48 protein-coding genes and 1 pseudogene (1 of these 49 cut by a window edge) are annotated in these 57,196 nt (G+C 68.3%); 24 read left to right on the top strand and 25 right to left on the bottom strand.

Going from position 1 to position 57,196, the window contains the following annotated elements:
• A protein-coding gene (gene dnaN, locus AC06E9_RS17175) for a DNA polymerase III subunit beta (protein ID WP_121043728.1) crosses the window boundary here: on the bottom strand, window positions 1-224 show its 5' portion. Its footprint begins 877 nt before the window's first position; only the first 224 of its 1,101 coding nucleotides appear in the window; the start codon lies at window positions 222-224; the stop codon falls past the left edge of the window.
• Between the two features lie 276 nt (window positions 225-500).
• Window positions 501-1,835, bottom strand: coding sequence for a chromosomal replication initiator protein DnaA (gene dnaA, locus AC06E9_RS17170; protein WP_046272260.1), 1,335 nt, complete (start codon window positions 1,833-1,835; stop codon window positions 501-503).
• 253 nt (window positions 1,836-2,088) lie between these two features.
• Between dnaA and rpmH the strand changes: the two genes are divergently transcribed.
• From rpmH to AC06E9_RS17145, 5 genes are all read left to right on the top strand, one after another.
• The gene (gene rpmH, locus AC06E9_RS17165; protein WP_006404565.1) at window positions 2,089-2,229 is read left to right on the top strand and encodes a 50S ribosomal protein L34; all 141 of its coding nucleotides are present in this window, start codon (window positions 2,089-2,091) and stop codon (window positions 2,227-2,229) included.
• 5 nt (window positions 2,230-2,234) lie between these two features.
• Window positions 2,235-2,726: a ribonuclease P protein component gene (rnpA, locus tag AC06E9_RS17160; protein ID WP_121043725.1), complete on the top strand. Its 492-nt coding sequence runs from the start codon at window positions 2,235-2,237 to the stop codon at window positions 2,724-2,726.
• Window positions 2,726-4,423 (top strand): membrane protein insertase YidC, encoded by a 1,698-nt coding sequence (gene yidC / locus AC06E9_RS17155; protein WP_121043722.1) that lies wholly within the window; start codon window positions 2,726-2,728, stop codon window positions 4,421-4,423. The genes rnpA and yidC overlap by 1 nt, the downstream gene beginning before the upstream one ends.
• A 108-nt stretch (window positions 4,424-4,531) precedes the next feature.
• Complete coding sequence (mnmE, locus tag AC06E9_RS17150; protein ID WP_478056498.1) at window positions 4,532-5,875, top strand: tRNA uridine-5-carboxymethylaminomethyl(34) synthesis GTPase MnmE; 1,344 nt, start codon at window positions 4,532-4,534, stop codon at window positions 5,873-5,875.
• A 135-nt stretch (window positions 5,876-6,010) separates the two neighbouring features.
• On the top strand, window positions 6,011-7,066 hold the full coding sequence (locus AC06E9_RS17145) for a glycerophosphodiester phosphodiesterase (RefSeq protein ID WP_478056536.1): 1,056 nt from the start codon (window positions 6,011-6,013) through the stop codon (window positions 7,064-7,066).
• A gap of 35 nt (window positions 7,067-7,101) precedes the next feature.
• Here the strand turns inward: AC06E9_RS17145 and AC06E9_RS17140 are convergent, their stop codons facing one another.
• Together AC06E9_RS17140 and AC06E9_RS17135 are read right to left on the bottom strand one after the other, a co-directional pair.
• Window positions 7,102-7,884 carry a rhomboid family intramembrane serine protease gene (locus tag AC06E9_RS17140; protein ID WP_121043717.1) on the bottom strand — a complete coding sequence of 261 codons (783 nt, stop codon included), beginning with the start codon at window positions 7,882-7,884 and terminating at the stop codon, window positions 7,102-7,104.
• A gap of 97 nt (window positions 7,885-7,981) precedes the next feature.
• Window positions 7,982-8,941 (bottom strand): TerC family protein, encoded by a 960-nt coding sequence (locus tag AC06E9_RS17135; protein WP_070474178.1) that lies wholly within the window; start codon window positions 8,939-8,941, stop codon window positions 7,982-7,984.
• Window positions 8,942-9,356: 415 nt separating this feature from the next.
• Here AC06E9_RS17135 and AC06E9_RS17130 point away from each other — a divergent pair, with 415 nt between their 5' ends.
• The gene (locus tag AC06E9_RS17130; protein WP_121043714.1) at window positions 9,357-10,526 is read left to right on the top strand and encodes a class I SAM-dependent rRNA methyltransferase; all 1,170 of its coding nucleotides are present in this window, start codon (window positions 9,357-9,359) and stop codon (window positions 10,524-10,526) included.
• Window positions 10,527-10,688: 162 nt separating this feature from the next.
• A complete protein-coding gene (locus tag AC06E9_RS17125) occupies window positions 10,689-11,939 on the top strand; it encodes a dipeptidase (protein WP_478056497.1) in 1,251 nt (416 codons plus the stop codon).
• Window positions 11,940-12,064: 125 nt separating this feature from the next.
• On the opposite strand, the gene AC06E9_RS17120 is transcribed toward AC06E9_RS17125, so the two are convergent.
• From AC06E9_RS17120 to AC06E9_RS17110, 3 genes are all read right to left on the bottom strand, one after another.
• Window positions 12,065-13,477 carry an amino acid permease gene (locus tag AC06E9_RS17120; protein WP_313211280.1) on the bottom strand — a complete coding sequence of 471 codons (1,413 nt, stop codon included), beginning with the start codon at window positions 13,475-13,477 and terminating at the stop codon, window positions 12,065-12,067.
• A gap of 146 nt (window positions 13,478-13,623) precedes the next feature.
• On the bottom strand, window positions 13,624-14,034 hold the full coding sequence (locus AC06E9_RS17115) for a hypothetical protein (protein WP_121043705.1): 411 nt from the start codon (window positions 14,032-14,034) through the stop codon (window positions 13,624-13,626).
• 101 nt (window positions 14,035-14,135) lie between these two features.
• Window positions 14,136-15,131 (bottom strand): aldo/keto reductase, encoded by a 996-nt coding sequence (locus tag AC06E9_RS17110; protein WP_478056496.1) that lies wholly within the window; start codon window positions 15,129-15,131, stop codon window positions 14,136-14,138.
• Window positions 15,132-15,231: 100 nt separating this feature from the next.
• On the opposite strand from AC06E9_RS17110, the gene AC06E9_RS17105 reads away from it, so the two are divergent.
• Entirely contained in the window at window positions 15,232-16,131 is a 900-nt protein-coding gene (locus AC06E9_RS17105; RefSeq protein ID WP_121043699.1) for a LysR family transcriptional regulator, read from the top strand.
• A 10-nt stretch (window positions 16,132-16,141) separates the two neighbouring features.
• On the opposite strand, the gene AC06E9_RS17100 is transcribed toward AC06E9_RS17105, so the two are convergent.
• The 3 genes and pseudogenes from AC06E9_RS17100 to AC06E9_RS17090 all read right to left on the bottom strand — a co-directional run.
• Window positions 16,142-16,498: a hypothetical protein gene (locus tag AC06E9_RS17100; protein WP_121043696.1), complete on the bottom strand. Its 357-nt coding sequence runs from the start codon at window positions 16,496-16,498 to the stop codon at window positions 16,142-16,144.
• 185 nt (window positions 16,499-16,683) lie between these two features.
• On the bottom strand, window positions 16,684-17,310 hold the full coding sequence (leuE, locus tag AC06E9_RS17095; protein WP_461770314.1) for a leucine efflux protein LeuE: 627 nt from the start codon (window positions 17,308-17,310) through the stop codon (window positions 16,684-16,686).
• 16 nt (window positions 17,311-17,326) lie between these two features.
• Window positions 17,327-18,294: pseudogene (locus tag AC06E9_RS17090) on the bottom strand (LysR family transcriptional regulator); the annotation flags it as partial.
• A 90-nt stretch (window positions 18,295-18,384) separates the two neighbouring features.
• Between AC06E9_RS17090 and AC06E9_RS17085 the strand changes: the two are divergent.
• From AC06E9_RS17085 to AC06E9_RS17070, 4 genes are all read left to right on the top strand, one after another.
• A complete protein-coding gene (locus tag AC06E9_RS17085; protein ID WP_259260751.1) occupies window positions 18,385-19,392 on the top strand; it encodes a zinc-binding alcohol dehydrogenase family protein in 1,008 nt (335 codons plus the stop codon).
• Between the two features lie 37 nt (window positions 19,393-19,429).
• Window positions 19,430-21,013, top strand: a complete 1,584-nt coding sequence (locus AC06E9_RS17080; RefSeq protein ID WP_152152812.1) for a DNA recombination protein RmuC — start codon at window positions 19,430-19,432, stop codon at window positions 21,011-21,013.
• Window positions 21,014-21,098: 85 nt separating this feature from the next.
• Window positions 21,099-21,455, top strand: a complete 357-nt coding sequence (locus AC06E9_RS17075; protein WP_152152814.1) for a hypothetical protein — start codon at window positions 21,099-21,101, stop codon at window positions 21,453-21,455.
• Between the two features lie 56 nt (window positions 21,456-21,511).
• The gene (locus tag AC06E9_RS17070; protein WP_121043679.1) at window positions 21,512-22,072 is read left to right on the top strand and encodes a glutathione peroxidase; all 561 of its coding nucleotides are present in this window, start codon (window positions 21,512-21,514) and stop codon (window positions 22,070-22,072) included.
• Between the two features lie 57 nt (window positions 22,073-22,129).
• Here AC06E9_RS17070 and AC06E9_RS17065 read toward each other — a convergent pair whose 3' ends face one another.
• The 6 genes from AC06E9_RS17065 to AC06E9_RS17040 form a co-directional block, all read right to left on the bottom strand.
• Window positions 22,130-23,131, bottom strand: a complete 1,002-nt coding sequence (locus tag AC06E9_RS17065; protein WP_478056495.1) for an MlaA family lipoprotein — start codon at window positions 23,129-23,131, stop codon at window positions 22,130-22,132.
• Between the two features lies 1 nt (window position 23,132).
• Window positions 23,133-23,444: an STAS domain-containing protein gene (locus AC06E9_RS17060; protein ID WP_282260646.1), complete on the bottom strand. Its 312-nt coding sequence runs from the start codon at window positions 23,442-23,444 to the stop codon at window positions 23,133-23,135.
• The gene (locus tag AC06E9_RS17055) at window positions 23,434-24,096 is read right to left on the bottom strand and encodes an MlaC/ttg2D family ABC transporter substrate-binding protein (protein WP_121043669.1); all 663 of its coding nucleotides are present in this window, start codon (window positions 24,094-24,096) and stop codon (window positions 23,434-23,436) included. Before AC06E9_RS17055 ends, AC06E9_RS17060 begins: the two co-directional genes overlap by 11 nt.
• A complete protein-coding gene (gene mlaD, locus AC06E9_RS17050; protein ID WP_019183994.1) occupies window positions 24,093-24,620 on the bottom strand; it encodes an outer membrane lipid asymmetry maintenance protein MlaD in 528 nt (175 codons plus the stop codon). Before mlaD ends, AC06E9_RS17055 begins: the two co-directional genes overlap by 4 nt.
• A 116-nt stretch (window positions 24,621-24,736) precedes the next feature.
• Window positions 24,737-25,486, bottom strand: coding sequence for an MlaE family lipid ABC transporter permease subunit (locus AC06E9_RS17045; RefSeq protein WP_019183993.1), 750 nt, complete (start codon window positions 25,484-25,486; stop codon window positions 24,737-24,739).
• A complete protein-coding gene (locus tag AC06E9_RS17040; RefSeq protein ID WP_019183992.1) occupies window positions 25,486-26,274 on the bottom strand; it encodes an ABC transporter ATP-binding protein in 789 nt (262 codons plus the stop codon). Before AC06E9_RS17040 ends, AC06E9_RS17045 begins: the two co-directional genes overlap by 1 nt.
• Window positions 26,275-26,498: 224 nt before the next feature.
• Between AC06E9_RS17040 and recC the strand changes: the two genes are divergently transcribed.
• The 3 genes from recC to recD are packed head-to-tail and all read left to right on the top strand — an operon-like array spanning window position 26,499 to window position 35,376.
• Window positions 26,499-29,846: an exodeoxyribonuclease V subunit gamma gene (gene recC / locus AC06E9_RS17035; protein ID WP_478056494.1), complete on the top strand. Its 3,348-nt coding sequence runs from the start codon at window positions 26,499-26,501 to the stop codon at window positions 29,844-29,846.
• Window positions 29,843-33,484, top strand: coding sequence for an exodeoxyribonuclease V subunit beta (gene recB / locus AC06E9_RS17030; protein ID WP_478056493.1), 3,642 nt, complete (start codon window positions 29,843-29,845; stop codon window positions 33,482-33,484). Before recC ends, recB begins: the two co-directional genes overlap by 4 nt.
• Window positions 33,481-35,376: an exodeoxyribonuclease V subunit alpha gene (recD, locus tag AC06E9_RS17025; RefSeq protein WP_478056492.1), complete on the top strand. Its 1,896-nt coding sequence runs from the start codon at window positions 33,481-33,483 to the stop codon at window positions 35,374-35,376. Before recB ends, recD begins: the two co-directional genes overlap by 4 nt.
• A gap of 15 nt (window positions 35,377-35,391) precedes the next feature.
• On the opposite strand, the gene AC06E9_RS17020 is transcribed toward recD, so the two are convergent.
• From AC06E9_RS17020 to AC06E9_RS16995, 6 genes are all read right to left on the bottom strand, one after another.
• Window positions 35,392-35,787 (bottom strand): hypothetical protein, encoded by a 396-nt coding sequence (locus tag AC06E9_RS17020; RefSeq protein ID WP_088435243.1) that lies wholly within the window; start codon window positions 35,785-35,787, stop codon window positions 35,392-35,394.
• A gap of 85 nt (window positions 35,788-35,872) precedes the next feature.
• Complete coding sequence (locus AC06E9_RS17015; protein ID WP_478056491.1) at window positions 35,873-37,930, bottom strand: FUSC family protein; 2,058 nt, start codon at window positions 37,928-37,930, stop codon at window positions 35,873-35,875.
• Between the two features lie 3 nt (window positions 37,931-37,933).
• Window positions 37,934-39,391, bottom strand: a complete 1,458-nt coding sequence (locus AC06E9_RS17010; protein ID WP_282260669.1) for an efflux transporter outer membrane subunit — start codon at window positions 39,389-39,391, stop codon at window positions 37,934-37,936.
• Window positions 39,388-40,296 carry an efflux RND transporter periplasmic adaptor subunit gene (locus AC06E9_RS17005; RefSeq protein WP_478056490.1) on the bottom strand — a complete coding sequence of 303 codons (909 nt, stop codon included), beginning with the start codon at window positions 40,294-40,296 and terminating at the stop codon, window positions 39,388-39,390. The genes AC06E9_RS17010 and AC06E9_RS17005 overlap by 4 nt, the downstream gene beginning before the upstream one ends.
• Window positions 40,293-40,502 carry a DUF1656 domain-containing protein gene (locus AC06E9_RS17000; protein ID WP_019183984.1) on the bottom strand — a complete coding sequence of 70 codons (210 nt, stop codon included), beginning with the start codon at window positions 40,500-40,502 and terminating at the stop codon, window positions 40,293-40,295. The genes AC06E9_RS17005 and AC06E9_RS17000 overlap by 4 nt, the downstream gene beginning before the upstream one ends.
• 83 nt (window positions 40,503-40,585) lie before the next feature.
• A complete protein-coding gene (locus AC06E9_RS16995) occupies window positions 40,586-41,041 on the bottom strand; it encodes a MarR family winged helix-turn-helix transcriptional regulator (protein WP_121043644.1) in 456 nt (151 codons plus the stop codon).
• A gap of 159 nt (window positions 41,042-41,200) precedes the next feature.
• Between AC06E9_RS16995 and folE the strand changes: the two genes are divergently transcribed.
• The 4 genes from folE to AC06E9_RS16975 all read left to right on the top strand — a co-directional run bounded on the left by folE (window position 41,201) and on the right by AC06E9_RS16975 (window position 47,767).
• Window positions 41,201-41,803 (top strand): GTP cyclohydrolase I FolE, encoded by a 603-nt coding sequence (gene folE, locus AC06E9_RS16990; RefSeq protein ID WP_019183982.1) that lies wholly within the window; start codon window positions 41,201-41,203, stop codon window positions 41,801-41,803.
• 127 nt (window positions 41,804-41,930) lie between these two features.
• Window positions 41,931-43,400: a DUF3375 domain-containing protein gene (locus AC06E9_RS16985; RefSeq protein ID WP_282260681.1), complete on the top strand. Its 1,470-nt coding sequence runs from the start codon at window positions 41,931-41,933 to the stop codon at window positions 43,398-43,400.
• Window positions 43,387-44,088, top strand: coding sequence for a DUF4194 domain-containing protein (locus AC06E9_RS16980; RefSeq protein ID WP_282260683.1), 702 nt, complete (start codon window positions 43,387-43,389; stop codon window positions 44,086-44,088). The genes AC06E9_RS16985 and AC06E9_RS16980 overlap by 14 nt, the downstream gene beginning before the upstream one ends.
• A gap of 46 nt (window positions 44,089-44,134) precedes the next feature.
• Window positions 44,135-47,767: an ATP-binding protein gene (locus AC06E9_RS16975; protein ID WP_282260688.1), complete on the top strand. Its 3,633-nt coding sequence runs from the start codon at window positions 44,135-44,137 to the stop codon at window positions 47,765-47,767.
• A gap of 37 nt (window positions 47,768-47,804) precedes the next feature.
• Here the strand turns inward: AC06E9_RS16975 and AC06E9_RS16970 are convergent, their stop codons facing one another.
• Window positions 47,805-48,581, bottom strand: a complete 777-nt coding sequence (locus tag AC06E9_RS16970) for a sulfite exporter TauE/SafE family protein (RefSeq protein ID WP_121044016.1) — start codon at window positions 48,579-48,581, stop codon at window positions 47,805-47,807.
• A 62-nt stretch (window positions 48,582-48,643) separates the two neighbouring features.
• Between AC06E9_RS16970 and AC06E9_RS16965 the strand changes: the two genes are divergently transcribed.
• Window positions 48,644-49,039 (top strand): YchJ family metal-binding protein, encoded by a 396-nt coding sequence (locus AC06E9_RS16965; RefSeq protein ID WP_282260690.1) that lies wholly within the window; start codon window positions 48,644-48,646, stop codon window positions 49,037-49,039.
• Here the strand turns inward: AC06E9_RS16965 and AC06E9_RS16960 are convergent.
• On the bottom strand, window positions 49,018-50,325 hold the full coding sequence (locus AC06E9_RS16960; protein WP_478056489.1) for a GGDEF domain-containing protein: 1,308 nt from the start codon (window positions 50,323-50,325) through the stop codon (window positions 49,018-49,020). The two genes, AC06E9_RS16965 and AC06E9_RS16960, sit on opposite strands and share 22 nt — an antisense overlap.
• A gap of 171 nt (window positions 50,326-50,496) precedes the next feature.
• Here AC06E9_RS16960 and egtB point away from each other — a divergent pair, with 171 nt between their 5' ends.
• The 4 genes from egtB to AC06E9_RS16940 are packed head-to-tail and all read left to right on the top strand — an operon-like array spanning window position 50,497 to window position 55,549.
• On the top strand, window positions 50,497-51,783 hold the full coding sequence (gene egtB, locus AC06E9_RS16955; RefSeq protein WP_478056488.1) for an ergothioneine biosynthesis protein EgtB: 1,287 nt from the start codon (window positions 50,497-50,499) through the stop codon (window positions 51,781-51,783).
• Complete coding sequence (gene egtD, locus AC06E9_RS16950) at window positions 51,780-52,754, top strand: L-histidine N(alpha)-methyltransferase (RefSeq protein WP_121043622.1); 975 nt, start codon at window positions 51,780-51,782, stop codon at window positions 52,752-52,754. Before egtB ends, egtD begins: the two co-directional genes overlap by 4 nt.
• 54 nt (window positions 52,755-52,808) lie before the next feature.
• Window positions 52,809-54,977, top strand: a complete 2,169-nt coding sequence (locus tag AC06E9_RS16945; protein WP_478056487.1) for a lytic murein transglycosylase — start codon at window positions 52,809-52,811, stop codon at window positions 54,975-54,977.
• Complete coding sequence (locus AC06E9_RS16940) at window positions 54,974-55,549, top strand: DUF2628 domain-containing protein (protein ID WP_121043616.1); 576 nt, start codon at window positions 54,974-54,976, stop codon at window positions 55,547-55,549. The genes AC06E9_RS16945 and AC06E9_RS16940 overlap by 4 nt, the downstream gene beginning before the upstream one ends.
• Before the next feature lie 4 nt (window positions 55,550-55,553).
• Here AC06E9_RS16940 and AC06E9_RS16935 read toward each other — a convergent pair whose 3' ends face one another.
• The gene (locus AC06E9_RS16935) at window positions 55,554-56,744 is read right to left on the bottom strand and encodes a benzoate/H(+) symporter BenE family transporter (RefSeq protein ID WP_121043613.1); all 1,191 of its coding nucleotides are present in this window, start codon (window positions 56,742-56,744) and stop codon (window positions 55,554-55,556) included.
• Window positions 56,745-57,196: the final 452 nt, after the last annotated feature.

Here is a 57,196-nt window from a genome sequence, read left to right as displayed (position 1 = left end):
AACAGCTTGCGGGCGGGGATGGTGGTCTCGCCGTCCTGGGCATCTTCCACCGCGATCCGCGACACCATTTCCACTTCCAAGTCCGTACCGGTCAGCGAGAGCTGTCCGTTCTGGACCTGAACCAGGAAATTAGCCAGAACCGGCAGGGTCTGGCGGCGTTCGACCACGTTGACGACTTGTGCCAACGGCTTGAGAAAGGCTTCGCGCTGCAGTGTGAAACGCATGTGGTTCCGTGCCCCTATGCTTTAAAAAAATGTGGAATAAATCAAAAGCTTGGTGGTGCTGGTAGGGCCAGAATCGCGGGAAAACACGACTAAGCCTTTGTAAACAATAGGGTTTTTGACCGCGAAACCCTCTGCATTACTAGCCCCCAAGGGGTGGGGAAAGGTGTGGATAACTTTACCGTCGAATCCGCCGGCTTTTTTATCCACAACCTATACCTCGCTTACTACCGGATTCTGCACCGTTTTATGCGATGACGCCTTAGCGGCGTACATGCATCATTCGCTCAACTTCCGGATCAGCTTGTCCCAGTCTTCCCGCAACTTGCCGTCCGCTTCCATCAACGTCCGGATCTGCCGGCAGGCATGCAGCACCGTGGTGTGGTCCCGGCCGGCAAAGGCGTCGCCGATTTCCGGCAGGCTGTGCTCGGTCAGTTCCTTGGTCAGGGCCATGGCGACCTGACGGGGACGGGCCAGCGACCGGGTCCGACGCTTGGACAGCAGATCCTTGATCTGCAGCCCGTAGTAGTCGGCCACGGTTTTCTGGATGTTGGGAATGCTGATCGCCTGCTGCTGGGCGCGAAGCAGGTCGCGCAGGGTTTCCTGGGCGAAATCAGTGGTGATCGCACGGCCGGTGAAGTTGGCGCGTGCGGCCAGGGTATTCAACGCACCTTCGAGGTCGCGGACATTGGAGCGCATCTTCTTGGCAATCAGAAACGCCACATCGTCGGGGATATCGGTGCCACGCTCGCGGGCCTTGGCCAGCACGATCGCTGCACGCGTCTCGAAGTCCGGCGGCTCGATCGCCACGGACAGGCCCCAGGCCAGGCGCGACTTCAGCCGTGCTTCCAGGCCCTCGACTTCGCGCGGGTACCGGTCGCAGGTCAGGATGATCTGCTGCTTGCCGTCGAACAGGGCGTTGAACGTATGGAAGAACTCTTCCTGGGTACGGTCCTTGCCGGCGAAGAACTGGATGTCATCGATCAGCAGCGCGTCGACCTGCTGGAACTGGCGCTTGAACTGGTCCATGGTTTTTTCCTGCAGCGCACGGATCATCGCGCTGAAGAACTGTTCCGAACGCAGGTACAGCACCTTGGCCGCCGGGTTGGCCTGACGCATCGCATTGCCGGCCGCGAACATCAGGTGGGTCTTGCCCAGGCCGGTCCCGCCGTACAGCAGCAAGGGGTTGTGGGCGCGGTCGCCCGGCTTCTGCGCCGCCTGGAACGCCGCGGCCAGCCCCAGCTGGTTGCTGCGGCCTTCCACGAAGTTGGCGAAGGTGTAGTGCGAATCCATGTTGCCGGCGAACGGCACCAGGGGTTCGGCCGGCGCCGCCGGTGCGGACAGGCCCGGAATCGGCGCGATCTGCGCCTCTACCGGACGCGGACGCGAGCCGATTTCAAGAAAAACGTCGCCGAAACCGGCGAAGTGCGCCAGCAGCTCCTTGATGCGCGGCAGATACAGCTCGCGCACCTGGTCGACGATGAAGGCGTTTGGCGCATAAAGCACCAGGCTGTCCGCGCGCAGATCTGCCTGCAGCGGCTTCAACCAGGTGTGAACATCCTCGGGCGGAAACTCCGCTTCGAGGCGTTCGAGAGAACGAGACCAGGCATCCATCGGCAATAATCGTCTGGGGCCAGCGGATAGGCGAACAAAAGCGCCGCACCGCAGGCCGGAAGGGGGGAAGAATGGATGGCGCAGACTACCACCGACGAGGGGGGCCGGGAATGGTTGTCCCAAAGTTATTCACAAAACGATCCACAGCTATTGCACAGCCCGGTGAATTCCCGTAGTGACAGACACTTGACGGGACCTCGATGAGGTCTATAGAATTTCCGGTTCTTTCCGTCCCCTTCATATAGAGGCCCGCATGGCCACCAAGCGCACTTTCCAACCCAGCAACCTCAAGCGTAAGCGCGACCATGGCTTCCGTGCCCGTATGAAGACCGCTGACGGCCGCAAGATCCTGTCGCGTCGCCGCGCCAAGGGCCGTAAAGTCCTGAGCGCTTGATTGCAATGCCGCTTTCCGCGGCAGACGCAATCCTGACTGTGAGCAGTTCCGACCCGCGCAAGCGATTTCCTCGCTCTGCGCGGGTTCGTACGCGTGCCGAATATACAACGGTCTTCAACGGCGCCCGCCGTGTGTCCGATCCGCTGATGACCCTGCACTGGCTGAAGAGCGATACGCCAGCCAGGTTGGGTCTTGCCGTGTCGCGCAAAGTCGATCCCCGAGCCGTGGGTCGCAACCGAGTGAAGCGTGTGTTGCGCGATGCCACACGCCACGTACGGCCGTGGATGAGTGCCGGCGATTACGTCGTCGTTGCCCGCAGTGCCGCCCGTACCGCCAGCAATTCAGATATCCGCCAGGCCTTTGAACGCCTGCTGCGCCGCCTTGGCGCATTGCCCATGCCGGGCGCGGACGGCACAATGCCGCCGCCCCTGGGCGTTGCACCCCTTTCCCAGTCCGAGCCGGCATTGCGTGCCGGCCCCGTCGAGCCTGCACGCTGATGAACCAGACCCGCGTTTTCCTGATTTTTGCCTGGCTGATGGTGGCCGTGTTGCTGTGGATGGAGTGGGGCCGCGATAAAGCCGCGCCGCCGACCCCGGCCGTGGCCACCCAGACCACCCAGGCCAGCGTGCCGGGTGCGGCTGCCGGGAGCATCCCCGGTGCGCCCGTGCCACAGGCTGACGGCTCCCTGCCGGCGGCACAGCCGGCCGCACAGACCGAGGCCGGTCCGGCCCGCGTGACCATCACCACCGACGTGCTGCGTCTGGTGCTGGACGGTGGCACGGTGCTGGATGCCGAGCTGCTGCAGTTCCCGCAGACCAAGGAAGAAGGCAGCCCGCCGGTCCGCCTGCTGACCGAAGAGGCGACCCACCCGTACCGCGCGGTGAGTGGCTGGATCAGCGAAGACAAGACCATGCCGGTGCCGGCCGCCAACGGCTTCAAGCTGGTCGGTGAGAACCACGACTTCGTGCTGGCCAAGGGCCAGGACGAGGTCACGGTGCCGTTCGAATGGACCGGCCCGAACGGCGTGACCATCCGCCGCACCTACTCGCTGGGTCGCAATGAGTACGCGATCACGGTGAAGGATGAAGTGGTCAACGGCGGCAGCGCCCCGTGGAGCGGCTACGTGTTCCGCACCCTGGACCGCACCCCGACCATCCTCTCGCGCAGCATGACCAACCCGGACTCGTTCAGCTTCAACGGCGCGACCTGGTTCAGCCCGCAGGACGGGTACGAGCGCCGCGCGTTCAAGGATTACCTGGACGACGGCCATCTCAATCGCACCATCACCGGCGGCTGGCTGGCGATGCTGCAGCACCACTTCTTCACCGCGTGGATTCCGCAGGCCGACCAGGCCGCGCAGTACTCGCTGGCGCAGAACAACGGCCGCGACCAGATCGAAGCGCGTGGCCCGGCCTTCACCGTGGCCCCGGGCCAGCAGGTCAGCACCGAAGCCCGCCTGTGGGTCGGCCCGAAGCTGGTCAACCTGATCGCCAAGGAAGACGTGAAGGGCCTGGACCGCGTGGTCGACTACAGCCGCTTCTCGCTGATGGCGATCATCGGCCAGGGCCTGTTCTGGGTCCTCAACCAGGTCCACAAGGTCGTCAACAACTGGGGCTGGGCGATCGTCGGCCTGGTGGTGCTGCTGAAGCTGGTGCTGTATCCGCTCTCGGCCGTGCAGTACAAGTCCGGTGCCAAGATGCGTCGCTTCCAGCCGCGCATCGCGCAGCTCAAGGAACGCTATGGCGATGACCGCCAGAAGTTCCAGACCGCGATGATGGAGCTGTACAAGAAAGAGAAGATCAACCCGATGGGCGGCTGTCTGCCGATCCTCATCCAGATGCCGATCTTCTTCGCGCTGTACTGGGTGCTGGTGGAATCGGTGGAACTGCGCCAGGCCCCGTGGCTGGGCTGGATCCAGGATCTGACCGCACGTGACCCGTACTTCATCCTGCCGGTGATCAACGTGGCGGTGATGTGGGCCACCCAGAAGCTGACCCCGGCGCCGGGCATGGACCCGATGCAGGCCAAGATGATGCAGCTGATGCCGCTGGTGTTCGGCGTCATGATGGCCTTCATGCCGTCCGGTCTGGTGCTGTACTGGGTCGTCAACGGTGGCCTGGGCCTGCTCCAGCAGTGGTGGATGACCAAGCGTCATGGCAGCGATCCGCTGCCGGTCGTCACCGCCAAGAAGTAAGCCACACAGGAGACCCGCCGCAAGGCGGGTTTTCTGCATCTGCGGCCCGGCCAACCGTGCGGTCCGTAGAATGCCCAATGATTCCCCGCACGCTGCAGTGAGCCCGACATGACCCATGCCCCCGACACCATCGTGGCCATCGCCACCGCGCCCGGCGCGGGCGGCGTCGGCATGCTGCGGCTGTCCGGCCCGCAGGCGCGGCCCATCGCCGAGGCGATCGGCGTGCGCGCGATGCAGCCACGCCATGCGCATTACGCGCGCTTGCGCGATGCGGCCGGCGAGGTGATCGACGACGGCATCGCGCTGTGGTTCCCGGCGCCGAACAGCTTCACCGGCGAAGAAGTGGTGGAACTGCAGGGGCATGGCAGCCCGGTGGTGCTCCAGCAGCTGGTCGCGCGCTGCATCGCGCTGGGGGCTCGGCAGGCGCGGCCGGGTGAGTTCAGCGAGCGGGCCTTCCTCAACGGCAAGCTCGACCTGGCCCAGGCCGAGGCGATCGCCGATCTGATTGCCGCCAGCGATACCCGCGCAGCGCGCGCGGCCCGCCGCTCGCTGGACGGGGTGTTCTCGCGCCGCGTGGACGAGGTCGCAGAACAGCTTGTTCTGCTGCGGATCCACGTGGAAGCAGCGATCGACTTCGCCGACGAACCGCTCGATACCCTCGGCGGCGCGCAGGTCCGCAGTGGCCTGGTCACCGCGCTGCAGGCGCTGATCCGGCTGCGCGAGGATGCCGAACGCGGCCGCAAGTTGCGCGACGGTTTGCATGCCGTCCTGGTCGGGCCGCCGAACGCCGGCAAGAGTTCGCTGCTCAATGCACTGGCCGGCAGCGAGCGGGCGATCGTCACCGACATCGCCGGGACCACCCGCGACACCCTGCGCGAGACCATCCGCATCGATGGCCTGGAACTGACCCTGGTCGACACCGCCGGTCTGCGCGAAGGCGGCGATGCGATCGAGCGCGAAGGCATGCGCCGGGCGCGCGCGGAGATGCAGCGCACCGACCTGGCCATCGTGGTGGTCGATGCGCGCGAGCCGCAGGCCGGCCGCGACGCCGTGGGCGACAGCATCGCGGACGTGCCGCAGCAGCTGTGGATCCACAACAAGAGCGATCTGCTGGCCGCGATGCCGTCCGAAGCTCCTGCGGACGTGGTACATGTCTCGGCCGCGACCGGCCTCGGGCTGGATCAGCTGCACGCACGCCTGCGCGCGCTGGCCAGCGGCAGTGCCGGCGACAGCGTGGACGGTGAGTTCTCCGCGCGTGCCCGCCATGTGGAGGCGATCGGCCAGGCGATCGGCCATGCCGAACGCGCCGAATCGGAGCTGGTCCACGAGCACCTGGAGCTGGCGGCGGAGGAGCTGCGCCTGGCCCATGAGGCGCTGGGCGAGATCACCGGACGGATGAGCGCCGATGACCTGTTGGGGCGGATTTTCTCGAGCTTCTGTATCGGGAAGTAGGCGGACGCCTTTCTTCGCGCTGTCACACCCTTGCAGCAGACTGACCGTGATCTTTATCGACAGGGATTTGCAGTGTCCAAGCAGTTGTGGGGATGTGTGTTGCTGGTGTCGCTGGCCGTGGCACCATCGGTGGCCATGAGCGCTGAATCGTCTTCCTCCACGCCGGCCAAGGCCGCCGTCTACGGCCACCGCGGTGCCAGTGCGCTGCTGCCCGAGCACACGCTCGCCGCGTACGCGCAGGCCATCGCCGATGGCGCCGACTACATCGAGCCGGACCTGGTGATGACCAAGGACGGCGTGCTGGTATCGCGCCACGAGAACGAGATCGGCGGCACCACCGATGTGGCCGCGCACCCGGAGTTCGCCAGCCGCAAGACCGTCAAGAGCATCGACGGTGAGCGCATGGAAGGCTGGTTCACCGAAGACTTCACCCTGGCCGAACTGAAGACCCTCTACGCCCGCGAGCGTCTGCCGCAGCTGCGCAGCACCGCGTTCGACGGCCAGTTCCGCATCGCCACGCTGGATGAGATCATCGCCTTCCTGGTGCAGCAGGCCGGGCGCGCCAACCGCGGCATCGGGCTGGTACCGGAGATCAAGCACGGCACCTACTTCAGGAGCATCGGCCTGCCGATGGAAGACAAGGTGGTCGCCGCGCTGCAGGGCAACGCCTACACGCGCGTGGCGCCGGTGACGATCCAGTCCTTCGAGGTCGGCAACCTGCGTTACCTGCGCGGCAAGCTCGGCCGCGACAGCAACATCCGCCTGCTGCAGCTGCTCGGCGATCCCAAGCAGCAGCCCGGTGACGTGCTGGCCGCCAAGGGCAACCAGCGCTATGCCGACCTGATCACCCCGGCGGGACTGCGCGAGGTCGCCACCTACGCCGACGGCATCGGCCCGAGCCTGCGCATGGTCATTCCACTGGATGCGCAGGGGAAGCTCGGCACCCCGACCTCGCTGGTGCGTGATGCGCATGCGGCCGGGTTGATGGTGGTGCCGTATACGTTCCGGCCGGAGAACTCCTTCCAGGCCGCGGAGTTCCGCAGCGGCGAGCCGAATGCCCGCAATGCCGAAGGCTCGGTGGCCGAGATGCGGGCCTACCTGGCCACCGGCATCGATGCGTTCTTCACCGATGACCCGGCGCTGGGCCGGCGTGCGGTGGATGGGGATGGCACGACCGCAGCCAATCCCTGAGCATGTAGAGCCACGCCATCAGATGGCGTTGCCGGTCAGTCCAGCGATGACCCTTCATCGCGCCGCCGGAACGGCAGCACCACGAAGTCGCGGCCCTCGCGCGGTTGCCACAGCACCGGCACGCCGGTCGGGGAGGGCGGCTCCAGATCGGCATCGCGCGCTGCCTCGATGTCATCCTCTTCCTCGTCCTCCCAGCTATAGCGCTTGCGCGGCGCCATCGGGTCGGAGAGGCGGAACAGCAGCGCGCTGATGATGCCGGCGAAGGCACCGCCCATATGCGATTGCCAGGACACGCCCGGCTCGTGCGGCAGGATGGTCAGCAGCATGCTGCCGTAGAACAGGAAGGCGATCAGCCCGGCCGCGATCGCTGGCCGGTCGCGGCGCAGCAGGCCGAGCACGAACACCAGGAACATCAGGCCGTGGGTGATGCCACTCGCGCCCAGATGGCGGCTGCCCAGATCGCCCAGCAGCCAGGCACCGAGCCCCGAGCCGACCCACAACAGGGGCAGCGCGCGCACGGTGGCTTTGGGATAGACGCTGCCGGCCAAGGTGCCGAGGATCAGCAGGGCCGCCGCATTGGCGCCCAGATGCTGGATCGAGCCGTGCAGCAGCGGGGCACCGAGAATGCCGAGCAGGCCGGCCTTGTCCAGCGGGGCAACCGCCCACGGACGCCAGTCGACATGGCCCTGGGCGGTATACACCGCGACCAGCAGCAGCACGAAGGCCAGGCTCAGGTTGAACGCCCGCAGTACACCACCACGGTCGTTGCGGGACGGAACCGGCGGCGCGCCGGTGGGCTGGGGCAGGTTGGCGTTCATACCCTTAGGGATGGCGTCGCCCCGGATGAACACAAGGGCAACGTCGTGGGAGAGAGAGGTACCGCCTGCGGGACAATCCCGCAGGCGGCACGGTCGGTCAGGCGTGGCCGCCTTCCTTCGGCGGATTCTTCAGGCTCAGCACCACGGTCGCGGCGATGATCACCGCCACCACACCCAGCGAGATCGGGGTGGGGATCTTGAAGAGGTCGATCAGCATCATCTTGATGCCAATGAAGGCCAGCACCAGGGCCAGGCCGTACGGCAGCAGGTGGAAGCGATCGGCCATGCCGGCCAGCAGGAAGAACATCGCGCGCAGGCCCAGCACCGCGAAGACGTTGGAGGTCAGCACGATGAACGGGTCGGTGGTGATCGCGAAGATCGCCGGGATGCTGTCCACCGCGAAGATCACGTCGGTCACCGCGATCAGGATCAGCACCACGAACAGCGGCGTGAACCAGCGCTTGCCATCGCGCATGACGCTCATCGCGTTGCCGGCATAGTCGGGCAGCAGGCGCAGGTGCTTGCGCATCCAGCGCAGCGCAGGGTTGGTCTCAAGATCCGGCTCGCTGCCGGCCGAGAACCACATCTTCCAGCCGGTGAAGAGCAGGAACGCGCCGAACACATAGAGCAGCCAGTGGAACTTGGTCAGCAGCACGCTGCCGGCGAAGATCATGATGGTACGCAGCACGATCGCGCCCAGGATGCCGATGATCAGCACCTTCTGGCGCTGTTCCTCGGGCACCGCGAAGTAGCCCATGATCATCAGGAACACGAAGATGTTGTCCACGGCCAGGGCTTTCTCGACCAGGTAACCGGTCAGGAACTCCAGGCCGACCTTGTTGGCCACCACTTGGCCCGCAGTCTCGTTCAGGTAGTACCAGAGGCCACCGTTGAAGGCCAGGGCGAGGGCAACCCAGCCGATGGACCACCACAGGGCTTCCTTGAAGGTGACCTTGTGTGGGCCGCCGTGTCGCATCAAGACGAGGTCGACCAGCAGCGCGATGATCACCACCGCGCCGAAGCCGCCCCACAACCACACATTACCGATCGTCTGCATTGGGTTTATCCGTTGGAAAAAATAGAGTGCCTCAAGCCGGATGGCGAGGATCTGCAACGGAGGATCGGGGGGATCCAGGGACAGAGCTTCGCCATACGGCGAAGGTCTCGCTCGCAGTCCCGATGGGTGGGACTGCCGTTGCACCGGAGCCTGCGGGCTCGAATTGACGGCGACAACGTCTGGGAGCTACTCCCCTTCTGAGGCCGATTCTGCGGGGTGCCGGGGCCGGCGTCAAATCCTTTCCATGCCCCGGTGCTGCTGAACCCAATGCCCCAACCGGTAGTGACGGCCGCTGGCCGTCAACCACGTAGCGGCCGGGTTTACCGCGCTGACGGCCAGCGGCCGTCACTACCAGAGCGCCAGCGGCGTCGCTCCCAGCGCCGAGGGCTGCAGGCTTCCCGTTTACAATACGCCCATGAATACCCCTGCCCCCGTTGTCCGCCTCAAGAACGCCTGGCGCTCCAGCCACCCGTGGATCTTCCAGAAACTGGTCGAAAAGCCGGCCGTCCGTCCCAAACCCGGTGCCATCGTCGACGTCGTCGGCGTGGACGGGGAGTGGATCGGGCGTGGCTTCTACAACGGTCATTCGCGCATTGCCGTGCGCATCCTGGAGACCGATCAGGCCATCCCGGTCGACGCCGGCTGGTTCTCGCGCAAGATCGCCCAGGCGGTGTCGCTGCGCCGTGAGGTGCTCAAGCTGGACGAGATCTCCGATGCCTGGCGCGTGGTCCACAGCGAAGGTGACGGTCTGTCCGGCCTGGTGGTGGACCGCTACGGCGATCTGGTCGTGGTCGAATTCTTCGCCGCCGGCATGTTCCGCCACCGCGAGTGGGTGTATGAGGCCCTGCGCGAACAGTTCCCGGGCTGCCGTTTCCACAGCTTCGCCGACGAGCACGTGCAGAAGCAGGAAAGCTTCGACTTCCACGGCAACACCACCACCGAAGCCTCGGTGATCACCGAGTACGGCGTGAAGTTCCGCGCCGACCCGGCCGGTGCGCACAAGACCGGCTTCTTCGCCGACCAGCGTGAGAACCGCCAGTGGCTGAGCCAGCAGGTGGAAGGCAAGACCGTGCTGGACCTGTGCTGCAACACCGGTGGCTTTGCGGTGTACGCCGCCGCGCGCGGTGCGGCCGAGGTGGTCGGTATCGACATCGATGAAGACGTGATCGCCATCGCCAAGGGCAACGCCAAGCTCAACAACGTGCGCCCGAAGTTCATCCAGTCCGACATCTTCCCGTGGCTGCGCGATGCCTCCAACCGCGGCGAGAAGTTCGACGTGGTGATCCTCGATCCGGCCAAGATGACCCGCGACCGCGACCAGGTCATCACCGCGCTGAAGAAGTACCTGGACATGAACAAGCTGGCGCTGGGGGTGGTCAAGCCCGGTGGCCTGCTCGCCACGTTCTCGTGCACCGGCCTGGTGGCCGAAGACCAGTTCCTGGACATGCTGCGCCGCGCCGCGTTCTACGCCGGCCGCACCATCCAGATCCTGAAGGTGGCCGGCGCAGGTCCGGATCACCCGTTCATGGCCCACGTGCAGGAATCGCGGTATCTCAAGGCCGTGTTCTGCCGCGTGGTGGATTGATCCGCACCGGAATTCCGGTCACGTTAGGCATCGGGTAGTGCCGGCCGCTGGCCGGCTCCTCCTGGTCTCCGATTGTCGCGGGGAGCCGGCCAGCGGCCGGCACTACCGTTTGTTGTCCTCTCGGCGCTATGGTCTGACGCTTCCCAACCAAGGTGAGGCGTCATGACGTTGCGCAGTCTGTCTTTGCTGGTCTCGCTGGCGTTGTGCACGCCGCTGGCCGCCCACGCCATCGCGTTCACCCCGCAGGAACTGGCCAAGGCGTCCGCGCTGCAGCAGCGGCTGCTGACGCTGGACAGCCATCTGGATACACCGGCCAACTTCCACCGCGACGGCTTCGACATCACCCAGCGGCACGACCACAACGCGCTGTCGCAGGTGGACTACCCGCGCATGGTCGAAGGCGCGCTCGACGGCGGCTTCTGGGCGATCTACACCGACCAGGGCGACCGCAGCGCGCAGGCGCACCAGCATGATCGTGATGCCGGCCTGCTGCGGCTGACCGAGATCCGCGAGATGCTCGCCGCGCATCCGGACACCTTCCAGCTCGCACTGACCGCCGCCGATGCCGCGCGTATCAAGGCCGCCGGCAAGCGCGTGGTCTACATCAGCATGGAGAACGCCAGCCCGCTGGTCGACGACCCCACGTTGCTCAGCTACTACCACCTGGCCGGCCTGCGCCTGCTCAGCACGGTGCACTTCGCCAACAACGAGTTCGCCGATTCGGCCACCGATCCCAAGGGCGCCGAGTGGAAGGGCCTGAGTCCGGCCGGCAAGGCGCTGGTGGATGAAGCGGTGCGGCTGGGCATCGTCATCGATCAGTCGCATGCCGCCGATGCGGTGTTCGATGATCTGATCGAGCGCATGCCGGTGCCGTTCGTGCTCTCGCACAGCTCGGCCAAGGCGATCTACAACCATCCGCGCAACCTCGACGATGTGCGCCTGAAGCGGCTGGCCAAGGCCGGCGGCGTGATCCAGGTCAACGCCTATGGTGGCTATCTGATCGACACCGCCAAGAGCGAGGCGCGCAAGGCGGCCGAGACGGCGCTGATGGCGCAGCTGGGCACCGATTACGACGGCATGAGCATCCAGCAGGGCGTCGCGCTGAAGAAGGGGCTGGAGGAGATCGACCAGCGCATTGCGCTGCGCAAGGCCACGCTCGACGATTTCTTCGCCCACGTCGAGCACATCCTCAACGTGGTCGGCCCCGAACACGTGGGCATCGGGCTGGACTGGGATGGCGGCGGTGGCCTGGCCGATCTGCCCGACGTGAGCCAGCTGCCGAAGATCACCGCGTGGCTGCTGCGCAAGGGCTACAGCGAGAAACAGATCGCCGGTATCTGGGGCGGCAACCTGCTGCGCGTCATGCAGCAGGCGCAGGATCACGCGGCCAAAGTTGCCGCCGCGAAGCCCTGAGGCCAGTGGCGCGTCGCGCGCTGCCCGGAAGGGCGGCGTCACCAGCGCCCGCAAAGAAAAAGGCAGGCCCAGGGCCTGCCTTTCTCACACCCGGTCATCGCCGGCCCGGTGGCCGGCGCGATAGCTCAGCGCTTGCCCAGCACCGCATTGCGACGCCCGTAGGCGAAGTAGGCGATCAGGCCCAGAACGTTCCACGCCAGGAAGTACAACTGCGTGGTGCTCGGCAGGCTGAAGAACAGGTACACGCAGCCGATCACCGCCAGCGGGCCGACCACGTAGGCCAGCGGCGTGCGGAACTTGCGCACGCGGTTGGGTTCGCGCTTGCGCAGCACCACCAGGCACAGGCCCACCGCGGTGAACGCGGCCAGCGTGCCGGCGTTGGCCAGCGCAGCGATCTCATCCAGACGTGCCACGCCGGCCAGCGCAGCAACCAGCACCGCGGTGAACAGCGTGGTGGCGACCGGCGTGCCGGTGCGCGCGCTGACCTTGGACAGACCACGCGGCAGCAGGCCATCGCGCGACATGACGAAGAAGATGCGGCTCTGGCCGTACAGGAAGGCCAGCAGCACCGTCGGCAGCGCGATCACCGCCGCTGCGCCGATCCACTTGGCCGCACCCGGGCTGCCCAGCTCGCGCAGGATCAGCGCCAGCGGCTCGGCGCTCTGGCCGAAGATCGTGTAGCTCATCGCACCCACGGCGGCCAGCGCCACCAGCACGTAGATGATGGTGCAACCGACCATCGAGCCGATGATGCCGATTGCCAGGTCGCGCTCGGGCTTCTTGGTTTCTTCAGCGGCGGTGGAGATCGCATCGAAGCCGTAGAACGCGAAGAAGATGATCGCGGCGGCCGCCATCACCCCGCGTTCCACGCCATCGGCGCCGAGCGACTTGACGAAGCCGAACGGCATGAACGGCTCCATGTGGCCGGTATCGAAGTGCGGCAGGGCGATCGCCACGAACACGGTCAGCGCGATGATCTTGATCACCACCAGGACTGCGTTGAGGGTCGCGCTTTCCTTGGTGCCGGCCATCAGCATGCCGGCCACCAGGAAAGTGATCAGCACCGCCGGCAGGTTGATGAAGCCGCCTTCCACGTGAGGGCCGGCGGTCAGCATCAAGGGCAGGTCGATCCCGAAGCCGTGCAGGAAGCCGACCGCGTAGCCGGACCACCCGACCGCGACCGTACTCACCACCAGCGAGTACTCCAGGATCAGGCTCCAGCCGACCACCCAGGCCACCACCTCGCCCAGGGCGGTGTAGCTGTAGGTGTAGGCGCTGCCGGCGGCCGGCATCATCGTGGACAGTTCGGCGTAGGACAGGGCCGCGCAGGCGCAGACCGCGCCGGCGATGGCAAAGGAAATCAGCACTGCGGGGCCGGCCAGGTTCGCGCCGACACCGATCAGGGTGTAGATGCCGGTGCCGACGATCGCGCCGATGCCCAGCGCGATCAGGTGCGGCCAACTCAGGGTCGGGATCAGTTGCCTGCCGGCTTCATGGACGGTGACAGTGTCTAGGGACTTGCGCCGGAGCAATGACATGGGGCCTCGCGGTGGATGACTGTGAACGACAAGTCTGCGAGTTTTACCGAACGCGGCGCAGCATTACTACTGCCAAGCGTCGTAAGCGGCTGCACGGCCCGCATGACTGAGGCGAAGGTGACGAAACCGGCACAAAGGCCGGACGCTCATTCCCAGTGGCAGCCGGTGTCGGTGATCGCCTCGAAGTCTTCGCCGAAGGCGGTCTGCTGGCCGGTGCGCGCGTTGGTGTAGGAGAAGCCATAGATGCGCGCGCCTTGGGTGCTGATCGCGTAGTGGCCAATGACCTTGCCGTCCAGGTGCTCGTCCCACACCGTGTCGAACTGCCACGGGCGGTCTTCGGCCAGCACCGTGCTCTCCTGCGAGGCCAGGGTCAGCCGCAGCCACGCGGTCTTGCCGGCGTAACGCACATGGCTGACCCGCTCACCGTCCGCGGTGCCCTCGGGGAGTTTCCATTCGAGGTGGATCTGCTGGCGGCTGCCGCCGGTCAGGCAGCGGATGTCATCGGCGTGCGCCGGCGCGATGGCCAGCAGCAGCAACAGCGGGGCGAGCCAGCGCATGGGGCAGGGTTCATCCAGACAGAAAGAGGGCCATTGTCCTCCCGCGCGCGCGCTGCCGGCAGCATCAGCCGGATCGAGCATCCCGATCCGGCCGGTGGGCGTCAGCGGTTCAACGTCGCCATGGCCGCAGGGGCATAGCGCGGACCGGCGGCGGCATGCGCCGGGAAGATCGCATCGATCCGGGCCAGCGCGTCGGCGCTGAGCTGCACCTGCAGCGCGCCGAGGTTTTCTTCCAGATAGGCCAGCCGCTTGGTGCCCGGGATCGGCACCAGGTCTTCGCCCTGCGCCAGCACCCAGGCCAGGGCCAGCTGCCCGGGGCTCACGCCCTGGGTCTTGGCCATCGCGGTGACCGCGTCGACCAGGGCCAGGTTGCGGTCGAAGTTCTCGCCCTGGAAGCGCGGCGATTGGCGGCGGTAGTCGTCGGCGTCGAAATCGGCCGGGCTGCGGATCGCGCCGGTCAGGAAGCCACGGCCCAGCGGCGAGTAGGGCACGAACCCGATGCCGAGCTCGCGCACCGTCGCCAGCACACCGTTGTCTTCCGGATCGCGCGACCACAGCGAGTACTCGGTCTGCACCGCGGAGATCGGATGCACCGCATGGGCGCGGCGGATCGTGCCGGCCGAGGCTTCGGACAGGCCCAGGAAGCGCACCTTGCCCTGTTCGACCAGCCGCGCCATCGCCCCCACGGTGTCCTCGATCGGCACCGTGCCGTCCACGCGGTGCTGGTAGTACAGGTCGATGTGGTCCACGCCCAACCGCTGCAGGCTGGCCTCGCAGGCGGCGATCACGTACTCCGGGCGGCCATCGACGCTGCGCGCGGCGGTGTCGCTCGGCTCCAGCTTGATCCCGAACTTGGTGGCGAGGAACACCTGGTCGCGGCGGCCGGCGATCGCCTTGCCGACCAGCACCTCGTTGGTGTGCGGGCCGTACATGTCGGCGGTGTCGAGCAGGGTGACGCCGCGCTCCAGCGCGCGGTGGATGACCGCGATCGCGTCGGCATCGCTGCCGCGGCCGCCATAGAACGCGCTCATGCCCATGCAGCCCAGGCCGAGCGCGGAAACGGTGGGGCCATCACGGCCAAGGGTGCGGGTCTGCATGCGGTACTCCGGGGAAGGGAAGGAACAGGACCAGCATCCTCCTGCGGACTATGTGGATAAACTGGCTGCTCCTGCATCGTCCTTGAAGCCAGCCTTCACAATGAGCGCTCAGCATCCTCTGCCCGCCGTGGTTGCCTTCGCCCGCGTCGCGCACCATGCCAGCTTCACCCGGGCCGCCGACGAGCTGGGCGTATCGCCCTCGGCGCTCTCGCAGACGGTGCGCGCGCTGGAGGCCCACCTTGGCGTGCGGCTGCTGCAACGGACCACGCGCCGGGTCGGCCTGACCGAGCAGGGCGCGCGCTTCCTGGCGCAGGTACGTGAGGGCCTGGCCCGGATCGATGCCGCGTTCGACGACCTGGACCAGCTGCGCGATGTCCCCGCCGGCAAACTGCGCATCAACGTGCCGAGGATCGCTGCCGAACTGCTGGTGCTGCCGCACCTGCCCGGCTTCCTGGCGCGTTATCCACAGATCGAGGTGGAGCTGTTCGTGGAGACCGCGCTGACCGATCTGGTCGCCGGCGGCTTCGACGCGGGGATCCGCTTGGGCGAAAGCCTGGCCCGCGGCATGATCGCAGTGCCGATCGGGCCGCTGGAACGCCAGGTGGTGGTGGCCACGCCGGATTATCTGGCCATGCATGGCGTGCCCGTGACCCCGGCCGACCTGGTCGGGCACGAGTGCATCGTGCACCGGCTCAGCACCGGACGGCGGATGGCGTGGGAGTTCACCGGTGAGGGGCGCGATTTCGAGGTCGAGGTCGCGGGCCGGCTGGTGTTCAACGATGCCGGGCTGATCCATGCGGCGGTCACCCGGGGTATGGGCCTGGCGCAGGGGTTCGAGGCGCTGTACGCCGGCGATGTGGCGGCCGGCCGCCTGCAGTGCGTGCTGCAGGACTGGCAGCAGCCGTTCGCCGGCTTCCACCTCTACTACCCGGCACGCGAGCAGATGGCGCCCAAGCTGCGGGTGTTCATCGACCATCTGCGTGAGGCGATGCGGCGCTGACGCGTGCGGCTCAGCCGGTGCCCGGCAGCAGGGCGCGTGCCCAGTCTGCCTGCGGTGGATGGCCCTGTGGATAGATCACCTGCGCATCCCCGGGGAAGCGCTTGCAGCACAACACGCCGTTGGCATCGAACAGACGCCAGCCCTGCGCCGCCGCTTCGGCCTCGGCGATGCGATGGCGCAGCCCAAGCACCAGGCTGGCGTGGCAGTCGAACAGGCACGTACGAAGATCGATCCGGTCCAGCGGCTGAAGCCCCGCGACAATGCGGGTCACGGCTGGATGGGCCAGATCGATGCGCCGGGTGTGCATGCCGAGCAGACGTTCGTCATGACCACTCAGGTGCTGCACGAAGTAGACAGGTGGCGGCATGGGTCCCCGCAGTGTTGCGCACGCGCCGGTGAGGCGACGTTGGACGATGGCGCCGATTGGACACCTCGCCGGTACGCAGGGGAATCTCAATGTTTGAATGAAAACCGAGCGTCGCGATGATGCTGCCTATCCGCGGCCGAACGCGGCGCGCCCTGTCGTCGTGCACCACGCTTGCCTGCAAGGGCTCAGCCGCTCACGCCCAGCCGCACACCGAAGCCGACCAGAAACACCCCTGCCACCCGCCTCAGCCAAAGCCCGACACGCGGGTGCTGCAGAATCCGACGGCGCAGCAGGTTGCCCACCCCGATCAGCACCGAGCAGTAGGCCAGCCCCATGCCGAAAATGATCAGCGCCATGGTCGCAAACGTCACCACGCCCTGGTGCCGTGCCGGATCGATGAACAACGGCAGGAAGGCCATGTAGAAGATGATCGCCTTCGGGTTGAGCAGGTTGATCAGTACCGCCTGGCGGAAGTAGTGGCCCGGGGTGAGGCGGATGCCACCTTCCTCGCCCTGGGCGCGCGGCTGGCGCAGCAGGCCGATGCCGATCCACACCAGGTACGCCGCGCCGAGGTACTGCACCGCGTGGAACACCAGCGGGTTGGCCTTGAGCAGCGCCGCTACGCCGGCCACCGCCAGCCACATCAGGATCTGGTCGCCCAGCAGCAGGCCGAACAGCGCCGTGTAACCGCCGCGCACGCCGCCGCGGCCGGTGGCGGTGAGCAGGGTGAAGGTGCCCGGGCCCGGCAGTGCCAGGAACACCAGCACGGCAGCAACAAAGGTCCACAGATCCTGGATGCCCATCCACGGCATGGCGGCGACTCGACGACGGGGGAGGAGCATTGTCCGGCAGCCGCGCGCCGGGCGATAGCGTCAGCGCGCGCCGGCCGGCAAGCCGGCGAGCAGCGGCTGCAGCCGTTGCGCGAACATCGCATGCAGCTGCCGGATCGCCGGCGAGAACTGCTTGCGGTGCGGGCACACCAGGTTCAACGGCAGGCTGTCGCCGGCCCCGTCCAGCAGCACCTGCAGGCGCCCGGCCTGCACATCGGCGCAGATATCCAGCCACGATTTGAACACGATGCCTTCTCCCGCCACTGCCCAGCGCCGGACCACGTCGGCATCGTCGCAGACCATGTTGCCGCGCACCGGGATCACCGTGCGCCGTCCATCGGCCTCGAAACTCCAGCGGTCATAGGCTCGCCCAGCCAGTTGATACAGCAGGCAGTGGTGCTCCTTCAGCGCCTCCAGGCTGTCCGGCGCACCGTGCCGGGCCAGGTAATCCGGTGACGCGGCCAGCACCCGGCGATTGCCGGGCAGCAGGGGCAGGGCGACATAGCTGGCGTTGTCGAAGCGGCCCAGGCGGAAGGCGATGTCGACCGGGTCGCGGAACACATCGGCAACCTGGTCGGACACCTGCAGGCGCAGCTGCAGCTTCGGATGCGCGGCGCGGAACTCGGTCAGCCATGGCAGCAGCAGGTTGCGGCCCAGATCCGAGGGTGCGGCCACCTGCAGCGTGCCGCGCAGTTCGGCATCTGCGCCCCGCACCCGGGCCTCGCCCTCGCGCAGCGCGGCCAGCACCTCCTGCGCATAGGGCAGGTACAGCGCGCCCTCGGCAGTCAGGCGCAGGCTGCGGGTGGAACGCACGAACAGGCGCAGGTCCAGCTCGCGTTCCAGCCGCGCCACCGCCGCAGCGACCTGACCGGGCAGCAGGCCCGCCTCGCGCGCGGCGTTGGAAAAGCTGCCCAGCGCGGCGGTGCGGACAAACAGGGCGAGGTCATCGAACCGGACCATTTTCATTCCTGCAGTGAAAGTGCTGCCCGATTTTGCGCCTTTCTCTGCCAGGGCGTGAAGCGCAGGCTGTCCGTCTTCCCCAACGGATCTCCCCCGATGAAAGCCGTCGCCTATACCCAGCATGGCCTGCCGATCAGCGACCCCGCCGCGCTGGTGGACATCACCCTGCCGATCCCCACCCCCGGCCCGCGCGACCTGCGGGTCGAGGTCCGCGCGATCTCGGTGAACCCGGTCGATACCAAGGTCCGCACCGGCGTGGCGGTCACCGAGCCACGCGTGCTTGGCTTCGACGCGGTCGGCATCGTGGATGCGGTGGGCGATGAGGTGACGCTGTTCCAGCCCGGCGACGCGGTCTTCTATGCGGGTGCGATCGGCCGTGCCGGCAGCAACGCCGAATACCAGCTGGTGGACGAGCGCATCGTCGGCCACAAGCCGGCCAGCCTGGATGACGCCGCCGCCGCGGCGTTGCCGCTGACGGCGATCACCGCCTGGGAACTGCTGTTCGACCGCCTGCGGATCGCCGAGAACGGCGGCGAAGGCCAGACCCTGCTGGTGATCGGCGCCGCCGGTGGCGTCGGCTCGATCCTGGTCCAGCTGGCCCGCCAGCTGACCCGCCTGACGGTGATCGGCACCGCCTCGCGCCCGGATACCCAGGACTGGGTCTACGCGCTGGGCGCGCACCATGTGATCGACCACACCCAGCCGCTCGGCGAAGGCCTGCAGCGCCTGGGCATCGCCGAGGTCAGCCATGTGGCCAGCCTGACCCATACCGACCAGCACTACGACCAGATCGTCGCGGTGCTCGCGCCGCAGGGTCAGCTGGCGCTGATCGACGATCCCGGCCAGCTCGATGTGATGGCGCTCAAGCGCAAGAGCCTGTCCCTGCACTGGGAATCGATGTTCACCCGCTCCAGTTTCAACACGCCCGATGTGCAGCGCCAGCATGAGCTGCTCGAGCGCGTCGCCGCGCTGATCGATGCCGGCGTGCTGCGCACCACGCTCGGCGAGCACTACGGCCGCATCAACGCCGCCAACCTGCGCCAGGCGCACGCCCTGATCGAGAGCCACCGCGCGCGCGGCAAGCTCGTGCTCGAAGGGTTCTGACGCAGCCAATGAGACCGCCGCGGCCTACACTTGGCGCATGCAAACCGAATTCCTCATCCTCGGCGGCCTGGTGTGTGCCGTCCTCGTGCTGCAGCTGCTCGCGCTGCTGCGGCGTTCCGGCAACGGCGGCCTTGAACAGACCCTGCGCGAGGAAGCGCGGGTCGGCCGCAGCGAACTGCGCGAGCAGCTCGAAGGCCTGGGCCGCCAGCAGGATGCCCGGCTGGAAAGTTTCGCGCGCGCGCTGACCGATCTCTCCACCCGTACCGACCAGCGGCTGGACCTGCTGCGCGATGCGCTCGGTGAAGACGCGCGCAAAGCCCGCGAGGAAAGCACGCTCAGCCAGCAGCGCACCGGCGACCTGCTGGCCCTGCGCATGCAGGAAGTGCGTGCGCAGCTGGAAGCGTTCGGGCAACAGCAGCAGGCGCGCATCGAAGCGTTCGGCCAGCAGCTGGTGGAACTGACCACGCGCACCGACAGCCACATGGCCGCGTTGCGCCAGGCCCTGGCAGAAGACGCGCGCCTGGGCCGCGAGGAAACCGGGCAGTCGCAGCAGCGCCTGGCCGAATCGCTGGGCCTGCGCCTGCAGGAGATGACCCAGCGCAACGAGCAGCGTATCGGCGAGATGCGTGCCACGCTCGAGCAGCAGCTCAAGAGCCTGCAGAGCGACAACGCCGAGAAGCTCGACCAGATGCGGGTGACCGTGGACGAGAAGCTGCAGACGACCCTGGAGACCCGCCTGGGTGCTTCGTTCCAGTTGGTCTCCGAGCGGCTGGAGCAGGTCCAGCGCGGGCTCGGCGAAATGCAGCAGCTGGCCACCGGTGTGGGCGACCTCAAGCGCGTGCTGACCAACGTCAAGAACCGCGGCAGCTGGGGCGAAGTGCAGCTGGACAACATACTCGAGCAGACGCTCACCCAGGAGCAGTACGCGCGCGGCGTCAAAGTACGCCCGGACAGCAACGAGATCGTCGATATCGCCGTGCGCCTGCCGGGCCGTGGCCATGAAGACACCCCGGTGTGGCTGCCGATCGATTCCAAGTTCCCGCGTGAGGATTACGAGCGCCTGCTCGATGCGCAGGAGCAGGGCGACGTCGAGGGTGTGCGGGTGCAGGGCGCGCAGCTGGAACGCGCGATCCGCATCCAGGCCAAATCGATCTGCGACAAGTACATCGCGCCGCCGCACACCACCGATTTCGCGGTGATGTTCCTGCCCACTGAAAGCCTGTACGCCGAAGTGATCCGGCGCCCTGGCCTGATCGACCTGCTGCAGCGCGACCATCGCGTGGTGGTGGCGGGCCCGACCACCGTCACCGCGTTGCTCAACAGCCTGCAGATGGGCTTCCGCACGCTGGCCATCGAACAGCGCTCCAGCGAAGTGTGGGGCCTGCTCGGTGCGGTCAAGAGCGAGTTCGGCAAGTTCGCCGGCATCCTGGAAAAAGCCGAGAAGCAGATCACCACGGTTGGCCGCAGCCTCGGCGAAGCCAGCCGCAAGACGCGCACCATCGAGCGCCGCCTGCGCAGCGTGGAAACGCTGGGCAGTGAACAGACCCAGGACCTGCTCGGCGACATGAGCGGCGAGGACGAGGACGTGGCAGGCGACGAGACCAGCCCCGCGCAGGAGTGAACGCCGACGCCGTGCATGCAGGTGATCGCGCATGCTGCGCGGCACGTCTTTTCCCTGCCGTCTTCAACCTTTCAAGGAACCGCCCATGCGTCTGACCCTGATGCTGTCCCTCCTGTTCGCCCTGGCCGGGTGCAGCAGCACACCGCCTGCCGATACCACCGCCGCCACGCCTGCCACGCCCAGCGCCGCCGAATGCACCGCCGCCGGTGGCAGCCTGCAGCCGCTGGGTCGCCTGCAGCGCGTGCAGTGTGTGGTGCCCTACGCGGATGCCGGCAAGGCCTGCAGCGCCAAGGCCGACTGCACCGGCCAGTGCCTGGCCACCGGCGATGCCGCACCGGGAACGGCCGCGCGTGGCGTCTGCCAGCGCGATGTCAGCCAGAACTTCGGCTGCCGCCAGCGCATCGATGGCGGTGTGGCGATGGGCACGATCTGCGTCGACTGACCGCCCCCCGGCACGGCTATGCTGTGCCTCCCCCGATCCAACGCAAGGAACCTGCCGTGAGCCAGACCGTCTACGACATCCCCGTGACCACCATCGAAGGTCAGCCGACCTCGCTGGCCGACTACCGCGGCAAGGTGCTGCTGGTCGTCAACGTCGCCTCCAAGTGCGGCCTGACCCCGCAGTACGAAGGTCTGCAGGCGCTGTACGCCGACAAGCAGGCCGCCGGCCTGGAAGTGCTGGGCTTCCCGGCCAACAACTTCCTGGCCCAGGAGCCGGGTAGTGAAGCGGACATCCAGCAGTTCTGCCAGCTGGAGTACAACGTCAGCTTCCCGATGTTCGCCAAGATCAGCGTCGCCGGTGAGGACACCCATCCGCTGTACCAGCAGCTGACCGCCGCGCAGCCGGCTGCCACCGGCGAAGGCCCGATGCGCGAGAAGCTGCAGGGCGCCGTGGCCAAGTATCCGGAGCTGGTGGTCAACGCCGCCCCGGGCGTGCTGTGGAACTTCGAGAAGTTCCTGGTCGGGCGCGATGGTCAGGTCATCGCGCGCTTCGCCCCGGACGTGCCGGCCGATGACGCACGCCTGGTCGCGGCGATCGACGCGGCGCTGGCGGCCTGATCGGCGGACCCGGAAACACAAAAAAACCCCGCTTCGGCGGGGCTTTTTCGTGGGGGTTCAGTTGCCCCAGTTCGGCATCGGCATCGCATCGACCGGGATCGGTGCGGTGTCGTCGGCGTCCTTGCCGCGCGCGTGCTTGCCACGCAGGTCGTTCTCGATCTGGTAGTTGCGACGTTGCAGCCACGCATCGCGGGTGAGGGCGTACTCGTCCACGGCGTTGTCGCGGATGTCATCCAGCGCCATCAACTGCGATCGCATGTCCACCAGCTGCAGACCCTGAAGACCGATACGAATCTTGTCTTCTTCAATGGTACGGATCGGCGAGAGCGGAATGTCGCCCGCCAGGCCGAACACGTCGCGCACGGTACGCGGGCCGAAGAACGGCAGCTCCACATAGCGCGAGCCGCGCCAGCCCCAGGCACCCAGGGTCTGGCCGAAGTCCTCGCTGCGTCGCGGCACCATCGCCTTGCTGGCCGGATCGAACAAGCCACCCACGCCCAGCGTGGAGTTCATCAGGAACCGCCCCAGACTGTCCCACGCATCGCCAGGGCGACCCTGCAGCACCTGGTTGGTGATGGTCACCGGTGCCCGCAGATTGCTGAAGAAGTTGGTCACGCCGGTACGGGCGAAACGTGGCACCACACGCGTGTACGCAGTGGCAAGCGGTCGTGCCACGGCGCGGTCGACCACGTTGTTGAAACTGTGCACCTTGCGGTTGAAGGGTTCCCAGGGATCGTAGGCCGTACTGCCGCCTTCACTGCCCTCCGCGGTCGGGGCCGGGCCACCATACAGCGCGGCAAAATCGTCCTCGGCATTGGTCGGTGCGGTGCCGCCACTGACTGGCGCGGTGGCCGGGTCGGCGCCGGCCTGCGCAGCGGGGGGCGTCGTGTCGGCGACGATATCGGCCGGTACGGCATCGGCGTCGGCCGTCGCGGTCGTCGGTGCCGTCACGGGGGCGACCTCGACGCTGACCGGTGCGCTGTCGCGTGCGGGTTTGCCGGCACAGGCGCTCAAGGCCAGCGCCAGCACGAGGAGGGGGAGGGTGCGTATGACGTTCATGTCAGCTCGCCGCAGAAAGGGCATGGAAATCCAGGGTGGGTGCCAACCGGTAGGCGGCACTGAGGTCGGTAAAACCGTCCGGGCTGCCGACGATCGTCGGTGGGGTCCCGTCTGCACGCAGGCGTGCGGCCAGCTCGGCCAGCAGCGCCAGACCGGCGCTGTCGAGCCGGCTCACCGCCGCCAGATCCACCTGCTGCACGCCGTCCAGCGCGGTCAGCGAGGGCCACAGAGCCGTCACCGCCGCGCGGTCGAGCGCCCCGCTGAACACCAGCGAGGTGCCGTTGCGCTGCACGCTGGCGCTGTTACTTGCCACGCGGGGCCTGCCCGGCCTGCATGCTGCCGTTGCGCAGTTCGGTGGCGACCTGCTGGATCGACTTCTGGCGCAGCGGGGCGTCGAACTGGGTCTTGAAGGTCTGCACGTAGGAGATGCCTTCGATCATCACATCGAAGATCTTCCACTGGCCGTTGACGTTGCGCATCAGGTAGTCGACCGGGGTCGGCTCGCTGCCGGCGCGGATCAGCTCGGTGGACACGCGCACGCCACGGTTGCCCGGCAGCGGCGACTCGGTTTTCAGGCGGAAGGTCGGCTTGCCCTGGATCTCGAGCAGGGCCGAGCCGTAGCGCTGCATCAGGTTGTCGGCCATCGCATCGGCGAACAGCTTGACGTCGGCATCGGAGGCGCCGCGGCCGTGCACGCCCAGCACGAGGCGGGCGGCGTAGTCACGGTCGAAGGTCTTGTTGAGCTCGCTGTTGATGAAGTCACGCAGCACGGCCGGGTTGGCCCGGAACTCGGTGCGGCGCTGCTGCAGCGAGGTCAGGATGCGGGTGCTGGCGTCCATCACGGCCTTGCTGGCCTGGCCCTGCTGGGCGGCAGCGGCCGCCGGGGCGGCCTGGGCGAAGGAGAGCGAGGGCGTGGCGGCGAGCAGGGCCGAGGCCAGCAGTGCCGGGATCAGGGTCTTTTTCATGGTTGCGGTTCCGTTGCAGGCGCGGGCGCGCCGTTGCCATCGTGGGAGTCAGCGCCACCGGTGTTGGCCGGACCGCTGAACATGTACTTGCCGACCAGCTGCAGCAGGTCCACCGCCGGCTGGGTGAAGACGATCTCGTCGCCGGACTTGAGTACGTCCGGATCTCCGCCCGGCTGCAGTCCGATATAGCTCTCGCCGAGCAAACCGCTGGTGAAGATGCCGGCCGAGGTGTCGGCGGGCAGATCCTTGAACTTGCCGTCGAGCTTGAGGGTCACGATCGAGTCGAACTTCTGGGGATCCAGTTCGATGCCCGAGACCTGGCCGATGGTGACGCCGCCGATCTTGACCGGCGCCTGCTTGCGCAGCTGGCCGATCTGGGTGAAGCGCGCCTTGAGTTCGTAGCCGCTGCCACCGGTGCCCCACCGTTGATTGGTGGAGGCCACGGCCAGCACCAGCAGCGAGGCCAGCGCCAGCAGCAGGAACGCGCCGACGGAAAATTCGAGTCTGGGACCGCGGATGGCCATGGGATATCTCACTGTTCTTTGTCAGGTGCCTGGACAGGTGTCCGGGCGGGAAGTCTTTGCGTACTCAAGCGGGGTACTGGCCAGGGACAACGGCCGTACCGACCCACGGTCGGTACCTACTGGAACATCATGGCGGACAGCACGAAGTTGAAGACCAGCACCAGCAGCGAGGCGTTGACCACCGCACGCGTGGTGGCGACCGAGGTGCCTTCGATGGTGGGTTCGGCATGGAAACCGACATAGGAGGCCACCAGGGCTGCCGTGCCGCCGAAGATCGCCGACTTCAGCATCGCCACGCCGAAGTCGTCCCAGAAGTCCACGCTGTTGCTCAGCGCCGACCAGAACACGCCATTGTCCAGGCCGAGCACGTGCACGGCCTCGAAGTAGCTGGCACTGATCGCCAGTGAACAGAAGATGCCGGTCAGCAGCGGCACGGTCAGTACCGCCGCCCAGAAGCGCGGGGCAACGACCTTGGCGACCGGGTCGATCGCCATCAGCTCCAGGGCCTTGATCTGGTCGGTGGCCCGCATCAGGCCCAGCTCGGCGGCGATCGAGCTGCCGGCGCGGCCGATGAACAGCAGCGCGGTGAGCACCGGGGCCAGTTCGCGGTACAGCGACAGGCCGAGCAGCGTGGACAAGGCATCGGCGGCACCGAAGGTGGTCAGCGTGCGGTAGCCCTGCAGGGTCAGCACCAGGCCCACGAAGGCACCGCCCACGGCGATGATCGGCAGCGAACGTGCACCGATCTTGTAGATCTCGCGGGTCAGCTCGGCCAGGAAATCGGCGGTCGGCAGCGAGCCGCGCAGCACCGTCAGCGAGAACAGGCCGGCGCGACCGAGCGAGCGGGTGGCGTCAACGAACGGCATCAGGCAACCCTCGCACGCGGTGCGGCATCAAACGGGATCGGGCCGTCCGGCTCACCATGCAGGAACTGCCGCAGCAGCGGGTCCTGGCTGGATTCGAGCGCGGCCGGGCTGCCCTGGAACACGATGCCGCCGTTGGCGATCGCGATCACCTGGTCGCAGATCGGCAGGGTCTCGTGCACGTGGTGGCTGACGATGATGCTGGTCAGCCCCAGGCTGTGGTTGAGGCGCTGGATCAGGCTCATGATCACGCCCGAGGCGATCGGATCCAGCCCGGTCAGCGGCTCGTCGTAGATCATCAGCGGCGGGTCCAGTGCCAGCGCGCGGGCCAGGGCCACACGGCGCGCCATGCCGCCGGACAGCTCGCGCGGCCAGGCATCGGCAGCGGCCAGCAGGCCGACCGCGTGCAGCTTCATCTGCACCAGGCGGCGCAATACGGGCTTGGGCAGGCGGGTGTGGGTGCGCAGCGGTAGCGCCACGTTCTCGGCCACGGTCAGGTCGGTCAGCAGGCCGTTGCCCTGCAGCAGCACGCCCACGCTCTTGCGCATCTCCAACAGCGCGCGTGCGCCGGTCGGGATGGGCTGGCCGAACAGGGTGACCTCGCCGGCAACCGGCCGCAGCTCACCGGTCAACGCGGCCAGCAGGGTGGACTTGCCACTGCCCGACGGGCCGAGCACGGCCGTGATGCTGCCGCGCGGAACGGTCAGCGAAACGTCGCGCAGGATCGTACGTCCGCCGCGGTCTATGCGGACGTTGGACAACTGCACCAGACTCTCTTCGGAAACCGTCATGAGCGCCATTAACAAAATTCCAACGTTGTAAGATCGTGGTGAACGGCTGAACATAACCGAACTGCACCGTGCAGTATTGTCGCACGGGCAGGTGAGGGCAGCGCCCCGACGGCCATGCCGTGGGCTGCAACACAGCGTGTCGGGCCGGTACCGGCCACGGCCTTTTCCACGTCCGGACACCGGCCAGCGCTGCGTTCGTGCGCGGGCTGCGGCACACTCCTGCGATGACCGACGCCGCTTCAGACTTCCGCCTGTACCACTCCAACTCGCTCGATGTGCTGGCCGCCCTGCTGGCCACGACGCTGCGCACGCCCGTGCCGGGCCAATCGATCCTGGTGCCGGAGGTGGTCCTGATCCCGCAGGTCGCGATGCGCCGCTGGCTGCAATCGACCCTGGCGGCCGAGTATGGCATTGCCGCCAACCTGGAGTTCCTCACCCCCGGTGAGCTGGTCGCCCGCGCCCTCAACGCCAACGTGCCCGGCGAACATGACGATCTCAATGCCGAGGGCCTGCGCTGGGGGCTGTACGCCGCGCTGCGTGACCCGGTGCTGATGGCGCAGCCGCCGATGGCGGCCCTGCAGGCCTACCTGTCCGCGGCCGATCCGCTCAAGCCGTGGGCGCTGGCCGCCGAGCTGGCCTCGGTGTTCGAGAAGTACCAGGCCTGGCGCCGCGATTGGCTGCTGCGTTGGGAGGCCGGCGCGGCACCGAACGACCCGCAGGCGATCCTGTGGCGGCATATCGCCAGCGGCAAGCAGTACCGTGCGCGCCGCATCGATGCCTATCTCGCCCGTTTCGAGGGCGCTGGCCAACCGCTGCCGCAGGGCCTGCCGGCGCGGGTGTTCGCCTTCGCCACGCTCAACATCTCCCCGGACGTGCTGCGGGTGATGGCCACCCAGGCGCGGGTCGGCACGATGCACTTCTATCTGCCCACGCCCACCCAGGCCTACTGGGGCGATCTGCAGACCCTGGGCGAGAAGCTGCGCAGCGGCGCGCCCGATCCGTTCGGCGAGGCGGCCGGCGAGAACCGCCTGCTGCAGGCCTGGGGCGCGGCGGGCCGCGACTTCATGGCGGTGCTGGGCAGCTACGAGGTCGTGCACCCCTCCGGGGAGATCGCCGCCTACGACGATCCCGAAGAGGACGCGCGCCCGGACATGGACGCCGGCGGCCTGTCCGACAGCCTGCTGCATCGCCTGCAGCGCGACCTGTTCCACCGCCGCGGGCAGCCCGCCGGTCCCCTGCGCGAGGCGCTGCGCTACGACGACCCGAGCCTGCAGGTGCATGCCTGCCATACCCGCCTGCGCGAACTGCAGGTGCTGCACGACCAACTGCGCGGCCTGCTCCAGGACCCGCGCTTCGATCCGCCGTTGCAGGCGCGCGACATCGCGGTGCTGGCGCCGGACATCGATCCCTACGTGCCCTACCTGGAAGCGGTGTTCGGCGGGCGCGGCGGCGGCGATGACCACATTCCCTATGCGCTGGCTGATACCAGCCCGCTGGCGGGTGAACCACTGGCCGATGTGTTCGTGCACCTGCTCGGGTTGCCGGTCTCGCGCTTCGGCTTGAACGAAGTGCTGGATCTGCTCGCCAGCGCGCCGCTGGCCGAAGCGGCCGGTCTGGATGCGGCGGCGTTCGACCGCCTGCACGACTGGCTGCAGGCCGCCGGCGCGCGCTGGGGGCTGGATGCCGCCCATCGCGGCCAGCACCAGGCCCCGGTCGATGACGCCTTCACCTGGCAGTTCGCACTTGATCGCCTGCTGCTCGGCCATGCCAGCGGCAGCGACGGCGATATCGCCGGGGTCGCGCCGTGGCCGGAGCTGGAAGGCAGCGCGCTGGATGCGCTGGACCGCCTGCTCGGCCTGCTGCGGGTGCTGGCGCGCTACCAGAAGGCGTTGGGAGAGGCGATGTCGCCCGGCCAGTGGCGGCAGCGTCTGCTGGCGCTGCTCGATGCGCTGCTGCCGGAGCCGCCGCAGGCCGCCAACAGCCAGCGCGCGCTGGAGCGGCTGCGCAAACTGATCAACGAGTTCGCCCGTGATGCGGATACCGCCGGCTTCGAGGGCGACGTGCCGCCGGAGGTGCTGCGCGCGCATTTCGCCGGCGTGCTCGCGCAGGCCGATACACGTGCGCCGCTGCTGACCGGCGGCGTCAGTTTCGGGCGGATGGTGCCGATGCGCCTGCTGCCGTTCCGGGTGATCTGCGTGCTCGGGCTGAACGATGGCGATTTCCCGCGCCGCGACCCGGCTGCGGGGCTCAACCAGCTCACCGCCGAACTGGGCACCGACAAGCGCCGGCATGGCGACCGCTCGCTGCGCGAGGACGACCGTTTCCTGTTCCTGCAGCTGTTCGCCTCGGCGCAGGACGTGTTCTACCTGAGCTACCTGGGCGCCGATCCGCGCGATGGCAGCGTGCGCGAACCGTCAGTATTGGTCAGCGAGCTGATCGATGCCGCTGCCGAGTACCACCTGGATCCGCGCGCGGCGGGCAAGCGGATGACGGTGCGGCACTCGCTGCAGCCGTTTGCACCGGCGGCCTTCGGTGGCGGTGAGGAACCGCGACGTTTCAGCTATCGCCAGCAATGGCACCCGGCCGCCGGCTCGCTTGGCGGCGCACGGCGTGCGCTGGCGCCCTGGTTCGCACGGCCACTGCCACCGATGGAGAGCGTGGTGGGCGAGGCGGAACTGAGCGTGGATGCGCTGCGTCGCTTCCTCACCGATCCGGCCAGCCAGTTCCTCTCGCAACGGCTCGGCCTGCGCCTGCCCGACGACGTGGACAACGCCGAGGATGTGGAGCCGTTGGTGATGGCGGCGCGCGGTGGCGATACCGTACTGCTGCAGCAGGCGGTGATCGAGGCCACCCTCGACGAGGATGCCGCGCCGTTGTACCCCCGGCTGCGCGCGCGTGCGCTGCTGCCCTCCGGTGCACTGGGGGAGCGTCAGTTCGCGCTGCTGCAGGCGCAGACCGAACCCTACGCACAGGCGCTGGCGCAGTGGCAGGCCGGTACCGCTGCCGGCAGCCGCCGCTACGAAGTGGATATCGACGGGGTGCGTCTGCACGGCCGCGTCGACGGCCTGCATCCGCATGGCCTGGTGCGCCTGCGCCCGGGCCCGCTCAATGGCCGCGCCGCGATCCGCCAGGGCCTGGACTGGCTGCTCGCCAACGCCGCCGGCGACCCACAGCCGCTGGTCCAGTTCCACGACGCGGGCGATGACGGGCTCGGCCCGCACACGCTGCCGCCGCTGGAGGCCGAACGTGCGCACGAGGTGCTGCGCCGCCTGCTGCAGCTGCGCAGCGAAGGGCTGCGCGCGCCGCTGTTGTACGGCCCGTCCACCGGCTGGGTGCTGTACACCGCCGCCGAGGCCAAGCGCGAAGCCGAAGGCCGCGCCAAGTGGCATGGCAGCGACCGGACCTGGGGCGAATCCACCGGCGCGGGCTACCAGCTCGCGCTGCGTGGCCATGATCCGTTCGCCAGCGCGGACAGCTACCGACACGTGCTGCACAACAGCTTCGTGGTGTTTACCGCGGTGCGCGAAGGCCGGGTATTCCCGGGCTTTGATGAGGAAGGAGCCCTGCGATGATCGACCATGACCTGCTCAACGATCCCTATCTGGCGCTGCCGCTGGAGGGCGTGCGCCTGATCGAGGCCAGCGCCGGTACCGGCAAGACCTTCACCCTGGCCACGCTGTTCACCCGGCTGGTGGTGGAGAAGGGCTGGCGCATCGGCCAGATCCTGGCGGTCACCTTCACCGATGCCGCGACGCAGGAACTGCGCAAGCGCATCCGCGAGCGCCTTGCCTTGGCCGCACAGCTGGTCGAGCGCGCACCGAGCGAACAGGACAGCCCGGAGGTCGTCCTGACCCGGGCGATCCTGCACCGCCAGCTCGCCCTCGGCGAAGAAACACCGGCCGCGCTGGCGCGCCGGCTGCAGACCGCGGCCGACGAAATCGACCTCGCCTCGATCTTCACCATCCATGGCTTCTGCACCCGCGTGCTGCGTGAGCATGCCCTGGAGAGCGGACACACCTTCGATCCGCCGACCCTGCTGCCGAGCGAACGCGCGCTGCACGAGGAACTCGCCGCCGACCTGTGGCGCGTGCATGCCAACGACGCGGCCACGGTCGATGCGCTGACCTGGCTGTGGTCCTCGCCCGAGGCGCTGGCCGGCGATCTCACCACGCTGATCAAGCCGTTGCCGTTGCTGCCGGCGCGACCGACCCACACCTTCGACGACCCCGCGCCGCAGCTGCGGCTCGCCGCGGCCGCGCTGGCCGAGGCGATCGAGAGCCACGGCGAAGACGCGCAGGCGCAGATCGCCACCGCCTTCGATCGCAAGGTCTTCGACGGCCGTCGTGCCAAACGGCCGAGTTTCGACAAGGCCTTCGGCGAGCTGTTTGCCGGCCGCAGCGCGCAGCACTGGCCGCGCGGCGACAAGAGCCACCTGGGCAAACTGCTGCCGGTGCAGCTGCTGGCCTTCTGCAAGGACGGCATGGACGGCCAGTGCCCGGCGTCGCCGCTGTTCGATGCGTTGCAGGCCTGGTGGCATGCCGCCGATGCGCGCGAGCAGTGGCTGCGCCAGCAGGCCACCGCCTTCCTGCATGACCTGCGCGATGAAGCGCGTGCGCGCCTGGCCGAGCTCAAGCGGATCGGCCGCGTGCAGACCTACGATGACCTGATCGAGGGCGTCGCCGATGCACTCGACGGCCCGCATCGCGCCACCCTGGTGCAGCAGCTGCGGGCGCAGTACGCGATCGCGCTGGTGGACGAGTTCCAGGATACCGACGACCGCCAGTGGGGCATCTTCCAGCGCGTGTTCGGCGATTCGCGCGAGACCCGCGAGGCCGGCCTGGCACCGGCATTGTTCCTGATCGGTGATCCCAAGCAGGCGATCTACGGTTTCCGCGGCGGCGATATCCACACCTACCTCAAGGCCAAGCGGCAGGCCGATGCCGCGCCCGCGCTGGACCGAAACTTCCGCTCGCGCCCGGCGGTGCTGCACGCGATCGAAGCGCTGTACGCCAATGCCGGCGAACGCGCCTTCCTCGAAGCCGACATCGCCTTCGAGCCGGTGCACCCCGGCAGCACCCGCGTGGATGCGGATTTCCTGCGCGACGGGATTCCCGCACCCGGCCTGACCGTGCGCGTGCTGCACAACACCGAGGCCGGCGATCTCAAGGCCGATCCCTCGCGCCAGCAGGCCAGCGACGCCTGCGTGGCCGCGATCCACCAGATCCTCAGTGAGGCCCGGCAAGGGCGCGCGCTGCTGCGCGACGTGCCGGTACAACCCGGCGACATCGCGGTCCTGGTGCGCTCGCACAAGGAGGCCACGCGCATCCAGCAGGCGCTCGGTGCGGTGGGTATTCCCGCCGTCGCCGCGGGCAAGCAGAGCCTGTACGCCACACCCGAAGCGCACGACCTGCGCCTGCTGTTGCTGGCCCTGCTGCAACCGGCCGATGAAGGACGGCTGCGCGCGGCGCTGTCGACCGTGTTGCTTGGCGAAGATGCCGAGGCGATCGATGCGCTGGAGCGTGAAGGGGATGCACAACGCTCGTTCCAGGTGCGGCTGCTGGAATGGCGTGAGCGCTGGCAGCGCGGCGGCCCGTTCGCGGTGATCGCCGATCTGTGTGCCGAGCACGCCGAGCGCCTGCTCGGCCTGCTCGATGGCGAGCGCCGCTTGACCAACTACCTGCAGCTGGGCGAACTGCTGCAGCAGGCGGCCGGGCAGACGCTGGGCATGCACGGCCTGCTCGACTGGCTGCAGGTGCAGATGGCGCACGCCGACCAGAACGACGAACAGCAACTGCTGCGCCTGGAATCGGATGCGCGCCGCGTGCAGATCATCACCCTGCACAAGAGCAAAGGCCTGGAGTATCCGCTGGTGTTCCTGCCGTTCGTGGGCATCGGGGGTGGCGCGCCGAACACCGAGGCCAACTGCACGGTGTACGCCAATGGCCGCCGTGAACTGCACTGGAAGCTGGACAAGGACGACAGCTGGACCGCGGCCAGCACGCGCAGCGCGCAGGAACAGGAGGCCGAAGACGCGCGCCTGCTCTACGTCGGGTTGACCCGCGCCGAGCACGCGCTGTGGATCGCCGCGGGTGATCTGGCCGGCCTGGCGAAGACCCGCCTGGCACCGATGCTGTCCAACATGGCCGCCCTGCGTGACCACCCGGACATCGCCGTGATCGAAGGCCCGGTGGAGACCCGGCCGGCACAGCTCGCCTTCGAACGCGAGGGCGAACTGCCGCCGGTACGCGCGCTCACCCGCCGCGTGCCGCACGATTGGTGGGTGTACAGCTTCACCCAGCTGGCGCATGCCGATGCGGGCCACGACACCGATGCCGCCGCGACCGAAGTGCCGGCCCCCGCGGCCGACGAACCGGCCGGCGTGGACCTCACCCTGGACGCCGAGCAACCGGCCGTGGCCAGCGACGAGATCGACCCGCGTTTCATGGGCAGCCGCTTTGGCAATGTGCTGCACGATGCGCTGGAGAACACCGATTTCGCGCTGTGGGGCGGCTGGCAGGCCGGGCAGCCGGCACCCGGCGAGGAAGCCGAGGTCCTGCGTGCTTCGCTGCGCGCCGAAGGCTATGCCGAGGAAGATCTGGACGATGGCGTGGCCATGTTGACCGCGCTGGTCGGCCAGACCCTGACCGTGCCCCTGCCGGAAGGCGGCGCACTGCACGACCTGCCGGCCGATGCACGCCGTGCCGAGATCGAGTTCCACTTCGCGATGCAGCCGACCGCCGTTCCAGCGCTGCTGAGCCTGCTGCACGCGCACGGACTGGTGCGTGACCGCCATGGCTTCGGCACCCGCCGGCGGCTGGAGGGCCTGATGACCGGCAAGATCGACCTCACCTACGTGCGCGCGGACCGCTGGTACGTGCTTGATTACAAATCCAATCGCCTGCCCGGCTACGACGCAGCCCGGCTGGCCAGCGCCATGCAACACAGCGAGTACGACCTGCAGGCGCTGATCTACACCGTGGCACTGCATCGCTGGCTGCGCTTCCGGCTGGGCGCGCAGTACGACTACACCCGTGACATGGGCGGCATCCGCTATCTGTTCTGCCGCGGCCTGGATGCAGGCCGCGACGACAGCCCCGGCCTGTACGCGCATCGCTTCGATCCTGCTCTGGTGGATGCGCTGGATGCGCTGTTCGCGGGTGGCGAACACGCCCAGGCCCGCATGGCCGCCCGCGCACGGGGGGACGCATGAGCCTGCTTACCACGCTGTACCGCGGCAATGCGCTGCGCACACTCGATCACGCGCTGGCGCAAAGCCTGCGCAGACTGCGCCCGGACACGCCCGAGGCGGTGCTGCTCGGTGCTGCACTGGCGTCGCTGGCGGTTTCGGACGGGCACGCCGGTCTGGATCCGACCCAGCCGCAGCGCTTGATCGAGGCCGATGTCGACTGGCCCGCGCCCGAGGGTTGGCTGGCGCAGCTGCGCGCCTCGCCGTGGGTGGAGGTGCCGCACGCAGATGACGTGGTCGCCGGCGATGCACCGCTGGTGCTGGAAAACGGGCTGCTCTATCTGCGCCGCTACCGCGAATACGAGCGTCGGCTTGCGCAGGGCCTGCAGCGGATCGCCGCGCATCCGCTGCCCGCGGCCGATCCCGGTACCTTGGCCACGCTGTTCGGCCAGCTGTTCCCGCAGGCCCGCGACGGGATTGATCATCAGGCCCGTGCGGCGGCCGTCGCCCTGTGCCATCCGCTGGTGCTGGTGACCGGCGGCCCCGGCACCGGCAAGACCACCACCATCGCGCGGCTGCTGGTACTGCTGGCCGCACAGGCGGTGCAGGCGGACCAGGCATTGCCACGGGTCGCGCTGGCCGCGCCGACCGGCCGTGCCGCCGAGCGCATGGCCGAGAGCCTGCGCCTGGCCGTGCAGCGGCTGCGGCTGGTCGGCATCGCGCCGGCCCTGTGCGATGCGATGCCGAGCACCGGCACCACCCTGCATCGCCTGCTCGGGGTGATCCCGGATTCGCCGCGCTTCCGCCATCACGCCGACAACCCGCTGCCGTATGACGTGGTGGTGGTGGACGAGGCCTCGATGATCGATCTGCCGTTGATGACCAAGCTGGTCGAGGCGGTCGCCGATGGCAGCCGGCTGGTGCTGCTCGGCGATCCGGACCAGCTGCCCTCGGTGGAAGCCGGCGATGTGCTCAGTGCGATCCTGCGCGCCAGTGGCGATGGCCTGGGCACCCAGGCCGACGACGCGCAGGCATTACGCGCGCTGCTTGCGCCCGCGGCGCTGCAACCGCTGGCACCGCCACGCCGGTTCGCGGGCCGGCGCGTGCAGCTGCAGCGCGGTTACCGGCAGACCGACGCGCTCGATCTGGCGCCGCTGGCGCATGCCGTGCGCGAGGGCAACAGTGCCACCGCACTTGCCCTGCTACGCGTGGGCACGCTGGCCGGTGTGCACTTCCACGAGGACCAGAGCGACCCGCTGCAGCATCATCGCGAGCATCTGCTCGGGCATTGGCGTGGCCTCGGCGAAGCCGCCGATCCCGGTCAGGCGCTGGCCAATGCCGGCCGCATCCGCCTGCTCACCGCCGTGCGCGAAGGCCCCCAGGGTGCACGCGGGCTCAACGCGCGCATCGAAGCACTGCTGGCCGGTGTGCCGCGGCCGGGCATGGCGCCGGGCTATTTCCACGGTCGGCTGCTGCTGATCACTGAAAACAGCTACCGGCACCGCCTGTTCAACGGCGACATCGGCATCTGCCTGATTGATCGGCACGGCAGCGTCACGGCATGGTTCCCCGGCGAGACGCCGGACCAGCCGCGCGGCTTCCACCCGGGTGCGTTGCCCGCACATGAGAGTGCGTTCGCGATGACCGTGCACAAGGCACAGGGCTCGGAGTTCGATGAGGTCTGGCTGCAGCTGCCGCGGCGCGACAACCGCGTGCTGTCGCGCGAGCTGATCTACACGGGTATGACCCGTGCGCGGCAGTCGCTGCACGTGCTCGGCAGTGCGGAAGTGTTGGAGGCCGCCCTGGCGCGGCATGCCAGCCGTTTGTCGGGCCTGGCGGCACGCCTGCAAGGCGGCCAGGGGGGCGCAGTGGCCGACGCCGTCGTGACGGCGCCGGCCCAGGGGCAGTTGTTCTAGCCCCCGTTGCCGGTCTTACTCCGGAATCACCACGGTGCCATCGGGGAACACGATGGCGCCGTCACCGCTGACATCGAAGAAGCCCAACTGGTGGGTGTTGGCCAGCACCTGCACCAGGCCGTGCGCGTTCTCGGCCACCTCGTCATCGAACGAGGCATAGACCACGTGCTGGCCGATGCTGTAGTCGGTCACTTCCGGGCGGTCATCTTCCTCATCGGACAGCGGGCCGTCCATCGGCGGGTAATGCTCGGCGAGCGCAGCGAAGAACGCCTGAAGCGCCGGCACCGACACCTTGGGGTCGTCGTAGTCGTGCGTCTCGTTCCATTCGGTCTGCGCGTCGTACCACTGCAGGAAGGCCTCGGCCTCGCGCGGGGCGACGGCGGGGTCGAACACCATCAGGTCGTAACTCATCGGAAATCACCTTGATTCATGCGCAAATGCATGCGTCAGGATAGCCCTGATCGGTGTGGGCCGGCCGGTCTGCGGCCAGGCCGGTTCAGCGCGGCGCGGGCAGGCCGGGTGCCGCTGCGGGGGTCTCGGCAGGGGTATCGACCACCGGCGCGTCGGGGAACAGGGCATAGCGCAGCCCGATCAGGCCCATCAGCGCCTCATCGCGGGCCTTGCCGGCCGCCACGGTCTGCACGCGCTTGAGCGAGGCCTCCAGCCGGGCCTGCAGCCCGGTGGGGGCGGGCACCGGCCGGCGCTGCGCGGCCTGGGCGCGGTAATGCCGGGCGGTATCGTCCAGGATCGCGTCGATCGCGGCCACGCTGGCCGGCGGCAGGCCGTGCCGTGAGCGGCGCAGCTGCAGGATGTTCAGGCCGATCCGCGCCTCGGTGAGCATGTCCACCGAGGCGATATCGCTGCCTTCCGGCGTCGCCGCCAGCCGCGGTGCCAGCAGGCCGAGCAGATCGAGCATGCGTGCGGCGAACTGCTGGCGGTCCTGCTGGCCACGGCCCTCGGCTGCATCGGCCAGCGTGTTCCAGCCCTGGCGTACGAGCCGGCGTGCGGTCCACTCGGCACCCACCGAGCGGAACAGCCGCGTCATCACCACCGCAAAGCCGATCCCGATGAACATCGCCACGGCAGAATTGATGAAGCTCTGGATGTTGGCGCTGTAGGTGTTCTGCACGTTCAACAGCGCGACCAGATTCACCGTGAGCGGCAGACCGATCAATGCGGTCTTGGGCCGATGCAGCAGCAGGCCCAGCGGCAGGAAGATCACCGCCAGCACCAGCACCAGGCTGCCGAAGTCGTGCACGGCCGGGAAGATCCCGAACAGGTACACGCCGGCCACCAGGCTGGCCACGATCGCCCAGAGCAGGAAGGACAGCATGCTTGGCGCCGGATCATCCTGCGCGGCGAAGAATGCGGCAGCCACCGCGGCCATCATCGCGCCGTTGCCGCCGCCCTCCCAGCCGAGCCCGATCCACAGCACGCAGTACGTCATCAGGGCGACGCCGGCACTGGCGGCCGAGAACAGCGCCATGCCGTAGTCCACGTGGCGCACGTGGTCCACGCGCTGGGTGCGCACGCGGTAGTGCGCGGTATCGCTCGGCGCGGTGCCGGCATCGATGGCGGCATGCAGGGTGGTGCAGTCCTGCCAGAGGTCCACCAGTTCTTCCAGGCGCAGCAGCAGGGTGACCAGCAGCAGGTGATCCAGCTCGCCGTCCACCGCCGGCTTGAGCGCGACGATGCGGGCGCGCAGTGTGGCGTACGTGCTGGCGCTGGAGCGGCCGGGCTGCTCCAGCCACTGCGCCAGATCGGCGATCAGCGTCTCCAGCCTAGGCGGCAGCGCACGGCCACCCGCGCGCAGCGCCCCCAGCCGGTCGGCGATCGAGGAGAGCACCGGCAACATCAGCAGCATGCGCTCGCGCAGTCGCTCCATCGAGACCGCCGCACCGGCATGGCGCGGGTCGTCGCGACGCATGAATTCGATCAGCGCCTCGAACTGGACCAGATCGGCGGCCAGCCGGTTGCGCGGGCCATGCGCGTGGCCGCGCGTCAGGATCTGCCGGCACCAGTCGGCGGCATCGCCCATCCAGTTGCCGATCCGCGCGCGCAGCATCGGCCGCACCGAGGCGGGGAAGAACAGTGAGGCAAACAGCACCGCCACCACCGTGCCGAGGATGATCTCCTCGCTGCGCGCCACTACGGCGTCGAAGATGGTGTCCGGCGAGGTCACCGCCGGGAAGCCGATGAAGGCGGTGGTGTACCCGGCCAGCAGGAACGCGTAGCCGCGCGGGCCACGGTTGAGCAGGGCGATGAACAGACACCCCGACAGCCACAGCGACATCGCCGCGCTCAGCAGCAGCGGCGTTTCCACCAGGTGCGGCAGCATCCACAGTGTCGCCGCACCGGCGATCAGCGTGCCGAGGATGCGGTAGGCGCCCTTGGCACGGGTCGGGCCCAGCATCGGCTGGGTCACGATGTAGACCGTGGCCATCGCCCAGTACGGCCGCGAAAGATTGCCGGCCAGGCCGATGTACAGCGCCGCGATCGCCGCCAGGAAGGTTTTGACCGAGAACAACCAGGCCTGTCTGTCCAGCAGCAGCATGGCTTACCTCGCGGCCGTGCCGGTGGCGACGGCGTCGGCATTCCAGCCGCCGCCGAGCACCAGGAACAGCTGGATCTGGTCGCGCGAGACCTGCGCCTGCGCGTCCGCCAGGGTCGCATCGGCGCTGGCCAGGCTGCGGTCGGCATCCAGGCTGGCCAAGTAGGGCGTGCGCCCGCCCTGATAGAGGCGGCGGTTCTGGCTGGCAGCCAGATCGGCCTGCTGCTGTGCCTGCTGCAGGAACTGCAGCCGCTGCAGATCCTGGGCATAGCGGCTCAGCGCGGTCTGGGTTTCGCGCAGGGCCTGCAGCACGCTGTGATCGAACTCGGCCAGCGCGGCATCGGCACCGGCCTCGGTGGCGTGGATGCGCGCATGCGTGCCGGAAGAGGGCAGCGTCCAGGAAATCAGCGGGCCGATCGACCATTGCTGGGTCAACGGCGTACCGAAGTCTTCCAGTAGGCCGGCCGCACCGACCGAGGCGCCCAGGCGGATGTCCGGGTAGAGCTCGGCGGTGGCCACGCCGATCCGCGCGGTGGCGGCGGCCAGCTTGCGCTCGGCCTGGCGGATGTCTGGGCGGCGTTGCAGCAGCGCGCGGCCATCGCCGATCGGCAGGGCCTGGGCCAGGGTCGGGGCCTGGCTGCAGTCGCTCACGCCCTCGGGCAGCTGGCCTGGCGTTCGGCCGAGCAGGGCGGCCAGCTGGTATTCGGAGGCCTGGCGGTGTGCACGCAACGGCGGCAGCGCGGCCTGCAGCATCGCGACCTGGGCATTGGCGCGGGCCAGCTCCGGCGGCGTACCGCGGCCGGCCGTGATCAAGCGCTGGGTGACCTCGCGGCTGCGCTGCTGCAGCTGCAGCGAGTGCTCGGCCACGTGCAGCTCATGGTTGGCGTGGCAGATGTCGGCGTAGCTGCCGGCCACCTGCGCGACCAGCGACACGCGCGCCAGGTCCATCGCGGCGGCGGTGGCCTGCTCGTCGGCATGCGCGGCCTCGGAGGCGCGCTTGAGCTTGCCGAACAGATCGAACTGATAGGACACCGCGAATTTGCCGTCGGCCAGGTTGATCGGCGGCAGTTCGTGCTCAAGCAGGAACGATTCGGCCGAGAGCTGCGCGCGGCTGACTCCGGCCTCGGCCTCGTACTCGAACCCACCCGCATCCAGCGCCTGCTCGTACACGGCGGCGGCGCGGCGCAGGTTGGCATCGGCCACCTTCAGTTCCACGTTGTCGCGCAGCGCCTGCTGCACCAGCGCGTTTAGGGTGTCGTCCTGGTACAGCTCCCACCAGCGTGCGGGCAGCGCGGCGCCAGCGGCGACCTGCGGGTTGCCGGTGTCCAGGAAGGCGGCGTTCGCCTCCGGCCGCTGGAAGGCGGACCCGGCCGGCACCGCGTAGTCCGGGCCGACGGTGCGGCACGCGGCCAGCGTGGTCAGTGCCACCCCCAGGGCGATGCGGTGAAGCGCCGGGCGGTTCACAGCGCCGTCCGTGCCGGTTGCGCTGGCGTGGCCTGCGCGGTGTCCGGCTGGATGGTGACGGTGGCGGTACGCCCTGCGATCAGGTTCACGCCGGCCGGCACGCGGTCGATATGGATGCGCACCGGGATGCGCTGGGCCAGCCGCACCCAGTCGAAGGCAGGCGTCACGTTCGGCAGCAGGCTGCTGCCTTCGCTGCGGTAACGGTCTTCGATGCCGGCGGCGATGCTCTGCACGTGGCCCTGCAGCGGCTGCGCTTCGCCCATCAGGCGGATGTCGACCTTCTGCCCGGCATGCACGCCCTGCAGGCGGGTTTCTTCGAAGTAGCCGTCCACGCGGAACGAGCCGGTATCGAGCACGGCCATCACCGGGCGCCCGGCGGTCACGTAGTCGCCCGCGCGCACGGTGCGGTCGTTGAGGTGGCCATCGCTGGGGCTGCGCACTTCGGTACGCGCCAGGTTGAGCTTGGCCAGATCGACGGCGGCCTGCGCGGTGGCCATCGAGGCCTGCGCGGCGAGCAGCTTGGCGCGGCGCACTTCGGCATCCTCGGCGGCGACCAGATCCTGCAGGCTGCGGTCGCGCGCGATCTCGCGGCGCAGCTGGTCCAGCGTGGCGCGGCGTTCGCCCAAGGCGGCCTGGGCCTGCTCCAGCGCTATCTCATAGCGTGCCCGGTCCACCACGAACAGCACCTCACCGCGCTTGACCGGCTGGTTGTCGGCCACCTTCACCGCCTCCACCAGCCCGGACACGTCCGGCGCGACCTGCACCCCGTCGGCGCTGACATGCGCATCACGCGTCCACGGCTCATCCATGTAATAGGCCCACAGGTGGCGCAGCACCAGCACGGCGGCCAGTACGGCCACGGCGGTCAATACGACCGGGAATGTCTGCTTGAGGATCTTGTTCACGATTGCATCCAACGCATCAGGGAAAACAACCCGCCGAGCACGATCACGTACACGGCCAGGTTGAACAGGGCGGGGTGCCAGATGTGGCGGTAGGCGCCGGTGCGCTGCAGGACCACGCGCAACCCGCTCTTGAGCAGGTAGGCAAGCAGCATCAACCCGAGCAGGGTCGGGACGAACACACCATAGAGACTGAATTCACCGTACATCGAGGCAAAGGATTCACAGGGGAGCGGAAAGGGGATCGCCCGGCGTCGAGGGACGACACCGGGCGGTACAACGGGGAACAGGCTTACGTCACGCGGTCGGCCGCATCGGCCAGCAGCTGCCACAGCTTCAGGACGGTGCGCAGTTCATCCAGGGTCAACTCGCCGAACACATCCTGGCGCAGGCCGATCAGCTGGGTTTCCAGCTCGCTGACCAGGGCCTCGCCCTTGTCGGTCAGCCACAGCAGGTTGGCGCGGCGGTCGCTGGCGTCGCATTCGCGGCGGACCAGGTCGCTGGCGGCCAGCTTGTCCAGCAGGCGCACCAGCGAGGGCCCTTCCATGCCCAGCTGGTGGGCCAGCGCCACCTGGCGGATCCCTCCCCCGGCGCGCCCGATCATCAGCAGCGGCATGGTGCAGGCAGCGGAAATGCCGTAGCTGCCCAGGGCCTGGTCGGCCAGGCGCTGCCACTGCCGCCCTGCATAGAGCAGGCCGGAACTGAGCTGCATCTGCAGCTGGGTACGTTCGTCAAGGGATCGGTTCATTAGAATAGATAGGATACTACTAATTCGTCTCCTATCAATACCCGTGGCACAACCGCGGCCCAATGAATGCCTTTCCGAGCGCGGCCCGGGCGCCCCAGCGCAGGACGCCCGAGGGGTCTGTCGGGTACGATGCTCGCCCCCCTTCGGGTGCTGTATGTAATGAGCAAGCAAGACAACGACGCCAACCCCGTCACCCAGGCCGAGGCCGAATCGGCGGTGCGCACCCTGCTGCGCTGGGCCGGTGAAGATCCGACCCGTGAAGGCCTGCTGGATACCCCGCGCCGCGTTGCCGAAGCCTATGGCGACTGGTTCAGCGGCTACCGCGACGACCCGCGCGCCTACATGGAGCGGACCTTCGAGGAAGTGGCCGGCTACGACGAACTGATCGTGCTGCGCGACATCGAGTACGAAAGCCACTGCGAACACCACATGGCGCCGATCATCGGCCGCGTGCACGTCGGCTATCTGCCGGCCGGCAAGGTGGTGGGCATCAGCAAGCTGGCCCGCGTGGTCGAGGCGTACGCGCGCCGCTTCCAAGTCCAGGAAAAGATGACCGCGCAGATCGCCCAGTGCATCCAGGACGTGCTGCAGCCGGTCGGCGTGGGTGTGGTGGTGGAAGGTGCGCACGAGTGCATGACCACCCGCGGCATCCACAAGCGGGGCGTCAGCATGGTCACCTCGAAGATGCTGGGCAGCTTCCGCGAGGACGCGCGCACCCGCGCCGAGTTCCTGCGTTTCATCGAAGTGGGCGGCAAGCGCTGATTCCCCGCGCTGTCGCGCGCGGCCGGCAGGCGCTGGGCTTCGGCCCGGCCCTGCGGGTGCGTGCGCGTCCCGTTTCCCTCCCGGCCGCCGCGACCCGCGCGGCCCGTCTTCCTGTCCCCGGTCTCGAATGAAACATCGCGAGCGCATTACCCGTTACCGCCACCTGCGCGAACAGTCGCAGTGGAAGCTGCTGGCGGCCGATCACGCGCCGGAGATCATCGGCCTGCTGCAGAGCCTGCTGATGCAGGACGAGCGCACCCTGTCCACTGCGGTGCTGCACGAACGCCTGCAGCGCGCGCTGGATGATCTCAAGGCCGATGAGCTCTCGCGCGACCTGCCTCGCACCGCACAGGCCTACATCGCGCACTGGCTGGCCCAGGGCTGGCTGGAACGTCGCCTGCCCGAAGGCGCCGACCAGGAACAGTACGAACTGTCCACCCAGGCCGCGCAGGCGATCCGCTTCGCCGACAGCCTGGAGCAGGCGCGCGCTGCCGCCACCGAGAGCCGGCTGGCGCTGGTGATCGAGCAGCTCTCGCAGCTGGCCGCGCTGACCGAATCCAACCCGGATGCGCGCCTGTCCGCGCTGCGCGACGAGCGCGACCGCATCGATGCCGAGATCGCCCGTGTCAGCGGCGGCAAGGTCTCCTCGCTGGACGGCAAGCGCGCGCTGGAGCGGACCCGCCAGATCATCGGCCTGGCCGACGAGCTGACCGAAGATTTCCGCCGCGTGCGCGACGACTTCGAACGCCTCAACCGTGAATTCCGCGAACGCATCATCGATGATGAGGGCGAGCGCGGTGACGTCCTGTCCAAGCTGTTCGAAGGCGTGGACGTGATCGGCGACAGCGACGCCGGGCGCAGCTTCGAGGCGTTCTGGCGCCTGCTCAATGATGCCGAACAGAGCGCCCAGCTCGATGCCGCGCTGGAGACCGTGCTCGCGCGTGGTTTCGCGCGCAAGCTGGATCGCAACGAGCGCACCTTCCTGCGTGGCTTCACCACCACCATGCTTGAGCGCGGTGGCCAGGTCCACGACGTGCTGCAGCACTTCGCGCGCAGCCTGCGCGGCTTCGTGCAGAGCCGTGGCTACCTGGAACAGCGCCGCCTCAACCAGCTGCTCAAGCAGGCCCAGGGTGAGGCGCTGGGCCTGCGCGACCACATCCCGGCGCAGCGCGGCATCGGCCGCGACCTGCAGCTCACCACCAGCCGGCTGCGCTCGCTCTCGCAATGGAAGCTGCACGATCCGCGCCAGGCGCAGGTGGATGGCAGCGTGCAGCGCAACGACACCGCCGCGATCTCGCTGGAGAGTGTCGGCGACCTGGTGGCTGCCTCTGAAATCGACTTCCGCACCCTGCGCCGCGATCTGCACGAGCTGCTCGGCGAGCAGCCGCGGCTGTCGATCGCGCAGGTGCTTGAACACCGCGAGGCCCCGCAGGGCCTCGGCAGCATCATCGGTTACCTCTCGCTCGGCACCCGCCACGGCGAGGTCGCCACCGATCAACAGGAGATCGCGCAATGGCGCGGCGGCGATGGCCAATGGCGTCGCGCCCGCATTCCGCTGATCTGGTTCACCCAGGAGAAACGCCATGAGCTGGCATGAACAATCCACCGACACCCCGATCGACGGCGGCGCAGACGAGCAAGACGACGAGCCGGTCGTGGTGACGCCCGTCCTGCGGCGTAACAATGACGTCTTCTACATGGGCGACACCGGCCGGCTGCCGCTCGATGGCCGCCGCGCGCTGTGCCAGCTGCTGATCGGCCCGAGCATCGACCAGCTGCGCCACGCCAAGCTGTGGCCGGCGCTGATCCGCAGCGAAGCGGCGATCCGCTCGGCGCTCTCGGACCTGTTCCTGGAACTGGTGCTGGACCGCGAGAGCGGCGTGGCCTTCACCCGCCAGGCCGATACCGAAGATATCGATGCACCGGTGCTGCTGCGTACCTCGCCGCTGACCTTCATCGATTCGGTGCTGCTGCTGCACCTGCGCCAGCAGTTGGCCGAAGCCGATGCGCGCGGCGTGCGCGCGGTGGTCGAGGATGCCGAACTGGCCGAAGCACTGGCCGTGTACGAGCGCCACCTGTCCACCGACCGTGCCGGCTTCAACCGCCGCGTCGCCAGTGCCGTGCAGAAGATGAAGGACAACCACATCCTCACCCGCCTCGGCGGCGACGATGCGCGTCATGAAGTCTCGCCGGCATTGAAACTGATGTTCTCCGCCGAAGATGTCGCCGCCCTGGCCCAGGTGTACCGCCGCCTGCGCGAAGCGCCGGCCGACCTCGACGCCTGAGCGCGCGCCCGCGCGCCGCTGCCCTGCCTGGATTGCTAGCCCTGCCATGACCGTCCACATTCCCGCACCCGCTCTGTTCCCCGGCGACCAGCCCGACCCGCGCGCGCAGCAGTTCCGCATGCGCCGCCTGCAGGTCCACAACTGGGGCACCTTCTCCGGCCTGACCGAAGTGCCGATCGCCGAACGCGGCTTCCTGTTCGTCGGCCGCTCCGGCTCGGGCAAGTCGACCCTGCTCGATGCGATGTCCGCGCTGCTGGTACCGCCGGCCCTGGTCGACTTCAATGCCGCCGCGCGCGAAGCCGAACGCAGTGGCCGCGACCGCAACCTGGTCTCCTACGTGCGTGGCGCCTGGGCCGACCAGCAGGACAGCGGCACCGGCGAAATCGCCACCCAGTACCTGCGTAAAGGCGCTACCTGGACCGCGCTGGTACTGGAATACCGCAGCAATGACGGCCGCATTGTCAGCCTGGTGCGCCTGTTCTGGATCGCCGGCAACGGCGCGGCGGCGGCCGATGTGCGCAAGCACTACATGGTGGCCGAGCGCAGTTTCGACATCGCGCGCGACCTCGGCGGCTTCGACCTGGACCTGCGCAAGCTCAAGCAGCGCCTGGGCGATGTGCATCACTTCGACAGCTTCGCCAGCTACGCCGAACGGTTCCGCCACGTGCTCGGGATCGAGAACGAGATGGCGCTGCGCCTGCTGCACAAGACGCAGTCGGCGAAGAACCTCGGCGATCTGAACGTGTTCCTGCGCGACTTCATGCTCGATGCACCGCGCACCTTCGATGCCGCCGAGCGGCTGGTCGATGATTTCGCCGAACTAGATGGCGCCCATCAGGCCGTGGTCACCGCGCGCCGCCAGGTCGAAACCCTGCTGCCCGCACGCGGCCACTACGCCGATCTGCAGGCACTGCGCCGCCAGCGCGAAGACCTGGATGAGATGAAGCTGGGCATCGACGGCGTGCGCGAGCAGCGTCGCCTGGCCCTGCTCGAGGCGCGCCTGCTGGAACTGGATACCCGTGACCGCGGGCTGTCCGGCGAAGAAGGCCAGCGCCGCAGCGCGCTGGACAACCATGAAAGCCACCTCGCCGAACTGGAAGCGCAGCGGCGCCAGCAGGGCGGCGAGCGCATCGAAGAGCTTGAGCGCGAGCAGGGCCGTGTCGCCCAGGAGCGCGACCGCCGCCTGGCCAAGCGCAGCCAGGCCAACCACGCTAGCCGCGAACTGGGGGAAACCCTGGCCGAGACCGCGCACGGGTTTGCCGAGCAGCTCGCCCGCGCCCAGGCCCGCCTGGACGATGGCCAGCGCGCTGCGGCCGAGCTGGATGAAGCCATTGCCGAGCGCATGGGCGGCAAGCGCGACGACGAACGCCGCTTCGCCGAGGTGCGTTCGGAACTGGAGGCGCTCAAGCGCACCCCGTCCAGCATCCCTGCACCCATGCAGCAGCTGCGCGCACGCCTGAGCAGCGATACCGGCATTCCCGAGGCGGCACTGCCGTTCGTCGGCGAACTGCTGCAGGTCCGCGACGAAGACGCCGCATGGCAGGGCGCCATCGAGCGCGTGCTGCACGGCTTCGCGCAATCGCTGCTGGTCGATGAGCGCCACCACGCCCAGGTCTCGGAGTGGATCAACCAGACCCACCTGGGTACCCGCCTGGTCTACTACCGCGTACGCCGCAACGACGATGCGCTGCAGGGCCGCGAGCCGGGCGCACGTTCGCTGCTGCACAAGCTGGTGCTGCGCGAGCACGGCTATGCCGGCTGGCTGCGCCGCGAGCTGGGCAAGCGCTTCGACTACGAATGCGTGGATGCACGCCATCTGCGCGATACCGACCGCGGCATCACCAAGGAAGGCCAGGTCAAACACCCGGGCGAGCGCTTCGAGAAGGACGATCGCCACAACATCAGCGACCGCCGCCGGTGGCTGCTGGGCTTCAACAACCGCGACAAGCTGGACCTGTACGAGCGCGAAGCGATCGAACTGGCCCAGCGCATCGCCGCCTGCGACAGCGACGTGGCCGGCCTGCGCGCGCAGCGCGAACAGGACGGCAAGGCCCGACTGGCCTGCCATCAACTGTGCACGCTGGGCTGGGACGAGATCGATGTGGCCGCACCGCTGCAGCGCCTGGACGACATCGCCCAGGCCCTGCACGACCTGCGCGAAGGCAATGCCGATCTGCGCAAGCTGGGCGAACAGATCGAGAAGACCCGGGCTGATGTGGCCCAGGCCAAACGCACCTATGAAGACGTGCGCGTGGAGCGCGGCCAGCTTGGCCGTGAACACGAACGCCTGGAACGCCTGCACGAGCAGTGCGCGCCGCTGGCCAAGCGCGTGGTCACGCCCCTGCAGCAACAGGGCCTGGACGAACGCCTGAAAGTGCTCGGCGTGCTCAGCCTGGAGAACCTGGAAGCCCACTTCCGGCAGATCAGCAACACGCTCAACGAACAGCTCGGCGGTTCCCAGGCAGAACACAACCGCCTGGAGAACCTGCTGCTCGGCTGCTTCCGCCGCTACTGCCAGGCCTGGCCCGAAGACAGCGGCGACTTCACCGTCAGCCTGTCCAGTGCCGAGGATTTCCTGGCCCGCCTGCAACGGCTGGAGAACGATGGCCTGCCGCAGCACGAGGCACGCTTCTTCGATCTGCTGCAGAGCCAGAGCAAGAACAACCTGCTGGCCCTGCAGCGGCACACGGCCGAGGCGCGCAAGTCGATCGCCCAGCGCCTGGACGAGGTCAATGCCTCGCTGGAGCAGGTGCCGTTCAACCGCGGCACCCTGCTGACCATCGAACTCACCGATCGCCGCCTGCCTGAAGTGCTGGAGTTCCACCAGCGCCTGCGCGACGTGCTGTCCCAACAGCAGACCGACCAGCGCGAACTGGCCGAAGCACAGTTCGCGGTCCTGCGTGAGCTGGTCGCCAAGCTCGGCTCGCAGGAAGGCGAGGACAAGCGCTGGCGCGAGCTGGTGCTGGACGTGCGCCTGCATGTGGAATTCGTCGGCGTCGAGCTCGACGCCGCCACCCGCCAACAGGTGGAGATCTACCGCAGCGGTGCGGGCAAGTCCGGCGGCCAGCGCCAGAAGCTGGCCACCACCTGCCTGGCGGCCGCGCTGCGCTACCAGCTCGGTGGCGCCGACGGCCAGCTGCCCAGCTACGCGGCGGTGGTGCTGGATGAAGCCTTCGACAAGGCCGACAACGAATTCACCGCGCTGGCGATGAACATCTTCGACAACTTCGGGTTCCAGATGGTCGTGGCCACCCCGCTGAAGTCGGTGATGACGCTGGAGCCGTTCATCGGCGGTGCCTGCTTCGTGGAGATCAGCGGTCGCCACGACTCCGGCGTGCTGCTGATCGAGTACGACGACGAAGGCAAGCGCCTGAAGCTGCCCGAGCGTGCCCGCGCCGGCGAGACGACGGCGGCACCGGCACCGGCACCGGCCGTGATCGCCGCGCCTGCCGTGGTGGATGCCCCCGAGGTGATGGCCAACGAGGTGATGGCTGCCTCGGTCGACGAGGACGCCCACGTCGAGGCCGAGGTCGAGGGCGTGGACGCACCGGCAGCCGTGCCGGCATCCCGCGCGAAGAAGGCTGCGCCCCAGGTACCGGCGAAGAAAGCGGCAAAGAAGACGGCCACCAAGGCCGTACCCAAGGCGGCCGCAAAGAAGCCGGCCAAGCCCAGGCGCTGAGCAACCAACGGGTCAGCCCCAGGGCTGGCCCGTCCGGCTAACCGCCGAAGGTATCCCAGCCCATCCGGGCGATCAGCACCACCACCAGGCCGACGAACAGCTTGCGGATGAAGGGCGTGCCACCGCGCAGCGCCATCCGCGTGCCGACCACCGAGCCGATGATGTTGGCCGCGGCCATCGGCAGCGCGAACAGCCACAGGATGTTGCCGGTCGGCACGAAGAAGGAGATCGCCGCCACGTTGGTCGCCAGGTTCACCACCTTGGAGGCGGCAGACGCCCGCAGGAAGTCCAACCCGAAGAAGCGCACGAACAGGAAGATCAGGAAGCTGCCGGTGCCGGGCCCGAAGAAGCCGTCATAGAACCCGATCACCGCACCGATCGCCAACGCGGTGACCAGCTCCTTGCGGCCGATCTCGCGCGGGCGGTGCAGGGCACCGAAGTCCTTCTTCCACAGCGTGTAGCCGAGCATCGCCACCAGCAGCACGAGCACCAGCGGGCGCACCGCATCCTTGGGCAGCAGGCTGACCGCCGTGGCCCCGGCGAAGGAGAACACGAAGGCCGTGCCGGCCGCGAACAATACCGGCCGCCACGGGAAGCGCACATTGCGCGCGTAGCGGAACGCGGCGGCGGCCGTGCCGAACATCGAGCTGAACTTGTTGGTGCCGAACAGCATCGCCGGCGTGTGCTGCGGCAGGACCGTGAACAACCCGGGCAACTGCACCAGCCCACCGCCGCCGACGGCGGCATCCACCAGGCCGGCGATGAAGGCGATCGCCACCAACCACAACAGTTCAGGGGGAACCAGCTCAAGCACGGCGGCACATCGCGGCAGAAGGCGCGCCAGCATACGCCCGGTCATCGCGCGACAATACCCCCATGACCACCGCCCTCTCCGATCCCTGTCCCTGCGGCCACCCACTGGCCTACACCGCCTGCTGCGGCCTCTACCACGCCGGCACACCCGCGCCGGATGCCGAAGCGCTGATGCGCTCGCGCTACAGCGCCTACGTGCGCCACCTGGCCGCGTACCTGCTGGCCAGCTGGCACCCGTCCACGCGCCCGGCCGAGCTGTCGCTGGACGAAGCACCCGGCCAGCGCACCCAGTGGCTGGGGCTGACGATCCACGCACATACCCGCTCAGATGCCGACCACGCCCAGGTCCGCTTCACCGCGCGCTACAAGGTCGGCGGCGGCAGTGCGGTGAAAATGCTCGAACACAGCCGCTTCGTCCGCGAAGACGGCCGCTGGTTCTATCTCGACGCGTTGCCCTGAGCCAGCGCGGTGGCGCGCACCGGCACGGTGCCCTGCTGCCCAAGCGCACGCACACAGTTGCGGCCGGCGTCCTTGGCTGCATACAGGGCCTGGTCGGCGGCCTTGAGCACTGCCTGCGGGCTGTCGGCGACCCGGCTGTCGGCCACGCCGATGCTCACCGTCACCTGCACCACCTCGCCACTGCCACCGCGTCCACGCTGCAGCTGCCCCACCGCATCGTCGCGGCTGCGCGCGGCCCGGTCACGCAGATGCATGCGGACGCCTTCGATCCTGGCGCGGATTTCCTCCACCGACGCCACGCAGGCCGGGGCAGGGCGATCCAGGAACACCAGCGCGAACTCTTCGCCGCCGTAGCGGAATGCGCGGCCACCGCCCCCGATCTCGGACAGGCGCGCGGCCACCAGCTTGAGCACGTCATCGCCGGCATCGTGGCCGTGGGTATCGTTGAAGCGCTTGAAGTGATCCACGTCCACCATGGCGATGGTGTAGGTGGCCCCGACCCGCTGCAGGCATTCATTGAACGCGCGGCGGCCGGGCAATCCGGTGAGTTCATCGCGGAAGGCCATGTGGAAGGCTTCCTGCAGCATCGCCGAGATGACCAGCAACAGCGCCATGCAGCTGACGGCGGGCAGCAGGGCCGGTGAGACGAACACCCGTGGCAGCATCCACCACAGGCAGAGCAGGGCGATCAGCAGGGCGGTGTGCAGCGGCCGGGGCTGGCGCCAGGCCTGTACCGCCAGCGCGGCCGTCGTCACCGCGAACAACAGCGCAGGCAGCTGGGCCAGCGCATTCCAGCCACTCGGCAGCCACGGCAGGTGGCGGTCCGACAACAAGGCATGCATGCCGACCGGGCCTTGTGCGGCCATCAGCAGGAAAATGCCGAGGGCCGTCCCGCTGACCACGCCACGCAGCAACAGGTCCTGGCGCAGCCGTCCGCGTTCGGGCCACAGCCCATGCAGCAGGAACAGCAGTGGCAGCCACCACGACACCGCGTGGAAGATCAGTGGGGTCAGCGCCGAAACAACGCCATCGCGCAGGAACGTGCCGACCACACCATGCAGCAGGGCGAACGCCGAGGCGATGGCCAGCATCAGGCACAGCGCCCGGACGCGGTTGTAGATCAGCGCCAGGCCGACACCCAGGCAGGCCAGCACCATCGGCAGCAGGCGATGCACCGAACTGCCGGCTTCCGCCGCGGGGGTGGCGGCCCACAATCCCAGCGCCACCAGTACTGCAGGCAGCACGAACAGATAGTGACTGGGCTGGCGTAGCAGATGCGTCCGCAAGAAGGGGTCCACGTGGTGGCCGGCGCGCCGTGGCTGCAGCGTGCAAACCGGACTACACAGGCGATGGGTCTTCCCCGGTAGCGGCCTGCGCGTATTCAACTTGAGCAATGTCACCGAATCGATGCGGTGCCATGACGTGGCACTCACCCCGGCTGGTCGATCCTCACCGCAATGAATACCGCCGTCGCTGCCGCACTACCGCACACTGCCGCCCCGCCATCGCCGCTGGCCGTCCGCTACGCCACCGTGCGTGCACGCACGCTCGCGCTGGCCGCACCGCTCAGTGCCGAAGATGCCATGGTCCAGAGCATGCCCGACGCCAGCCCGGCGAAATGGCACCTGGCCCATACCACGTGGTTCTTCGAGCGCTTCGTGCTGGCGACGCGCCCCGGCTACGCGCCGATCGATGCGGACTGGCACTACCTGTTCAACAGCTACTACCAGAGCATTGGCCCGGCCCATGCACGCCCACAGCGCGGCCTGCTCTCGCGCCCGACGCTGGACGAGGTGCTGCACTTCCGCGCGGAGATCGATCAGCGCGTGCTCGCCGCACTGCAGGCCGGCAATCTGAGCGAGCAGGCCCAGCATCAGCTTCTGCTCGGCCTGCACCATGAGCAGCAGCACCAGGAACTGCTGCTGACCGATATCAAGCACGCGTTCTGGTCCAACCCGCTGCAGCCGGCCTATCGCGCGGATCTTGTCGCGGCGCCGGCCCGTGCGCTGCCGCTGCGGTGGCTCAGCAGTCCCGAACAGATCGTGGAGATCGGCGCGCCGGTCTGGCCCACCCGCCCCACGTTCGCCTATGACAACGAATCGCCGGTCCACCGCGCCTTGGTGCCCGCGCATGCGCTGGCCAACCGCCCGGTCAGCAATGAGGAGTACCGCCAGTTCGTGCAGGCCGGTGGTTACCGCGAGCCGCGCTGGTGGATGAGCGAAGGCTGGACGCTGTGCCAGGAACAGCAGTGGCAGCACCCGCTGTACTGGGATGACGCGCTGGCGCGCGAGTTCACCCTCGGCGGCTGGCGTGCGCTCGACCCCCACGCACCGGTCTGTCATCTCAGCTATTTCGAAGCCGACGCCTACGCGCGTTGGTGCGACGCCCGCCTGCCCACGGAGTTCGAGTGGGAAGCGGCGACGGCCGGCCGCGCCCTGCGTGGTCGCTTTGCCGACGCCGATGCGCTGCACCCGGGCGGCGCGGAGGAGGAGGGCGACATCGTCCAGCTGTTCGGCGATGTCTGGGAATGGACCAGCAGCGCCTATGGGCCGTATCCAGGCTTCCGCACCTTCCCGGGCAACCTCGGCGAGTACAACGGCAAATTCATGTGCGGGCAGTGGGTGCTGCGCGGGGGCAGCTGCGCCACCCCGGCAGATCACCTGCGCGCCAGCTACCGCAATTTCTTCGCGCCGTCGGCCCGGTGGCAGTTCGCCGGCCTGCGCCTGGCCCGGGACGCCGCATGAGTTCGGTCCGTGATGCACTCCAAGCGCTGACCGATCTGCAGCCGGATAGGGACCAGATCACCGCCGACATCCTGCGTGGCCTGTCCTCCACACCGCGGCAGCTGCCCTCCAAGTACTTCTACGATGCGCAGGGCTCGGCGCTGTTCGAGCAGATCACCCAGCAGCCGGAGTACTACCCGACCCGCACCGAGCTGCAGCTGCTGCAGGACTGCGCGCGTGACATTGCCAAGGTGGTCGGCCCACGGCTGCATGTGGTCGAGCTCGGCAGTGGCAGCGGGCGCAAGACCGAACTGCTGCTGCATGCGCTGCGGGACCCGGTCGCCTACACCCCGATCGAAATCTCCCGCGCTGCGTTGCTGGACAGCATCACCCGGCTCGCGCCCTCGCTGCCAGAGATCGAAATGCTGCCGGTCTGCGCGGATTTCACCCAGCCGGTGCAGTTGCCATCGCCGCAGCGCGATCCGGCCCGCCACCTGGTGTTCTTCCCCGGCTCGACCCTGGGCAACTTCGCCCATGACGACGCCATCGCACTGTTGAAGGCGATGCGCCAGACCATGGGCCCGGATGGCATGGCCCTGATCGGCATCGACCTGCACAAGGACGCGGCGCTGATCGAAGCGGCGTACAACGATGCCGCCGGGGTCACCGCCGAGTTCACCCTCAATCTGCTGCGCCGGCTCAACCGCGACATCGGCAGCGATTTCGATCTGGAGGGCTTCCGCCACCGCGCCCGCTACAGCGTGCCGCGCCTGCGCATCGAAACCGAGCTGATCAGCCAGCGCGACCAGCGCGTGCAGCTGGATGGGCAGAGCTTCGATTTCGCCGAAGGCGAAGCGATGACCGTGGAGTACAGCCACAAATACACCGATGCGGTGTTCGCCCGGATGGCCGCGGATGCCGGGCTGCAGGTGACGGCGCACTGGAACGCGACCGATCCCGCCTTCGGCCTGCGCCTGCTGCAGCCGGCCTGACCTGCGCGGCATTGCCGCTATGATGCAGGTCCACTGGCTGCAAGGATTCCGCCAATGCGATGGTCGCCCCTGTTGTTGTCCGGGCTGTGGCTCGGCGTACCCTCGCTCGCGGTCGCCGCGCCGGACGCCTTCTCCACGTGCCTGGTCACCCTCAAGGCCCAGGCCGGCAAGCAGGGCATCCCGGCTGAGCGTTTCGACGTGCTCACCGCCGGGCTGACCCCCGATCCCAGCGTGCTGCCGCTGCTGGATGCGCAGCCGGAGTTCACCACCCCGTTGTGGGACTACCTGGCCGCGCTGGTGGATACCCAGCGCGTCGATGACGGGCGCGCCCGTCTGATCGAGCACCGTGATCTGCTGGCCCGTGTTTCGGCCGAGTACGGCGTCGATCCGGCCACCATCGTCGCGGTCTGGGGCGTAGAGAGCGATTACGGGCGCGTGTTCGGCAAGCGCCCGCTGCTGCAGTCGCTGGCCACGCTCTCCTGCGAAGGCCGCCGCCAGCCCTTTTTCCGCGGTGAACTGCTGGCCCTGATCAAGCTGATCGATGCCGGCGACCTGCGCGCCGAGGGCCTGACCGGCTCGTGGGCCGGCGCCTTCGGCCACACCCAGTTCATGCCGTCTACCTATGCGCGTATCGCGGTGGATGGTGACGGTGATGGTCGTCGCGATCTGGTCGCCTCCATTCCCGATGCGCTGGCCTCCACCGCCAACTATCTGAAGAAGGCCGGCTGGCGCACCGGGCAGCCGTGGGGCATCGAGGTGAAGATCCCGGCCGGCTTCAACACCGCCCAAGCCGGCCGCACCCAGCGCAAGCCATTGGCCGACTGGCGCGCGCTGGGCATCGTGCCGGTTGCCGGCGGAACGCTGGCGCCGGCCGGGCTGCCCGCCGACAGCACTGCCGCATTGCTGCTCCCGACCGGTGCCAAGGGCCCGGCGTGGCTGGTGTTCCGCAACTACGACGCGATCTACGCCTACAACGCCGCCGAGAGCTACGCCCTGGCGATCGCCACCCTCGCCGATCGCATGCGGGGTGGCCCGGGTATCGTCGCCGCCTGGCCAACCGATGATCCTGGCATCGGCCGTACCGAACGCCGAGAGCTGCAGACCCTGTTGCTGGCCCGCGGCCACGACATCGGTACGGCGGACGGCATGATCGGTACCGCCACCCGCCGCGCCATCCAGGCCGAGCAGCAGCGCCTGGGCTGGGCCCCCGCCGATGGCCGTGCCGGCCAGCGCATCCTCACCGCCCTGCGCGGTGCTCCTCCTTCTTCCACACCGACCATGCCCGCATCCACCGTGTTCACCCTGCCGCCCAACCATGCCCAATACGTCCAGTCGCCGGCCGCGCCGCGCGCTGCCCTGCCCAAGGTGCCCGGACTCAGCCTGGCCGACATCCAGGGCTTCCCCGCGTGGAGGGTCGAGACCCCGTTCGCCACCGCTGCGATCAGCGTGTTCGGTGGCCAGCTGCTGTCCTATGTGCCCAAGGGCGGGCAGGACGTGATGTGGCTCTCGCCGAGCGCCCAGCCGCTGCCGACCCCGATCCGTGGCGGCAGCCCCGTGTGCTGGCCGTATTTCGGCCGCCAGGGGCAGGGCAGTGACGTCCCTTCGCATGGCTTCGTCCGCAACGTGCCATGGACCCTGCAGCAGGCCCGTCGCGAGGCCGATGGGACCATGGTGCTGACCCTGGCCCCGCCGGTGCTGGAGAACCTGGATCTGCGCCTGCGCATGGAACTGCGGATCGGCCGCACCCTGGAACAGCGCCTGATCACTGAGAACACCGGCCGCCAGCCGGTCGCCTTCACCCAGGCCCTGCACAACTACTTCCATGTCAGCGATGCGATGCAGGTCAGCGTGGAAGGCCTGGATGGCCTGTCCTACCTGGACAAGTTCGAGAACTACGCGACCCCGCGCCAGCAGCAGGGCGACTGGAGCCTGCGCGACCCGCGCGATCCCGGCCGCAGCGACCGCATCTATACCCAGGCCGGTGGCCGCTATCTGCTCAAGGACCCGGGCCTGAAGCGCCGCATCGAGATCACCACGAGCGGCAGCCGCTCGCTGGTCGCGTGGAACCCGGGCGAGGCGGGCGCCAGCAAGATGGCCGATGTCGGGGCCGGCTGGCGCAACTATGTGTGCCTGGAGGCGGCCAATGCCGGCCCGGATGTGGTGACCCTGGCGCCGGGTGCGCAGCACGTGTTGCAGCAGACGCTGGCGGTTCGCCCGCTATGAGTACGGTTCCGCCCCCGGCCCGGATCGACGAGAGTGCCGGGAATCCTTATCGCGCGCCCAGCACCGCCATGCACGAGGCCATGATCGACGCCCAGATCGATGCGGCCGTGGCGGTGCATGACCGCCATCCGCTGCTGGCGAAGGCGGTGGGCGACAACTTCGCGTTGTATGCCCGTCGCTGGCATCTGGATGACGCCGGTGGCCGCTGGCCGCGCCCGTGGCACTGGCCGGCCGTCCTGTTTGGCTTCCACTGGCTCATGTACCGGCGCATGTACCTGGTGGCATTGGCGGTGCTGATCGCCGATTTCGCCATTGGCATGGCGATGGTCCTGCTGGACCTGGCGGTGGGCGGCGTCGTGTTATCGCTGGGTGTGCAGCTCTCGCTGGGCATCTTCGGCAATGCGCTGTACCGCTGGCATTGCCGCCGCATGGTGGCGCGGGCGCAGGCCCGTTTTACCGGGCAGCCGGAGCGGATCAACGCGGAACTGGTGCGCCGCGGGGGGACCAGCCGGCTCGCGCTGGGTGTGGGCCTGGCGCTGTTCGTCGTGCTGCGGGTAGTTGAAGGCGCGTGACCCGTCAGTGGGCGACCGGGCGCGGTCGCAACGCCACCAGGCAGATGCCGCCGGCCACCAGCCCCCAGAAAGCCGAGCCGATCCCGGCCAGCGACAGGCCCGAGGCGGTGACCAGGAAGGTCACCAGGGCCGCCTCGCGATCGGCCTCCTCACGCAGGGCCATCGCCAGGCTGTTGGCGATGGTGCCGAACAGCGCGATCCCGGCCACGCAGGCCACCAGCTCCTTGGGGAAGGCGGCGAACACGGCCGCCACCGTCGCCCCGAACAGCCCGACCACGATATAGAAGGCGCCCGCGGCTACGGCTGCGGTGTAACGCCGCGCCGGATCCTCGTGTGCTTCGCGCCCCATGCAGATCGCCGCCGTGATTGCGGCCAGATTGAGCCCAAAGGCACCGAAGGGGGCGAGCAGCGTATTGACCACCCCGATCCAGCCGATCACCGGCGATACCGGCGTGTCGTAGCCGGAGGCGCGGATCACCGCCACGCCCGGGATGTTCTGCGAGGCCATGGTCACCACGAACAGGGGCAGAGCGATGCCGAACACCGCCGACCACGACAGCGTTGGCCAGGTGAACACCGGCGTGGCCAGCTCCAGCCGCACGTCCTGCATATGAAGCAGGCCCTGACCGGCCGCCACCATGACACCGACAAGCAGCGTGGCGATCACCGCATAGCGCGGGAACAGCCGTCGCCCGATCAGCCAGGTGGCGAACATCGCCAATGCCATGCCCAGCTGGGTGCCCATCGAGACGAACACATCCAGACCGAAGCGCAGCAGTACGCCAGCAAGCATGCCCGCGGCCAGCGCCATCGGCACACGCTTCATCAACTTCGCGAAGATCCCCGAGAAGCCGGCGAGCATGCCCAGCACCGCGGCAAGGACGAACGCACCGATCGCATCGCTGTAGCCGACCGCGCCCGCACCCACCACGAGCATTGCCGCACCCGGCGTGGACCATGCAGTGACGACCGGCATCCGATAGCGCAGTGACAGACCAATACAGGTCACGCCCATGCCAAGGCCCAACGCCCACATCCACGAGGCGATCTGCGCCTGGTCGGCGCCAACCGCGCGTGCGGCCTGGAACACGATCACCGCCGAACTGGCGAAGCCCACCAATACCGTAATGAAGCCCGCCATCACCGCAGGCAGGGAGAGATCGCGCCACAACGAACGTTTGCCTACCGCGGACATCGCATGCATTCCTGATGACTGGAGATGCATTGTTAGCAAGCCACCGGCAGCACGCGCAACGCGCGTGCTGCCGCGCTTGTTGATGAGCAGCACGTATGGATGACGCGTTGATGAAAAAGATCGACGAAAACGCTTGACGAATTTTCAGAAGTCTTTAGTATTCGCTCCCTCGCTGCGACGCGGTCTTCACCCCGGTGAACACCCACCCGCAGCGACGGCAACAACCTTCGAAAGAAGGTGTTGACGGAAACGAAAAGCCTGACATAATAGGCGGCTCGCAACGACGAAAGCCTCTGAGGCGAACGACGAAGCGGCATCGGCAACAACGGTTCACTTCGGTGAAACGGCCTTGAAAAAAGGTGTTGACGAAGCAGATAAGCCGGTCTATAATGGGCGGCTCGCAACGACGGAAACGTCGGGGCACACGGAAGAAGGCGCTGAGGCCGATTCCC

Source organism: Stenotrophomonas sp. Steno-Z10-BAI, assembly GCF_056393115.1.
Note: the sequence above shows the minus strand (reverse complement) of the source record. Positions and strands in the feature narration are given on the sequence as shown.

Excerpts from the sequence above, each read along its gene's own strand:
- dnaA (WP_046272260.1), bottom strand. The coding sequence starts at position 1,835 with ATGGATGCCTGGTCTCGTTCTCTCGAACGCCTCGAAGCGGAGTTTCCG.
- rpmH (WP_006404565.1), top strand. The coding sequence starts at position 2,089 with ATGGCCACCAAGCGCACTTTCCAACCCAGCAACCTCAAGCGTAAGCGC.
- rnpA (WP_121043725.1), top strand. The coding sequence starts at position 2,235 with ATGCCGCTTTCCGCGGCAGACGCAATCCTGACTGTGAGCAGTTCCGAC.
- yidC (WP_121043722.1), top strand. The coding sequence starts at position 2,726 with ATGAACCAGACCCGCGTTTTCCTGATTTTTGCCTGGCTGATGGTGGCC.
- mnmE (WP_478056498.1), top strand. The coding sequence starts at position 4,532 with ATGACCCATGCCCCCGACACCATCGTGGCCATCGCCACCGCGCCCGGC.
- AC06E9_RS17145 (WP_478056536.1), top strand. The coding sequence starts at position 6,011 with ATGAGCGCTGAATCGTCTTCCTCCACGCCGGCCAAGGCCGCCGTCTAC.
- AC06E9_RS17140 (WP_121043717.1), bottom strand. The coding sequence starts at position 7,884 with ATGAACGCCAACCTGCCCCAGCCCACCGGCGCGCCGCCGGTTCCGTCC.
- AC06E9_RS17135 (WP_070474178.1), bottom strand. The coding sequence starts at position 8,941 with ATGCAGACGATCGGTAATGTGTGGTTGTGGGGCGGCTTCGGCGCGGTG.
- AC06E9_RS17130 (WP_121043714.1), top strand. The coding sequence starts at position 9,357 with ATGAATACCCCTGCCCCCGTTGTCCGCCTCAAGAACGCCTGGCGCTCC.
- AC06E9_RS17125 (WP_478056497.1), top strand. The coding sequence starts at position 10,689 with ATGACGTTGCGCAGTCTGTCTTTGCTGGTCTCGCTGGCGTTGTGCACG.
- AC06E9_RS17120 (WP_313211280.1), bottom strand. The coding sequence starts at position 13,477 with ATGTCATTGCTCCGGCGCAAGTCCCTAGACACTGTCACCGTCCATGAA.
- AC06E9_RS17115 (WP_121043705.1), bottom strand. The coding sequence starts at position 14,034 with ATGCGCTGGCTCGCCCCGCTGTTGCTGCTGCTGGCCATCGCGCCGGCG.
- AC06E9_RS17110 (WP_478056496.1), bottom strand. The coding sequence starts at position 15,131 with ATGCAGACCCGCACCCTTGGCCGTGATGGCCCCACCGTTTCCGCGCTC.
- AC06E9_RS17105 (WP_121043699.1), top strand. The coding sequence starts at position 15,232 with ATGAGCGCTCAGCATCCTCTGCCCGCCGTGGTTGCCTTCGCCCGCGTC.
- AC06E9_RS17100 (WP_121043696.1), bottom strand. The coding sequence starts at position 16,498 with ATGCCGCCACCTGTCTACTTCGTGCAGCACCTGAGTGGTCATGACGAA.
- leuE (WP_461770314.1), bottom strand. The coding sequence starts at position 17,310 with ATGCCGTGGATGGGCATCCAGGATCTGTGGACCTTTGTTGCTGCCGTG.
- AC06E9_RS17085 (WP_259260751.1), top strand. The coding sequence starts at position 18,385 with ATGAAAGCCGTCGCCTATACCCAGCATGGCCTGCCGATCAGCGACCCC.
- AC06E9_RS17080 (WP_152152812.1), top strand. The coding sequence starts at position 19,430 with ATGCAAACCGAATTCCTCATCCTCGGCGGCCTGGTGTGTGCCGTCCTC.
- AC06E9_RS17075 (WP_152152814.1), top strand. The coding sequence starts at position 21,099 with ATGCGTCTGACCCTGATGCTGTCCCTCCTGTTCGCCCTGGCCGGGTGC.
- AC06E9_RS17065 (WP_478056495.1), bottom strand. The coding sequence starts at position 23,131 with ATGAACGTCATACGCACCCTCCCCCTCCTCGTGCTGGCGCTGGCCTTG.
- AC06E9_RS17055 (WP_121043669.1), bottom strand. The coding sequence starts at position 24,096 with ATGAAAAAGACCCTGATCCCGGCACTGCTGGCCTCGGCCCTGCTCGCC.
- mlaD (WP_019183994.1), bottom strand. The coding sequence starts at position 24,620 with ATGGCCATCCGCGGTCCCAGACTCGAATTTTCCGTCGGCGCGTTCCTG.
- AC06E9_RS17045 (WP_019183993.1), bottom strand. The coding sequence starts at position 25,486 with ATGCCGTTCGTTGACGCCACCCGCTCGCTCGGTCGCGCCGGCCTGTTC.
- AC06E9_RS17040 (WP_019183992.1), bottom strand. The coding sequence starts at position 26,274 with ATGACGGTTTCCGAAGAGAGTCTGGTGCAGTTGTCCAACGTCCGCATA.
- recC (WP_478056494.1), top strand. The coding sequence starts at position 26,499 with ATGACCGACGCCGCTTCAGACTTCCGCCTGTACCACTCCAACTCGCTC.
- recB (WP_478056493.1), top strand. The coding sequence starts at position 29,843 with ATGATCGACCATGACCTGCTCAACGATCCCTATCTGGCGCTGCCGCTG.
- recD (WP_478056492.1), top strand. The coding sequence starts at position 33,481 with ATGAGCCTGCTTACCACGCTGTACCGCGGCAATGCGCTGCGCACACTC.
- AC06E9_RS17020 (WP_088435243.1), bottom strand. The coding sequence starts at position 35,787 with ATGAGTTACGACCTGATGGTGTTCGACCCCGCCGTCGCCCCGCGCGAG.
- AC06E9_RS17015 (WP_478056491.1), bottom strand. The coding sequence starts at position 37,930 with ATGCTGCTGCTGGACAGACAGGCCTGGTTGTTCTCGGTCAAAACCTTC.
- AC06E9_RS17000 (WP_019183984.1), bottom strand. The coding sequence starts at position 40,502 with ATGTACGGTGAATTCAGTCTCTATGGTGTGTTCGTCCCGACCCTGCTC.
- AC06E9_RS16995 (WP_121043644.1), bottom strand. The coding sequence starts at position 41,041 with ATGAACCGATCCCTTGACGAACGTACCCAGCTGCAGATGCAGCTCAGT.
- folE (WP_019183982.1), top strand. The coding sequence starts at position 41,201 with ATGAGCAAGCAAGACAACGACGCCAACCCCGTCACCCAGGCCGAGGCC.
- AC06E9_RS16985 (WP_282260681.1), top strand. The coding sequence starts at position 41,931 with ATGAAACATCGCGAGCGCATTACCCGTTACCGCCACCTGCGCGAACAG.
- AC06E9_RS16980 (WP_282260683.1), top strand. The coding sequence starts at position 43,387 with ATGAGCTGGCATGAACAATCCACCGACACCCCGATCGACGGCGGCGCA.
- AC06E9_RS16975 (WP_282260688.1), top strand. The coding sequence starts at position 44,135 with ATGACCGTCCACATTCCCGCACCCGCTCTGTTCCCCGGCGACCAGCCC.
- AC06E9_RS16965 (WP_282260690.1), top strand. The coding sequence starts at position 48,644 with ATGACCACCGCCCTCTCCGATCCCTGTCCCTGCGGCCACCCACTGGCC.
- egtB (WP_478056488.1), top strand. The coding sequence starts at position 50,497 with ATGAATACCGCCGTCGCTGCCGCACTACCGCACACTGCCGCCCCGCCA.
- egtD (WP_121043622.1), top strand. The coding sequence starts at position 51,780 with ATGAGTTCGGTCCGTGATGCACTCCAAGCGCTGACCGATCTGCAGCCG.
- AC06E9_RS16945 (WP_478056487.1), top strand. The coding sequence starts at position 52,809 with ATGCGATGGTCGCCCCTGTTGTTGTCCGGGCTGTGGCTCGGCGTACCC.
- AC06E9_RS16940 (WP_121043616.1), top strand. The coding sequence starts at position 54,974 with ATGAGTACGGTTCCGCCCCCGGCCCGGATCGACGAGAGTGCCGGGAAT.
- AC06E9_RS16935 (WP_121043613.1), bottom strand. The coding sequence starts at position 56,744 with ATGTCCGCGGTAGGCAAACGTTCGTTGTGGCGCGATCTCTCCCTGCCT.